The 41,391-nt window shown below is 64.1% G+C and carries 30 protein-coding genes, 3 pseudogenes and 1 riboswitch; of the genes and pseudogenes, 18 read left to right on the forward strand and 15 right to left on the reverse strand.

Going from position 1 to position 41,391, the window contains the following annotated elements; all coding sequences use genetic code 11:
- The 9 genes and pseudogenes from ABZE94_RS04345 to ABZE94_RS04385 form a co-directional block, all read right to left on the reverse strand.
- A pseudogene (locus ABZE94_RS04345) lies at positions 1-193 on the reverse strand (hypothetical protein); the annotation flags it as partial.
- 91 nt (positions 194-284) lie between these two features.
- A complete protein-coding gene (tssF, locus tag ABZE94_RS04350; protein ID WP_372874305.1) occupies positions 285-2,075 on the reverse strand; it encodes a type VI secretion system baseplate subunit TssF in 1,791 nt (596 codons plus the stop codon).
- 74 nt (positions 2,076-2,149) lie between these two features.
- Positions 2,150-2,569 carry a hypothetical protein gene (locus ABZE94_RS04355; protein WP_372874306.1) on the reverse strand — a complete coding sequence of 140 codons (420 nt, stop codon included), beginning with the start codon at positions 2,567-2,569 and terminating at the stop codon, positions 2,150-2,152.
- Positions 2,562-4,106, reverse strand: coding sequence for a PAAR domain-containing protein (locus ABZE94_RS04360; RefSeq protein ID WP_372874307.1), 1,545 nt, complete (start codon positions 4,104-4,106; stop codon positions 2,562-2,564). Before ABZE94_RS04360 ends, ABZE94_RS04355 begins: the two co-directional genes overlap by 8 nt.
- 10 nt (positions 4,107-4,116) lie before the next feature.
- Positions 4,117-4,524: a type VI secretion system baseplate subunit TssE gene (tssE, locus tag ABZE94_RS04365; RefSeq protein ID WP_372874308.1), complete on the reverse strand. Its 408-nt coding sequence runs from the start codon at positions 4,522-4,524 to the stop codon at positions 4,117-4,119.
- Between the two features lie 8 nt (positions 4,525-4,532).
- Complete coding sequence (gene tssC / locus ABZE94_RS04370; protein ID WP_372874309.1) at positions 4,533-6,008, reverse strand: type VI secretion system contractile sheath large subunit; 1,476 nt, start codon at positions 6,006-6,008, stop codon at positions 4,533-4,535.
- Between the two features lie 26 nt (positions 6,009-6,034).
- Positions 6,035-6,541, reverse strand: coding sequence for a type VI secretion system contractile sheath small subunit (gene tssB / locus ABZE94_RS04375; protein ID WP_372874310.1), 507 nt, complete (start codon positions 6,539-6,541; stop codon positions 6,035-6,037).
- 33 nt (positions 6,542-6,574) lie between these two features.
- Positions 6,575-8,137: a type VI secretion system protein TssA gene (gene tssA, locus ABZE94_RS04380; RefSeq protein ID WP_372874311.1), complete on the reverse strand. Its 1,563-nt coding sequence runs from the start codon at positions 8,135-8,137 to the stop codon at positions 6,575-6,577.
- Between the two features lie 482 nt (positions 8,138-8,619).
- Positions 8,620-9,540, reverse strand: coding sequence for a D-hexose-6-phosphate mutarotase (locus tag ABZE94_RS04385; RefSeq protein WP_372874312.1), 921 nt, complete (start codon positions 9,538-9,540; stop codon positions 8,620-8,622).
- A 142-nt stretch (positions 9,541-9,682) separates the two neighbouring features.
- Between ABZE94_RS04385 and ABZE94_RS04390 the strand changes: the two genes are divergently transcribed.
- From ABZE94_RS04390 to ABZE94_RS04465, 16 genes are all read left to right on the forward strand, one after another.
- Positions 9,683-10,828 carry an efflux RND transporter periplasmic adaptor subunit gene (locus ABZE94_RS04390; RefSeq protein WP_372874313.1) on the forward strand — a complete coding sequence of 382 codons (1,146 nt, stop codon included), beginning with the start codon at positions 9,683-9,685 and terminating at the stop codon, positions 10,826-10,828.
- Positions 10,825-11,520 (forward strand): ABC transporter ATP-binding protein, encoded by a 696-nt coding sequence (locus ABZE94_RS04395; RefSeq protein ID WP_372874314.1) that lies wholly within the window; start codon positions 10,825-10,827, stop codon positions 11,518-11,520. The genes ABZE94_RS04390 and ABZE94_RS04395 overlap by 4 nt, the downstream gene beginning before the upstream one ends.
- Positions 11,507-12,721 (forward strand): ABC transporter permease, encoded by a 1,215-nt coding sequence (locus ABZE94_RS04400; RefSeq protein ID WP_372874315.1) that lies wholly within the window; start codon positions 11,507-11,509, stop codon positions 12,719-12,721. Before ABZE94_RS04395 ends, ABZE94_RS04400 begins: the two co-directional genes overlap by 14 nt.
- A gap of 391 nt (positions 12,722-13,112) precedes the next feature.
- A complete protein-coding gene (locus ABZE94_RS04405; RefSeq protein ID WP_372874334.1) occupies positions 13,113-14,309 on the forward strand; it encodes an ABC transporter permease in 1,197 nt (398 codons plus the stop codon).
- A 154-nt stretch (positions 14,310-14,463) separates the two neighbouring features.
- Positions 14,464-16,185, forward strand: coding sequence for a type II secretion system ATPase GspE (gene gspE / locus ABZE94_RS04410; RefSeq protein WP_372874316.1), 1,722 nt, complete (start codon positions 14,464-14,466; stop codon positions 16,183-16,185).
- Positions 16,186-17,406, forward strand: a complete 1,221-nt coding sequence (locus ABZE94_RS04415) for a type II secretion system F family protein (protein WP_372874317.1) — start codon at positions 16,186-16,188, stop codon at positions 17,404-17,406.
- Between the two features lie 17 nt (positions 17,407-17,423).
- The gene (gene gspG / locus ABZE94_RS04420; RefSeq protein WP_372874318.1) at positions 17,424-17,870 is read left to right on the forward strand and encodes a type II secretion system major pseudopilin GspG; all 447 of its coding nucleotides are present in this window, start codon (positions 17,424-17,426) and stop codon (positions 17,868-17,870) included.
- A 9-nt stretch (positions 17,871-17,879) separates the two neighbouring features.
- Positions 17,880-18,344 carry a GspH/FimT family pseudopilin gene (locus tag ABZE94_RS04425; RefSeq protein ID WP_372874319.1) on the forward strand — a complete coding sequence of 155 codons (465 nt, stop codon included), beginning with the start codon at positions 17,880-17,882 and terminating at the stop codon, positions 18,342-18,344.
- Positions 18,337-18,885 carry a prepilin-type N-terminal cleavage/methylation domain-containing protein gene (locus tag ABZE94_RS04430; RefSeq protein ID WP_372874320.1) on the forward strand — a complete coding sequence of 183 codons (549 nt, stop codon included), beginning with the start codon at positions 18,337-18,339 and terminating at the stop codon, positions 18,883-18,885. Before ABZE94_RS04425 ends, ABZE94_RS04430 begins: the two co-directional genes overlap by 8 nt.
- Positions 18,885-19,550, forward strand: coding sequence for a type II secretion system protein J (locus tag ABZE94_RS04435; RefSeq protein WP_372874321.1), 666 nt, complete (start codon positions 18,885-18,887; stop codon positions 19,548-19,550). The genes ABZE94_RS04430 and ABZE94_RS04435 overlap by 1 nt, the downstream gene beginning before the upstream one ends.
- Positions 19,528-20,448, forward strand: a complete 921-nt coding sequence (locus ABZE94_RS04440; RefSeq protein WP_372874322.1) for a general secretion pathway protein GspK — start codon at positions 19,528-19,530, stop codon at positions 20,446-20,448. Before ABZE94_RS04435 ends, ABZE94_RS04440 begins: the two co-directional genes overlap by 23 nt.
- Before the next feature lie 243 nt (positions 20,449-20,691).
- Positions 20,692-21,810 (forward strand): PilN domain-containing protein, encoded by a 1,119-nt coding sequence (locus ABZE94_RS04445; RefSeq protein WP_372874323.1) that lies wholly within the window; start codon positions 20,692-20,694, stop codon positions 21,808-21,810.
- Complete coding sequence (gene gspM, locus ABZE94_RS04450; protein ID WP_372874324.1) at positions 21,807-22,421, forward strand: type II secretion system protein GspM; 615 nt, start codon at positions 21,807-21,809, stop codon at positions 22,419-22,421. The genes ABZE94_RS04445 and gspM overlap by 4 nt, the downstream gene beginning before the upstream one ends.
- Positions 22,414-22,986 (forward strand): hypothetical protein, encoded by a 573-nt coding sequence (locus ABZE94_RS04455; RefSeq protein WP_372874325.1) that lies wholly within the window; start codon positions 22,414-22,416, stop codon positions 22,984-22,986. Before gspM ends, ABZE94_RS04455 begins: the two co-directional genes overlap by 8 nt.
- A gap of 15 nt (positions 22,987-23,001) precedes the next feature.
- A complete protein-coding gene (gene gspD, locus ABZE94_RS04460) occupies positions 23,002-25,200 on the forward strand; it encodes a type II secretion system secretin GspD (RefSeq protein WP_372874326.1) in 2,199 nt (732 codons plus the stop codon).
- Positions 25,201-26,264: 1,064 nt separating this feature from the next.
- Entirely contained in the window at positions 26,265-29,768 is a 3,504-nt protein-coding gene (locus ABZE94_RS04465) for a hypothetical protein (protein ID WP_372874327.1), read from the forward strand.
- 424 nt (positions 29,769-30,192) lie between these two features.
- Here ABZE94_RS04465 and ABZE94_RS04470 read toward each other — a convergent pair whose 3' ends face one another.
- The 3 genes from ABZE94_RS04470 to ABZE94_RS04480 all read right to left on the reverse strand — a co-directional run bounded on the left by ABZE94_RS04470 (position 30,193) and on the right by ABZE94_RS04480 (position 35,405).
- Positions 30,193-32,799 (reverse strand): Ig-like domain-containing protein, encoded by a 2,607-nt coding sequence (locus tag ABZE94_RS04470; protein ID WP_372874328.1) that lies wholly within the window; start codon positions 32,797-32,799, stop codon positions 30,193-30,195.
- Between the two features lie 63 nt (positions 32,800-32,862).
- A riboswitch (cyclic di-GMP riboswitch) is annotated at positions 32,863-32,937 on the reverse strand.
- Positions 32,938-33,665: 728 nt separating this feature from the next.
- Positions 33,666-33,911: a hypothetical protein gene (locus tag ABZE94_RS04475; protein ID WP_372874329.1), complete on the reverse strand. Its 246-nt coding sequence runs from the start codon at positions 33,909-33,911 to the stop codon at positions 33,666-33,668.
- A gap of 132 nt (positions 33,912-34,043) precedes the next feature.
- Entirely contained in the window at positions 34,044-35,405 is a 1,362-nt protein-coding gene (locus tag ABZE94_RS04480) for a sigma 54-interacting transcriptional regulator (RefSeq protein ID WP_372874330.1), read from the reverse strand.
- 206 nt (positions 35,406-35,611) lie between these two features.
- On the opposite strand from ABZE94_RS04480, the gene ABZE94_RS04485 reads away from it, so the two are divergent.
- On the forward strand, positions 35,612-37,339 hold the full coding sequence (locus ABZE94_RS04485; protein WP_372874331.1) for an AAA family ATPase: 1,728 nt from the start codon (positions 35,612-35,614) through the stop codon (positions 37,337-37,339).
- 4 nt (positions 37,340-37,343) lie between these two features.
- The gene (locus ABZE94_RS04490; RefSeq protein WP_372874332.1) at positions 37,344-38,126 is read left to right on the forward strand and encodes a general secretion pathway protein GspB; all 783 of its coding nucleotides are present in this window, start codon (positions 37,344-37,346) and stop codon (positions 38,124-38,126) included.
- Positions 38,127-38,614: 488 nt separating this feature from the next.
- On the opposite strand, the pseudogene ABZE94_RS04495 reads toward ABZE94_RS04490, so the two are convergent.
- From ABZE94_RS04495 to ABZE94_RS04505, 3 genes and pseudogenes are all read right to left on the reverse strand, one after another.
- Positions 38,615-39,399: pseudogene (locus tag ABZE94_RS04495) on the reverse strand (substrate-binding periplasmic protein).
- 166 nt (positions 39,400-39,565) lie between these two features.
- Positions 39,566-40,810 carry an OprD family porin gene (locus ABZE94_RS04500; RefSeq protein ID WP_372874333.1) on the reverse strand — a complete coding sequence of 415 codons (1,245 nt, stop codon included), beginning with the start codon at positions 40,808-40,810 and terminating at the stop codon, positions 39,566-39,568.
- Positions 40,811-41,249: 439 nt separating this feature from the next.
- Positions 41,250-41,391, reverse strand: a pseudogene (locus tag ABZE94_RS04505) (C4-dicarboxylate ABC transporter); the annotation flags it as partial.

The following is a 41,391-nucleotide window of genomic DNA, read 5'->3' on the forward strand; positions in this document are numbered from 1 at the left end:
CCTGCAGTTCCAAGCGCTGATACAGCGCCTCCTCATCCAGTTCGGGATGGGCGGCCTGCAAGCGTTCCAGCACCAGCTGCACACCCTGGAACAGGCTGTATTCGCGGATGCCCCGGCTGAGTCGGGTGAGACTCGGCTCAAAGTCAGCTGCGCTTCGGCCAGGCGGCGTTGAAGTCGGGCTCAGAATGCTCATTTACACCTCGTAAAGTCGGGTGCGACTCCAAGCACTTCTTCGCCCGTCTTCGCCTTGCCTGGCTCTAGCTCGCATGCCTTTGCGCGGAGTCTCATAGCAGGGGCTGTTGCCCCATGCGCGGCGTCCATTGGTACACCTCTCCCTGTGTGCTCTGTACGCGCAGCTCGTGGTACGAGTTCAAGCTGGCATACAGGGCGAAAAATTCATTGAGTACCGAGGCGAAGAGGAACAAGTCGCCTTCGCCTACATAGCCCTCGGGGTTGATCGTCAGTTCGGTGCGCACCCCGCGCACCGGCAGGCCGCGGTGCAGGCGATCGACGTGCTGATGGCCGATCTTCTTCAGGCCGTTGAGCAGGCGCTTGCTGACTTTCTCCGCGTGCTGGTCGTAGTAGCGCGGCAGGTCGTAGGTCTCGAGGATCACCTTGAGCGCTTCGACGTTGGCCAGCGACAGGTAGTTCAGCGACATGTTGCTGATCAGCTTCCACAAAAAATCGCGGTGCAGCGGTGGCGCATAGCTCGGCGTCACCGCGCTGATATTGCGGAAGCTGAGGAACTCCGGGGTGTCCTCGCTGGGCAGGCAGATATCGCCCAGGCCCAGTTGGCGCGGCAGGTTCTGGTTGGTGCAGGTCAGCTCGATCGACAGCGTTTCGTGCTGGTCGAGGTTGCGCAAGCCGAAGCTCAGGTAGGTCTCCAGGCCGTCGCCGAGCATCGACGGTTGCTGGCGCACGCTGTAATGCGGGCGGGCGTGGGGCACATCGAAACTGGCGTCGTGCTCGAAGGACTCGAACGGCACGTACTCCTCATAGCCCTTGCCGCCGGGCTTCCAGCCGGTGACGCGATCCACCGAGAACACCCCGCAGTGCTGCGAATCGAACTCGGATGGCAGCAGCAGGTACTGATCCTGCTTGCCGTCCAGGCGGATCGGGATGGCGTCGTGGGTGAACAGGTTGACCACCGGCGTGCAGTACAGGCGCACGTTATCCAGGGTCGGGCGAATGCGCTGCCCCCCGGCCTTGTGGATATCGAAGCGCAGCTCGATGCCGCGCGCCTGCTTGAGCAGATCCGCCGGCAGACGCTTGAGCGCATCCAGGCCCTTGAGGTCGACGAACAGGAACTTGTCCTGGAAGGCGAAGTATTCCTGCAGGTAGCGGTAGCCGCGGAAGGTGTTCAGCGGATAGGGAATCAAGGCTTCGTCTTCGGCAAACCCCACCGGTTGCATGTTGCTGCCGGGTAACTTCAAGGCCGCGACGGGCTGATCGAAAGCATCCACCAGCGGCTTGCCGGCGCCATCGAGCAGCACCAACTGGATGCCGCCCAGGTGATTCAGCAGGCTCAGGTAGAGCAACTGGCTGATATAACGCTCGCCGGCCAGGTGCAGGCGCAGCTGCTTGAGGTCGAGATCGCCCAGATGACCGTCGGCGCTCATCGCCAGGCGCAGGCTGAGCAGCGCGCCGTCGCCCTTGACCGAATAATCCAGGCCGTTGAGCGCCAACGGCAGCACCTCGGTGGCATAGCAGGTGCGGAAGCGGCAGGTCACGCCCTGGATCGGCTTGGCCTCCACCGGTGTATTGCGCGGCACCGGCAACGCCGGCCCGGGGCGCTGTAGCGGGTCGAATTGCAGCATGCTGAAGGCTGGCAGCGGGCGCATATAGTTCGGCCACAGCAGGTGCATCAACGAGTGGGTCAGCTCCGGCAGCTCGTCGTCGAGCTTCTGCCGCAGACGCCCGGTAAGAAAGGCGAAGCCTTCCAGCAGCCGCTCGACATCCGGGTCGCGCCCGCTCTGCCCAAGAAACGGCGCCAACGCCGGGCTGCGCTCGGCAAAGCGCTTGCCGAGCTGGCGCAGGGCGGTGAGCTCGCTCTGGTAGTAGTGGTTGAAAGACACTGACCGATTCCTTTCAGGATGTACCGTTGCAGGTGAATAACTTGGCTTTGGAGGACATGTGGGGGGTGTTTGATTCAGGGTACCGAAGTACCTTTGCCTGGGCAGAACAATGGGTTTTCGATGACCCATTGTCGTGCGACACCTTTCTCGATTTTTTCCACGTGCTGCAGGTGGGTTTTTAACGTGCGTGCATTTACCTGTAGAGATGCACCATTCCTGCCGGAAATTCTCAGTTCGTATGCGTCCTGAATCTGTCCGATGACATCTTCTTTTTGAGATGCGCGGTAGAGTCCGATGAGTTCTCGGCCGCCGGGAAGAACGGTCAATGTCCGTTCGGGAAGGTCAATATTTGAGTCGTGGGCGACAACGACTTGCAGCGTTTGACCGCAATTATTGAATAGATAAATTTCGTTGCTAAACAGCTTTTGCGAGGTGCAGGCACTCAAGCTCGTCAGCATAGTGATTAGTGCGACAGCGTTTGATCCATTAGTCATGGAACTTCACCCGGGCCAGCCAGATAAGGCCTTTGGCATCCTCTTCGGCTGCAACCGTCCGGCTCCAGCGATCTCGGCTGTTTACGGTGTGGTGCATGAAGTAATGCATGACATCCACTTCTCCAGAGCGAGGGGTTTCGGTGCCTTCGATCTCGTTTTGCATAAGGGTCGAACTACCCTTATGAGTCCACGAGTAGTGGGGTACTAAACCGCCGTCCCCATAGCTATTCAGAATTAAATGTCCGAACTCGTGAGCGGCTGTGTACAGAAAGTCTTCACACGCATAATCCCTTGCGGTCAGTTCAGCATTGGAGATCTTGGCTTTTGCGAAGCTGGAATAAGCCCAACCCAAGTTGTGATGAATATTGCGGAAGATCCCGAAACTAGTTGAGCGTCCACCGTCGCTCGTCAGATTCTCGGTCAGGGGGAATGTCGCTGCTTTGGGTTCGTTGCCCAAGTCTGCAATGACGGTTAACTGGTATGCTCCCCGCGCAGCGCTGATGGCGTTACCTATGCCGGGTGCTCTGGTGCCGTTGCGCGACCAGTGCAATTCGATCCCTGCTTTGGCAAAGGACTCTCGCTGCTCATAAGGTGTTGGAGTAAGTCCGGGGATGCTTCCCTTGACGCCGCCATCGGAGAAGCTTGGCCGCACGGTAACTTCAACTGTTCGGGCATTACGGTCGATTTTGCTGTCAACCCAATCTACTTCCTTGGCTTTGTTCGATAGCCTCAATTCAACAATCTGCCGCTGACCACCTCTTACCGCCGTCAAGCGCAACATCAGGTCCGGGCTCTTCAGTACCTTGGTGTCGAGAACGCCTGCCTGGTTATAACCGTCCCACTGCCAAATGTGTTCACCGATGGGCAGCAGTGTCGCGGTGTTAGGTTCTGCGTATACCACGGTGCTGCCGTCGAGCACTTCGAGAGTCAGGTTATCCGCAACCTGCTTGCGGTTGTGCACCAAAAAATCGATTTTTTCGCTGTTCTTCGTAGTTCCTTTCTTTAGCTCTTTGTAGTCCGGTATTCCCAACGGAGTGAGGACACGGTTGCCTCCGGACTTCAGGCGGAGTCGGTAGTCCAGCTCTTCGCTTGAAGCCTCAGCCGCTTGCGCCGCTGGAATGAAAGCGTCGACCAAGGCCGTTGCCACCGCAGTTGCCACCGCCGTTGTTGCTGTTGCCGTAGTCGAAGTTTCAGCCGAAGCTTTGGGAGTCGCCGCCGCCGCGGGCATGACAGAAGGCGCGCTGAACGCGGCCCCGCCCCCACTCATCCCGATAATCACCGTCCCGGAACCCGCCGTCACTGTATTGCCATGGCTACCCACGGTGCCGACGGTGGTCGACGGCATGCTGTTGATCAGGACGGTGGGGATCACCGCGCTGGCCAGGGCGCCGCCGCAAGCGGAGGCGTCGCCCATGCGGGCGGCGGGCAGGCCGTCGAACAGCACGTCGGGCGAGCCAGCGGCGATCGGGTTGGTGCCGTGACCGGGAATCGGGCAGGAAGTGGGATCGTTGAGGCGGGCGGCGGGTTTACCGGACATGGGGCTCTCCTTAATTGACCTTGACCTGTCCGCTGCCGTTCAGGCTCGCGGAGAAACTCACTTGGCGTTTGCAGCCTTCGACGTCCAGCAGGCCTTCGATGGCGAAGCACAGGCTGAGCGGATCGTGGTGGCGGGGCAGGGAAATCACCCGCACCTCGCGCAAACGCGGCTCGTACGCTTCGATAAAGCGTTCGATGGCGATACGCGCCTGTTGCAGCGAATCGTGCAGCGACAGGCGCATATCGTTGAGATCGGGCAACCCGTAGTCGGGCAGCGTTTGCACGCTGCCCGCCCGGGTGCTGAGCATTTTGGCCAGGTGGGTCGCCACCGACGCCATGGCGGCGACCTCGCGGCTCCAGCCAGCACGTTGGCTGGCTTCGCCGCCGAGGCGTTCGAATAGACTTCCGTACCCGGCCATCAGGATGCTTACTCCTTGTCCAGCTTGCCGACCAGCGACAGGGTGAAATCGGCACCCATGTACTTGAAGTGCGGGCGCACGTTGAGGCTGACGCGGTACCAGCCAGGTTCGCCTTCGACGTCACTGACGATCACCTGGGCGGCGCGCAGCGGACGACGGCCACGGATTTCCGCGCTGGGGTTTTCCTGGTCGGCGACGAACTGGCGGATCCACTTGTTGAGTTCCAGTTCGAGGTCGGTGCGTTCTTTCCACGCGCCGATCTGCTCGCGCTGCAGCACTTTCAGGTAGTGGGCCAGGCGGTTGACGATGAACAGGTAGGGCAGTTGGGTGCCGAGTTTGTAGTTCAGTTCCGCGGTCTTGCCTTCGGCGCTGATGCCGAAGAACTTCGGCTTCTGCGCCGAGTTGGCGGAGAAGAACGCGGCGTTGTCGCTGCCCTTGCGCATGGTCAGGGCGATAAAGCCCTCTTCGGCCAGTTCGTATTCACGACGGTCGGAGACCAGCACTTCGGTCGGGATCTTGGTTTCGATCTCGCCCATGCTTTCGAAGTGGTGCAGCGGCAGATCTTCCACTGCGCCGCCGCTCTGCGGGCCGATGATGTTCGGGCACCAGCGGAACTTGGCGAAGCTGTCGGTCAGCTTGGAGGCGAAGGTGTAGGCGGTGTTGCCCCACAGGTAATGTTCGTGGCTGTTGGCGACGTTCTCTTTGTAGACGAAGGTCTTGACCGGGTTGTCTTCCGGATCGTAGGGGTTGCGCAGGAGGAAGCGCGGCACGGTCAGGCCGACGTAGCGGGCGTCTTCCTGCTCGCGGAAGCTCTGCCATTTGGCGAATTGCGGGCCTTCGAAGTGGTCTTTGAGGTCCTTCAGGTCCGGCAGGCCGGTGAAGCTTTCCAGGCCGAAGAATTTCGGCCCGGCGGCGGCGATGAAGGGGGCGTGGGACATGGTGGCGACGCTGGCAACGTATTGCAGGGTCTTGATGTCCGGGGCGCTCGGGTCGAAGAAGTAGTTGGCGATCAGGGCGCCGACCGGCTGGCCACCGAACTGGCCGTATTCGGCGGTGTAGATGTGCTTGTACAGGCCGGATTGGGTGATTTCCGGGCTGTCTTCGAAGTCGTCGAGCAGATCCTGCTTGGAGGCGTTGATGATCTCCAGCTTGATGTTCTCGCGGAAGTTGGTCCGGTCCACCAGCAGCTGCAGGCCGCGCCAGGATGATTCCAGGGCCTGGAACTCGGCGTTGTGGAGGATTTCGTCCATCTGCCGGCTGAGCTTGGCGTCGATTTCCGCGATCATGCGGTCGACCATGGCCTTTTTCACCGGCTCGTTTTCGTTCTGCGGTTTCAGCAACTCTTCGATGAACGCCGACACGCCGCGCTTGGCGATGTCATAGGCTTCGTCGTCCGGAGTCAGTTTGGTCTCGGCGATGATGCGGTCGAGAATGCCGAGTTCGGCGGCGCTACGGCCGCTTTCCACTGCTGCGCTTGTGCTCATTAAATTAGCTTCCTTGTTAATTGAGATCAGGAATCCAGCTTGCCTTGGGCGGCGAGGCCGAGCTCACCGAGTACGCGCTCACGCGAGTCGTCGTCGGCGAGTACGCTTTCAATCGCCTTGCGGAAAGCCGGGGCATTGCCCAGCGGGCCTTTCAGGGCGACCAGCGCGTCGCGCAGTTCCATCAACTTCTTCAGCTCGGGCACCTGTTCGACCAGGTTGGCCGGGTTGAAGTCCTTCATCGAGTTGATGCGCAGCTGTACGGCCAGTTCGTCGTCGCTCGGCTCGTCCTGCAGGCGGTTGGGTACGCCGAAGGTCAGGTTGAGCTCCTGCTTGCCCAGCACTTCGTCGAAGCTGTTCTTGTCGATGCTGATCGGCTTGCGGTCTTCGATCTTGCGATCGTCGGCACGCTGGGTGAAGTCGCCGAGCACCATCAGTTTCAGTGGCAGTTCGATCTCTTCCTGAGCGCCGCCGGTGGACGGTTTGAAAGTGACGTTGATGCGTTCCTTGGGGGCTACCGAGCCTTCTTTGGCCATGGGTGTTCTCCTTTGCGGTTATGGCCCGAGGGCCTAGTCCAGTACCACTTCGAGATCGAGGTGGCACAACCTGCGGTAGATCTCTTCCTTGCTTTCACGCACCGCGTGGTTCTGCGGCAGCAGCTCGCAGCAGCTGTGCAGCATGCGCAGTACGTCCAGGGCGAGATCGGGTTCCCAGTCGCCAAGACCGGTGGCCTTTAGCGTCTGGTCGAGCGATTCGAGTTGGGTCTTGGCCAGCTCGTACTTCTTGGCGCTGTAGCACAGGCGCGCCAGGGTCAGTTGCCAGAAAAAACGTTCACGGCCGCCGCGGGCCTTGGCCAAGCCTTTTTTCAGTTGTTGCACGGCGGATTTGAGGCCGTCCTTGCGCAGCTTCGGCAGCACCTCCTGCAGGGCGATTTCCCAGGCCGGCTGGCTGCCGCCCTCGTTGGCCGCCGGGGCGCTGGCGGTGACCGGGGCCTGCAGGTGCGGCATGACATGGGAGCTGAGCCAGGCGCGGGTCTGGGCATCGGCGAAGGCGCTGCCATCGTGAAAGCGCAGTTCTTCCAGGCCGCTCATGCGCTGCATGAACAGCGCCAGCTGGATTTCCACCTCGCGCATCGCCTGCTCGGCGTCCAGGCCCTGCAGGCACTGCCAGACCAGATGCTGGCCGTCGAGCCAGAAGGGCGCGCGGGCGATGCTGGCTTCCAGGTCGACCAGCAGGTCGGTGTATTGGTCGTTCTGGTAACGCTCCTGGTAGCTGGCCAGTTTGTCCGCCGGCAGGCCGCGCAGGGCGGTGATCTGTTCGGCGTTGCGCTCCGGCAGGCTGTCGATCGGCAGCCACAGCAGGGTGCGCGCCAGGCGCAGGGCGCGCAGGTCGCTGGCCTTTTGTTTCAACCAGTAAGCGCAGAGCGGCCGTGCCTGGTCTTGCAGGCCGCGCAGGCTCTTGTGCGCCTCTTTCTCGTTTTCGACAGGGGCGCCGGGGGCGAGCATCTGGCTGGCGACCTGCTTGACCTGGGCCAGCGCCGCCCCGACGCTGCCCGGCTCCGGCTGGCCCTGGCTGGCGCGGCTGACCAGCTCGTCGAGGCGCCGGCACAGCGGCAGCAGCAGCGGCGCCTCTTCCCCCAGTTGGGTGGACAGGCAGGCCTCGAGGGCGCGCAATTGCTCGGCCAGGCTGCGGAACAGCGCCAGTTGCTCGCCGATCGGTACATGCTCGGCCAGTGCCTGTTCCAGCCGTGGGATCAACCAGCTGATGGCGGCGGCGCGGGTGCGCGCCTTGCGTGGGTGCAGCTCGTCCCAGTGGTTGAGGCACAGGTAGTGCAGCAGGCTGAGACCGGCTTGCAGGCCGGGGAAGGATTCGCGTTGGTACAGGCCCCAGATCAGCCAGGCGGCGACGCGCAGATCCTTGGAGTGGGCGCTGAGCAGTAGCTCGCTGTTTTCGCGGACTTTTTGCCAGTCGATGGCCACGGTTTCATGCAGCGCGGTGGCCTTGCCCAGCTCGTTTTCCAGAACTTCGTATTCGCTGGAATAGCGCACGTCGCTGCCGGCAAAGTCCCCTTCATTAATGGGGAGTTTGGCCAGTTGCAAATAATGGGCAGTGAGCTTGTTCGAGTAGGTCATTCCATGACTCATTGATTGATCCGGCAACTCGGAATTAAGCGGTCCCATATCCGGTGGCATGCTTTGAATTGCCTGAGTTGCGCAACTTCTTGCGCACTTGTATGTGCAACAAGTTGCGCAAAGTCCCTGTGAGGCCGGCATCCTAGCCCCATGATGGCCAAGGGGCAACCGTTGAAAGTGTGAAGTGCATTGCAGCGACGAAGATTGCAGGAGTTATCGCCGGGACAATAGTTCCCGTTATTTCTGCGAGCCAATACGCAAGTTTCAAAGTGTTTTATGCGCGTGCGAGATAATGATCGTTTCGTGTAGGCGATAACTTACTGGCAAAGTAGTGGCGCATCACAGAAGTTGAAATTCAACTGCTCATTTATGTGAGGGATGTAGGGGTTTTGCTGCGCTATTTATGCAACGCGAGGCGCTGCGGACGGATATGCAACGCGAGGCACCGCTGACGGCAATCAAGCCGTCAGTGGCTTGTCGTCTCAGCCCGGCAAGGCTTCGCTCCACAGGCTGACGCTGAGCCGGTGCTGGGCGCCGGGGGCGAGCAGGACGTGATCGTCGAGGACGTTGGCGTGCTCGATGCAGAGCATGCCCTGCCAGGCGTCTTCGGCGAATTGCGAGAGGCGCCTGGCCTTGTCGATCCAGGGGTTCCACAGCACGGCCGAGCGTGAGCCGCTGCTGTGTAGCCGGATGCGTCGCTGCCAGGCGGGGTCGACGATGCTCAGCTGCGCCGGGGTATCCAGGTAGATGCGGTCGGTTTCGCCGTGGAAGCTCAGGGTGTCGGGCTGTTGCCGTTCCAGCCAGTTGTCCAGGCTGTCGATGTAGCGGCAGCCCCTGAGTCCCTCGACCCGCACCTGGCGAATATCGCTGACGGCGAAGTAGCTGTGCAGGGCCTGGCTGAAGGCCAGGGGCGTGTCGCCGAGGTTGCGGGTGTCGAGTTCGAGGTGCAGCTGGTCGTCGAGGCGGATGCGCAACTTCAGCTCGGCGGCATGCGGCCATTCCGCCTGCGGCTGCTCGACGCTGTTGAAGACGAAGTCGAGGACGACGCTGTGGTCCTGGCTGTCGATGCCGAGCAGTTGCCAGTCCAGCGACCGTACCAGGCCATGGGCCGGCACTATCATCTGCCCGGGCTGATGCATGGCCTGCACCTGCTCCGGGTTGCGGCGCAGGTCGCCGAACCAGGGCCAACACACCGGCACCCCGCCGCGCACGCCCTGGCCGTGCTTGAATTCGGCCTGTTCGCTGAGCCAGATCAGCGGCTGCTCGCCATCGCGTTGGTAGCTGAGGATCTGCGCGCCCTGTTGCGCGACCAGCAGTTCGGCGTTGGCGGTGCGCACGCGCCAGCAGGCCAGTTGGTTCATTTCCACCCGCTCGACCAGCGGGCGTTGTTCGGTTCCGTTCATGACTGCGCTCCTCGATTGCTCTTCTTCATGGAAAGTGTGAACCGCTGTGCCGGCAAAGGCCAGGCCACTCGATTCACTGACTTGGCGCATTGTTGCCTGGTTCCCCCTGGCCTAGGCTGAACCCGAGCGAAGGGAGGCTGCGATGCGCAAGATTCTGGTGGCTGTGCCGCTGTTGCTGGCGCTGGTGGCGGCGTTCTGGTGGTGGAATCGACCGCAGCCGCTGCCGGTGCGTCTGGTCACGGTGCAGCGCGGGCCGGTCGAGACCCTGGTGGCCAATACCCGTGCCGGTACGCTCAAGGCCTGCCGGCGTACCCAGCTGTCGTTCAACCTGGGCGCCCAGGTCAGCGAGCGCCTGGTCGAGGAGGGCCAGCGGGTCGAGGCCGGTCAGGTGCTGATGCGCTTGCGCCAGGACGAATTGCAGGCCCGCGTGCGCGAGGTCGAAGCGCGCTTGGACGGCTTGCGTAACCAGCGCCAGCAGCGTTGCCTGCAGGCCGAACTGGAGCGCCGCGACCACCAGCGTCTGGCGCGTCTGCAGGAACGCCAGTTGGTGGCCGAGGATCGGGTCGATCAGAGCGCCACCCGTGCGCGGCTGTCGGCGCTGGCCTGCAGCGCCGCCGCCTCGGCGATCCGCGAAACCGAGGCGAACCTGGCCCTGCAGCGCGCGCTGCTCGATCAGGCCACTCTGCGCGCGCCCTTCGCCGGCATCATCGCCGAGATCAACGGCGAGGTCGGCGAGTTCGTCACGCCCTCGCCGCCGGGCATTCCAACCCCGCCGGCGGTGGACCTGATCGATGACAGCTGCCTGTATGTCGAGGCGCCGATCGATGAGGTGGATGCGGCGCGGGTCAAGCCCGGGATGCCGGTGCGGATCAGCCTGGACGCCTTTCGCGGCGAGCATTTCGCGGGCCAGGTCAGCCGCATCGCGCCCTTCGTCCGCGACCTCGAGCGCCAGGCGCGCACCGTCGATGTGGAGGCGCGATTCGACCCGGTGCCGAGCGAACTGGCGCTGCTGACCGGCTACAGCGCCGACGTCGAAGTGCTCATCGAGCAACATCCCCAGGCGCTGCGCATCCCCACCGAAACCCTGCTGGAAGGGCGCCGGGTGCTGCGCTATGACCCGGCCGCGGGGGTGCTGCGCGAAGTGGCGGTGCGCACCGGCCTGGCCAACTGGCGCTGGACCGAGGTGCTCGAAGGGCTGAGCGAGGGCGAGCGGATTCTCGCCAGCCTGGAGCAGGATGGCCTGGCCGATGGGGTGGCGGTGATCGCCGAGGATGAGGCCGCGCCATGATTCGCCTGAGCGGGGTCAGCCGCTGCTTCATCCTCGGCGATCAGCGGGTCATGGGCCTGGACCAGGTCAATCTGCAGGTCAGCCCCGGCGAGTACCTGGCGGTGATGGGGCCGTCCGGCTCGGGCAAGTCGACCCTGCTGAATATCATCGGCCTGCTGGATGCGCCCGACAGCGGCGAGTACTGGCTGAACGGCGAGGCCACCGCAGCGCTCGACGAGAACCGCCGCGCCGAACTGCGCAGCCGGCATATCGGCTTCGTCTTCCAGTCCTATCATTTGATCCCGCGCCTGACCGCCCTGGAGAACATCGAGCTGCCGATGCTCCTGGCCGGGCTCGAACCGGCCGAGCGCCAGCGGCGCAGCGCGCGCCTGGTCGAGCGGCTGAACCTCGGCGACCGGGTCAAGCACCGCCCCGGTGAACTCTCTGGCGGCCAGCGCCAGCGCGTGGCCATCGCCCGCGCCATGGTCATGCAGCCGGCGCTGCTGCTGGCGGACGAGCCCACCGGCAACCTCGACAGTCATTCCGGCGCCGAGGTGGTGGCGCTGCTCGAGGAACTCAACGGCGAGGGCCTGACCCTGCTGGTGGTGACCCACGATCCTGCCATCGGCGGACGGGCGCAGCGCCGCCTGAGCATGCGCGACGGCCAGATCATCGACGACATCCGCCAGGAGCCCGGCGATGCGCGCCCCTGACGCCCTCGGCCTGATGCTCGGCGCCCTGCGCGGCCACCGCTCGCGCAGCCTGATGTTGCTGTTGGCCATGGCCATCGGCGTGGTCGCGGTGAACCTGCTCACCGGCCTGGCCGAGGGCGCGCGGCAGTTCGTTATCGGCGAGTTCTCCTTGCTCGGGCGCAATACCCTGATCGTGCTGCCGGGGCGCAAGGAAACCAGCGGCGGCATGCCGCCGCTGACCGGCCTGGCCACCCGCGACCTGACCCTGGGCGACACCGAGGCCATCGGCCGCCTGCCCGGCGTACGGCGGGTCGCGCCGCTGCAGGCCGGGCAGGTCGAGGTCAGCGTCGGCAACCGGGTGCGCGAGGCCTTCACCCTGGGCACCAGTCACGAATTCTTCGCCATCCGCCAGCTCGACGTGGCCCAGGGGCAGATCCTGCCGGCGCTGCCCCTGGATCAGGCCGAGGCGGTCTGCGTGATCGGCCTCAGCCTCAGGCGCGAGTTGTTCGGCGCGCGTCCGGCCCTGGGCCAGTGGCTGCGCGCCGGCGATCGGCGCTTCCGGGTGGTGGGCATTCTCGGCGAGCGCGGCGAATCGCTGGGCATGGACTTCGGCGAGATGCTGATCATCCCGGTGGCCAGCGCCCAGATGCTGTTCAACCGCGAGGGGCTGTTCCGGGTGTTCGCCGAACTGCGCGGGCCGCAGTTTCTCGCCAGCGGCAAGCGGCAGATCCTCGAGACCATCAAGGCCCGTCACGAGGGCAAGGAGGACGTGACCCTGATCAGTCAGGACAGCATGTTGGCCGCCTTCGACGGCATTCTCCAGGCCCTCGGCCTGGCCCTGGCCGGAATCGCCGCGATCAGCCTGTTGGTGGCCGGCATCCTGATCATGAACGTGACCTGGATCGCGGTGAACCAGCGCACCGCCGAGATCGGCCTGCTCAAGGCCCTGGGCGCACGGCCGGCGCAGGTGCGCGCGTTGTTCGTCGGCGAGGCGGCGCTGCTGGCCCTGGCCGGCGGCCTGATCGGTCTGGGCCTGAGCGAGGCGCTGCTCTGGTTCGGCCGCCAGTTGTGGGAGATCCCCCTGCAGACGCCGGTCTGGGCCCGCGTCGGTTCGCTGCTGTTGGCCCTGCTCGCCGCCTTGCTGTTCGCCTGGCTGCCGGCCAACCAGGCGGCGTGCATGGAGCCGCTGGCGGCGCTGCGCCCGCCGGGGGCACGAACATGAAGCGCCATGCTGCGCGTGGCGCCCCCTGCGGGGCGGGCGCGCGGTCCGAGGTGAACCGCCGTATGTCTTGCGCAGGAGCGGGCCATGCCCGCGATGCGCTTGTACGGTCTGGTTTTCGCGGGCCGGCGACCAGGCGTCACTCGCTCCTATCAAACAACCCGTCGCTCATTGATTTTATGGGTTATGACGTTTCTGTAGGAGCGGCCGGGCGGCGTTCCGCTTCAGCCGCGAATTCTTCGCAGCACAGCCAAAGCTTCGCGGCTGAAGCCGCTCCTACAAGTGCCCACAAGCCGACAGATGCGACTGCCTCCAGTTTGCTGCGCGACAGCGCGGCGTCGAAGACGGGGCGACTCCTCTTACAGGTGCCTGTGGCCTGGAGCCTGCGGCCATGATGCGCTGGCAGGACGGCTTCAAGCTGACCGCCTCGGCGCTGACCAGCAGGCCGCTGCGCAGCCTGCTGACCCTGCTCGGGGTGGCCATCGGCATCGCTGCGGTGGCCTTGCTCACCGCGATGGGCGAGGGCCTGCGCCTCTACGTGCTGGACAGCTTCTCGCAGTTCGGCACGCGGATCATCGCCGTGCATCCGGGCAAGACCCAGACCGGCGGCCTCGGCGGCATTCTCAGCAGCGTGCGCCCGTTGAGCCTGAGCGATGCCGCCGCCCTCGGGCGTCTGGCGCATGTCGAGGCGGTGGTGCCGATCATCCAGGGCAGCGGCGACATCCAGTACGGAGTGATGAGCCGCAACAGCGACATCATCGGCGGCGGCCACCAGTTGGCCGAGGCCTGGGATTTTCGTCTGGCCCTCGGCCAGTTCCTGCCGCCGGCCCGCGCCGGCCGCTCGCCGCCCTATGCGGTACTCGGGCACAAGTTGCGCCAGGAGTTGTTCGGTGCGGCCAACCCCCTGGGCGAGCGGGTACGGGTTGGCGGCATGCGCTTCCGGGTGATCGGGGCGATCGAGGAGAAGGGCCAACTGCTCGGCTTCGACCTCGACGACATTGCCTATATTCCGGTGGACTGGGCGCAGAGGCTGTTCAACCGCGACGGCCTGATGGAGATCAATGTGATGTTCAGCGCCGGCACCAGCTCGCGGCAGCTGAGCGGGCGGATCCGCCAGGTCTTGATCGAGCGCCATGGCGTCGAAGACTTCAGCCTGACCACCCAGGACGACATGCTCGCCAGCCTCGACCGCATCCTCGGCACCCTGACCATCGCCGTCGCCGCCCTCGGTGGCATCTCCCTGCTGGTGGGGGCCGTGGGCATTCTCACCATCATGACCACCACCGTCGGCGAACGCACCGCCGAGATCGGCTTGCTGCGCGCCCTCGGCGCCACGCCGCGGCAAGTGCTGGGGCTGTTTCTCGCCGAAGCGGGACTGCTGTCGCTGGCCGGCGGCGTGCTCGGCCTGTTGCTGATGGCCCTGCTGCTGGCGGTTCTGCACCTGAGCCTGCCCGGCCTGCCGCTGGAGTTGGCGCCCGGTTTCCTGCTGCTGGCGCTGCTGCTGTCGGCACTTATCGGCCTATTCGCCGGTATCGCCCCGGCCCGCCGTGCGGCGCGTCTGCATCCGGTGGATGCGTTGCGCAGCGAGTGACCTCACCGTCGATCTGGCCGCCGCGCAGGCTATCCGACGGTCCGTAAGCCAGCGTCTATAGTGAGACATGTCGCAAAATTGAAACGGATCATGTGGGCGCTGAGCGATCACGAGGGAGTCGTGTGCAGTAGGTCGAGCCCGAGGCTGGAACACTATGCAAGCCGCGCAAGGTGATACCACTGCTGTCGAGCCGCTCGATCTCGGGCAGGCGTTGGTCAAGGCTGGGCGCTTGACCGAGGCGGACTACAAGCGTGTCCTGCGCATGCAGGCCGGGCAGGCCGAAGGGCTGTCGCTGGCGACCCTGCTGGGTCGCCTGGGCCTGGTATCCGAGCAGGACATCGCCCAGCAGCTCGCGCAGTTGCTCGACCTGCCGCGGGTGGCCGCCGCCGACTTTCCGGAGTCGCCGCTGTTGGCCGAACGCCTGTCCTACCGCTTCCTCAAGGAATGCCGCGCCCTGCCGCTGGAGTTCGACGACGGCCAGTTGCGGGTGGCCATGGCCGATCCCCAGGATCATTTCGTGGTCGAGGCGCTGACCCTGGCAGCGGGCTGCCCGATCGCCCCGCGGGTGGCCCTCGGCTCGGAGATCGACGCCGCCATCGAGCGCATGCACGGCCAGGGCCAGAGCCAGATGGGCGATATCCTCTCGCGGGTCGAGCCCTCCGAGCAGGACGAGGTGGCCGACGTCGAGCAGTTGCGCGACCGCGCCAGCGAGGCGCCGGTGATCCGCCTGGTCAACCTGATCATCCAGCGCGCGGTGGAGCTGCGTGCCTCGGACATTCATGTCGAGCCCTTCGAGAGCCGCCTCAAGGTGCGCTATCGGGTCGACGGCGTGCTGCAGGAGACCGAGGCGCCGCCGGTGCACTTGTCGCCGGCGGTGATCTCGCGGATCAAGCTGATGGCGCGGCTGAACATCGCCGAACGGCGCCTGCCGCAAGACGGCCGGATCGAGATGCGGGTGCAGGGCAACGACCTCGACATCCGCGTCTCCACGGTGCCGACCATGCACGGCGAGAGCGTGGTGCTGCGCCTGCTCAATCGCGAGAGCGTGGTGCTCGACTTTGCCGCCCTGGGCTTCAGCGCCCAGCCGCTGCAGCGCCTGCAGAGCGTGCTGAAGATTCCCCACGGCGTGATGCTGGTCACCGGGCCCACCGGCAGCGGCAAGACCACCACCCTGTACACCGCGCTGAACACCCTCAACACCAGCGAGAGCAAGCTGATCACCGTCGAAGACCCGGTCGAGTACCAGCTCGAGGGGGTCAACCAGATCCAGGTCAAACCGGCCATCGGCCTGACCTTCGCCACGGCTCTGCGCTCGATCGTGCGCCAGGACCCGGACGTGATCATGGTCGGCGAGATGCGCGACCTGGAGACCGCGCGCATCTGCATCCAGTCGGCGCTGACCGGCCACCTGGTGCTGTCGACCCTGCATACCAACGACGCGCCGAGCAGCATCACCCGCCTGCTGGAGATGGGTGTCGAAGACTACCTGCTGACCTCGACCCTGAATGCGGTGCTGGCCCAGCGCCTGGTGCGCATGCTCTGCACCCAGTGCCGCGAGCCCTACCAGCCGCTGACGGAAATGCTCCGCGAGTTGCGCCTGGACCGTCTGGCCGGCGAGCAGCCGGTGACGCTGTATCGGGCCAAGGGTTGCGCGGCCTGCAACGGCACCGGCTATCGCGGCCGCATTGCCATCATCGAGGTGCTGACCCTCAGCGATGCCATCCGCCGCCTGATCCTCCAGCACGCCGATGCCGGCACCTTGCGCCAGATGGCCCGCGAGGAGGGCATGTTGAGCATGTACGATGACGGTTGCCTGAAGGCGCTGGACGGCACCACCAACATCGAAGAAGTGCTGCGCGTCACGCAGGAGGGTTGAATGACGCTCTTTCACTTTCGTGCGGTGACCCAGGACGGGGAAGTCAAGCAGGGCGAGCTGGAAGCGCAGGATGAAACGGCGGCCGTCAGCCAGCTGCAAGCGCGCGGCCTGATCCCTATCGAGGTGGACGCCAAGGTCAACTGGCAATCGCTGTTGCATGTCGACCTCGATCGGCTGTTGCGGCGACCGCGCGGTGGCAAGTTGACCCTGGCATTCACCCAGTATCTGTCCTCCCTGTTGCAAGCCGGGGTAGCCCTGGATCGCTCGCTGGAAATCATGCTCAAGGTCAGCCGCGACCCGGCGATGCTGACCCTGGTCGGCGGCATCCGCGAGGGCGTGCAGCGCGGGCAAGCGCTGTCGCGGGTGATCGCCGAGGACCAGCAGACCTTCTCCAATTTCTACGTGAGCATGGTGCAGGCCTCTGAGTTGTCCGGCGACCTGGCCGCGGGGCTGCGCAACCTGCTGTATTACCTGGAGCGCAGCAAGGGGTTGCGCGACAAGCTGGTGTCCGCCCTGATCTATCCGCTGATCCTGCTGCTGGTTTCGCTGTCCTCCCTGCTGATCATCCTCACCTACGTGATTCCGCAGTTCAGCCAGTTGTTCGATGACATGGGCGCGAGCCTGCCGCTGGCCACCCAAATCGTCGTGGCCGTGGCCGAAGGCCTGCGCAGCTATGCCGGCTGGGTGCTGCTCGGCTTGATTGTTCTGGGGTTGTGGCTGCGGCACTTGCTCCGGCTCCCGCACTACCGTTTGCAGTGGGACCGCCGGACCCTCCGCCTACCCTTGCTCGGCGGCTTGCAGCAACGGGTCGAAACCGCCCGTTTCAGCCGCAGCCTGGGCACCTTGCTGAAAGGTGGGGTGGCGTTGTTGCCAGCGCTCGAGATCGCCCGTCAGGTGGTCGGCAACCAGGCCATGGTCGAGCAGATCGGCTTGGCCGCGGACAGCCTCAAGCAAGGCCGCCAACTGGCCGCACCGCTGCAGGCCACCGGATTGTTTCCGGACCTGGCGCTGCAGATGATCCAGGTCGGCGAAGAGACCGGTCACCTGGACGAGATGCTGCTCAAGGTGGCGGAAACCTACGACCTCGAAGTCGAGACCTCGATGCAGCGCACGCTCGCCATCATGGAGCCGTTGTTGATCGTCGGGCTGGGGGTCCTGATCGCCGGCATCGTGATGTCGGTGCTGGTGGCGGTGATGAGCCTCAATGAACTACCGATCTGATCCTCAGGAGAGTTGCCATGTACACGCGTATCCCTTTGTCCATGCCCCGGCCACGGCCTTCGCCCGGCTTCACCTTGTTGGAAATCCTCGTGGTGCTGGTCATTCTGGGCATGCTCGCCAGCCTGGTCGGTCCGCAGGTGTTCAAGCAACTGAGCGGCTCCAAGACCAAGGCCGCACAACTGCAGATTCAGGAGCTCAGTGCGGCACTGGACCTGTATCGCCTGGAGGTCGGCCGCTATCCGACTACTCAGCAGGGGCTGGATGCCTTGATCACCCAGCCGCGCAATGTCGACCAATGGAATGGGCCTTATCTGAAGAAGAGTGTGATCCGCAAGGATCCCTGGGGTAACGACTACCAATACCGCTACCCGGGGCAGCATGGCGAATACGATCTCTGGAGCCATGGCGCCGATGGTCGCGAGGGCGGCGATGGCGAGGACCGTGATGTGCTGAGCTGGGAATGAGGGCCGATCATGGCGACGACCCGGGACGCGGGATTCACCCTGCTCGAAGTGCTGGTCACGCTGGTCATCATGGCGCTGGCGCTGGCCCTGGTGGCGCCGCGTTTTGGCGACGCGTTGCCGGGAGTCGAATTGCAGGCGGAAACCCGCAAGGTCGTCGCCATGCTGCGCCATGCCCGCAGCAAGGCGGTGCTGCTCAACCAGGACATCCAGGTTCAGCTGGTCGAGGAGCCGGCCGCGCTCAGCATCAGTACCGAGGACGAACCCTACCGGCCGCCTGAGCATATTCGCCTGGAGCTGAGCGCCGGCCGCGGCAGTGCCGTGGCGGAGCAACCGATCATCGAGGCGGACCAGGCGATCCGCTTCTTTGCCGAAGGCTATTCCAGCGGCGGTTCGATCACCCTGAGCCGGGAAGGTGGCCGGCACGCCTCGATCCAAGTCGACTGGCTGACAGGGCGGGTGAGCATCGATGACTAGCCGCCTGCCCGGAAATTTCAACGCCGTAGGTCGGGCTGAGCTCCGCGGAGCCCGGCAGGGCGATTCTGTTGGGCGTGGTGGCGCGGCGCCAAGCCACGCGTCGCCGCCGATTGCGCTTGCCGGGCGGCCTGCGGGCAAGCGGCCGAGACAGGCGCGGCAGGCGGGCTTCACCCTGCTCGAGGTGCTGGTCGCGTTCGTCATCCTGGCCCTGGTGATGGGCGTGTTGACCCGCATCCTCTCGCTATCCATGCGCTCGCTGGAGACGGCGGGGCACTATCAGCAGGCCCTGCAGCTGGCCGAGTCACAGCTGGCAGAGGTCGGTGCACGGCTCACGGCGCGGCGCAGCGAACGCCTGCAAGGGCGCTTGCAGCCGCCCTATCGCTGGCAGGCCGAGGTTGCGCCTTATGAGTTCAGCAACCAGGACGTGCTCCTCGATAGCCGGATCACGCCGCGCTTGATCAGGGTCACGGTCAGCTGGGGCGAGCGCGCCTCCCAGGAAGTGAGCCTGACCACGATTCGCCTGGTGGAGGAGCGCCGCTGATGCATGGCTATGCGCGTCGCCGCGCCTTCACCTTGCTCGAACTGCTGATCGCGATGGTGCTGGCCAGCCTGCTCGCGGTGTTGACCTATGCCGGCTTGCAACTGGGCCTGCGCAGCTGGGAGGTATCCGAGCGCAGGCAGCAGGTGCTGGAGTCGCGCTACCTGACCCAGGCGCTGCTGCGCAGGCTGCTCGAGAGCCCGCAGCAGGTGCTGGTGCGCGACCTCGAGGGCGAGTTGCAGATGGCCTACCGGGGACAGCCCGACGGCGTGATTTTCATTGCCCGGCTGCCGCAAATCGACAACAGCCCCCAGCGTTACTGGCTGCAGCTGACCCAGTCCCAGGTCGAGGAGGGTCCGCCCCCGCGCAGCTGGCAACTGCTGCTGCGCTACTTGCCCTACGACGGCTATGGCAATGTCGACTGGCAGTTGCTCGGGGCCAGCCTGGACCTGGATGCCCAGCAGGAAATATTGCTCGACGACCTGAGCGAACCCTTGCAATTCACCTACCTCGAACAACGCGCGGGGCGTGAGCCTGACTGGCAGCCCGAGTGGCAACAACACGAGCAGTTACCGGCATTGTTGCGGATCAGCTCGCCGCGCGAGGACGAGCTGCAACTGATAGTCGGTCCTCGGGAGCTGGCCTATGCCATCAAAACCGTGGAATGAGGCGCGCAGGAGTGGCCAGCGGGCGGTTGCGCTGCTCGGCGTGCTCTGGGTGCTGGTGCTGCTGTCACTGATCGCCTTGAACATCTCCAGCACCAGCCGGATCGAGCTGAAGCTGGCGGCGAATCTGCTCGAGGCCGCCAGCGTTCGGCAGACCACCGATGCCGGGATCAACTGGGCCCTGTGGAGCCTGCTGCAGCCCAATACGGCGAACTGGCTGGCAGACGGCAGCCAGCGCAGCCTCGAGCTGGATGGTGTGGTCGTGCAGGTGGCGATCAGCGACGAGCAGGGCAAGATCGACCTGAACAAGGCCAACCCGCTGTTGCTCGAGGGCCTGTTCCTGGCGGCCGGGGTGAGCCAGGACGAGGCCCTGGCCCTGGCCGACGCCGTGCAGGATTGGCGCGACACCGATGAGCTGCGGCGCTTGCAAGGCGCCGAGCGCGAGGAATACCTGGCGGCAGGCCTGTCGGGCCCGGCCAATCGACCGTTCGAGCGGCTCGATGAACTGCTCGAGGTGCTGGGCATGACGGCGCAACTCTATGCCCAGGTGAAGCCCGCCTTGACCCTCTATTCAGGGCGCGCGGCAGTCAATCCGCTGGTGGCGCCGCGCCAGGTACTGCTGGCCCTGCCCGGCGTCGCCGAGTCGAGCGTCGACCAGTACATCGAGGACCGTCGCAGCAGCTACGAACAGGGGCTGAGTCCGCCGCCGTTTACCGGTATCGATCCGCAACTGCTGGCCAGCAATGTGCCAGGCATCAGCTACTCTATCGATACAGTTGTCACAAAGGCGAACAGCGTTGTTTCACGCCAGCGCATGGTCATTCGCCGGCGGGGTGGGATTGGCAGCAGATACCAGATTTTAAGCATCACCTCGCTACAGGGGGCGCCCGACGAACTCTGACCGCCCGCGCAACGCTGCTTTCATCAATAACATGTATGTCATTGATTTTATGCGATATGACAATTTTGTAGGAGCGGCTTCAGCCGCGAAGCTTCTGTGGCGTTGCGAAGGATTCGCGGCTGAAGCGGAACGCCGCCCGGCCGCTCCTACAGACGCCTGTGTTGACTATTAATGTTGGCAACAGCCAATTGATCTAGCCGTTCATTGGCCTGCCAAGTCCCTCGGACGAAGGAGAGTTGCTCTATGAATGGCCGTGGCAACTGGGCTTTGCTCGGCTCTCGTGCCAGGACGTTGGCCGCCGCCGGCGGCAGGTTCTACAGCTGGTGGCTGGAGGAGCTGCTGGGGTTGATCCCCGAGCGTTGGCAGCAGCGCCTGCGGCGGCGGGGCAACCTGCTGCTCATCGACGTCGATGAACAATCCCTGAGTTTCCGTTTCGGCAGTTTCGACAGCGCGGAACTCATCGTCCGCGTCCCACTGAGTGAGGAGGGCGGCCTGTCCGGCCTGCAGCCCGAGCAGTTCGAGGCCTGGGTGCGCAAGGCTGCCCAGATCATCTTGCTGGTGCCGGAACATCGGATCCTGCGCAAGGTCATCGCACTACCCGTCGCCACCGAGCCGCGGCTGGAAAACGTGCTGCGCTTCGAGATGGACCGCTATACCCCCTTCACCAGCGAGCAAGTCTATTTCGGCTACCGTATCGCCGCGCGCGAGCGCGAGCGCATTCAGGTCGAACTGCTGGTCGTGCAGCGCGACTATATCGATCCGCTGCTGGCCGGCCTGGCCCAGGCCAACGTCCGCCCGGGCATAGTCACCCTGGCGGAGGCGCTGGGCGGCTGGTCCGGGGCGACGCTCAACCTGCTGCCAGCCAGTAGCCGCGCGGGCCAGGGCGAATGGGGGCGCAACCGGCGCATGCAGACGGCCGTGGCATTGCTGCTGCTGGTGCTGGTGATCGGCTGGCCGCTCTACCAGCGCCAGCAGACCTTGACCCGCTTGCAGGGTGAGCTGCCGCAATTGAAGGCGCGCGCCGAACAATCCCGAGCTGTCGCCACCGAGTTGCAGCGCCTGGAGAGCGGCCGCGCGTTTCTCCAGGAGCAGCAACAGCAGGCTCCCAGGCTGTTGTTGCTGCTTGACGAATTGACCGGCTTGTTGCCCGACCACACCTGGCTGGCGCGCTTCGAAGACAATGGCAACAATTTTCGCCTGGACGGCGAGTCGGCCGAGGTCTCCGCGCTGATCAGCTTGCTCGAGCAGTCGCCGCTGCTGGAGAACGTGCGTTTCGCCTCGCCGGTCACCTCCAATCCGCACACCGAGAAGGATCGCTTCAGTCTGGTGGCCGATAGCAGCCAGGCGGAGCGGGCACCATGATCGCGCTCAACCGCGGCCAGCGTCAGCTGTTGGCCGTGCTCCTGCTGCTGGTGCTGGTCGGCTTGACCCTGGGGCTGATAGTGCGGCCGCTGCTGACGAGTTACTGGACGGCGGGCGAGACCATCGAGTCGTTCGAGCAGCAACTGGAAATCTATCGGCGCCTGGAGGCAGAGTTGCCCGAGCAACAGGCGCGCCTGCGGCGGCTGCGGCAACAGGATCCTGGCGCCCAGCTGCTGTTTCAGGAAACCCGCCCAGCCCTGGCAGCTGCCAGCCTGCAGCAACTGGTCGGGCAACTGATCGCACAGGCCGGCGGTCAGGTCAGCAGCACGCAGATTCTGACGCGCGAGAGCAGCCCCGCGCCCATCCCCGAAGTCGGCTTGCGCGTGCATATGCGTGGCGACACCGACCATCTGGTACGCACGCTGCACAGCTTCGCCTACAACCAGCCGCTGCTGGTGGTGAACAACCTGGTGGTACTCAGCAACCCGCGCACCAGGACGCCGCGCCTGACCCGGCGCAATCAGCGAGTGACGGCGGTGCCGACCCTGGACATTACCTTTACCGTGACCGGCTATATCAGCCAGGCAGGGGCGGAGGTGAGTGATGAATAGGCTCATCATCCTTGGCGCTACGGCCCTGCTGCTGGGCCTTGTGGGTGCCGCAACGCAGGCCGAGCAGGCGCCACCGGTCGCCGCCGGATTCGAACCGCGTCCTTTGAGCGACTTTCAGCAGATGCTCGATAGGCCCCTGTTCAGCTCCAACCGCAGGCCCCTGGAGGAACCCGAGGGGATAGACGAAGACAGTCTCGATGAACAGCAATTGCGCGAGTTGTGGCGCCTCTCCGGCATCATCCTGGAGCCGCAGCGGCGGGTGGCCTTGTTCTCGCATCGCAAGGAAAGCCTGCACCTGCAACTGGAAGTCGGCATGACCCTGGCCAATGACTGGGAGCTGGTGGCGCTTGCCGCCGATCACGTCGAACTGCAGCGTGACGAGCGGCGCATCCTGATGTTGCTGCACGATCCGAGTGCCTTGCCCATCAAGCCACCGCCGCCTCCACCACAAGCGAAGCCGGCCACTCCTGCGCAACCGCCAGCCACGCCCGCGGAGCAGGAGGGCCAGCGCGCCCCCGCCACTAACGGCACAGAACAACCCGCAGCCCCGCCCAAGCGGGGATGAAGAAGGAGGGACGTCATGAATGACATGGCAAGGGCAATCGCTGCCTGGCAGCTCGCCGCCTTGGCTATCTTGAGCGGTTGCAGCGCGATGCCCGGTGGGGATCGCGCCACCTTCGACAACCCCTGGCACAAGCCCGCCGCCGAGGCCGCGCCGCCAAGCACGAGCCGCCAGGCTGGGGTCAGGACGCCGCAAAAGGCGGCCGAGCTGGACCGCCGCTTCGACAACCAGGGCATTGCGGCGCAAACGCCGCAGCCGCCCAGCGCCGAGATATACCGCGGCTCGGGGAGCATGCTCGACCTCAGCACGGCGATAGCGGAACGACCGCCAGCCGAGGGTGACATCACCCTGAACTTCCAGCAAAGCGACATCAGTGAGGTGGTCAAGCTCATCCTCGGCGAGATCCTCAACCTCAATTATGTGCTGGACAGCGGCGTGACCGGCAGCGTCAGCCTGCAGACCAGTCGACCGCTGGCGCGCGAAGACCTGCTGCCGATCCTCGAAACCGTGTTGCAGCTCAACGGTGCGGTGCTGATTCATTCGCAGAACCTCTATGAGGTGCTGCCGATAGATGCCGCCCCGGCCGGTGCCTTGTCGCCACGCCTGGTGCCGTCCGCGCAGCGCGGTTATCAACTGCTGGTGATCCCGCTGCGCTTCATCGCCGCGGCGGAGATCGAGAAGATCCTCGAGCCGCTCAAGCCGGCCAAGGGGGTCATGCAGGTCGATGAGCGGCGCAACCTGCTGATGGTCGCCGGCACCCAGCAGGAACTGGCCAATATCCGCGACACGGTGCGCCTGTTCGATGTCGATCAACTGCGCGGCATGTCGGTGGGGCTGTTCCGCTTGCAGGCGGTCGAGGCGCAGGTGGTGCAGGTCGAACTGGACGCCATCTTTGGTGACACCGCCAGCGGCCCGCTGGCCGGCATGGTGCGCATCCTACCCATCGAGCGGCTCAACGCCTTGCTGGTGATCACCCCGCAGGCCAAGTACCTGGACGATGCGCGTACCTGGATTCAGCGCCTCGACCGGGCCGAGAGCGGCCAAGGGCGCAACATCTTCGTCTACCAATTGCAGAACGGTAAGGCCGCGATCCTGGCCGAGGTGCTCACGGCATTGCTGGAAGGGCAGCAGCAGAGTGCCGACGAAGAGAGCAGTGCGACGCCGAGGCGTACCCCGCGTGCCCCCGCCCCCTCCGGCGAACCTGGCGAAGAGACGCCAGCCGCCGCTCCTCCGGCGTTGCTGCTGGGCGCTACCGAGAGCAGCAATCTGGAGGTGGGGGCGGTCGTCGTGATCGCCGACGAGGAGAACAACGCCCTGCTGATCATGGCCACGCCAAGCGACTACGACAAGGTGCTCAAGGTGATCCACAAGCTCGACGTGTTGCCGCTGCAGGTGCTGGTGGAAGCCACCATCGTCGAGGTCGCCCTGGAGGACGAATTGCGTTACGGCCTGCAATGGTTCTTCAAGAGCTCGCTGGACAGCAAGAACGTGCGCGGCACCCTGGGCCGCTTCCCGCTGGTCACCCCGGGCGACCTGAGCCCCACCGGCGGGCTGAGCGTGTTCGACGCCGCGGGCGCGCGGCTGCTGCTCGACCTGCTGGCCAGCGACTCGAAGATCAACGTGATTTCCTCGCCGACCCTGATGGTCCAGGACAACTTCGCCGCGACCATCCGGGTCGGCGACCGGGTGCCGATCCGCACCTCGGAAACCACCAACACCAGCGGGGTGATCCCGGCACCGGGGGATCCCTCGGCGCTGGTCACCAGCACCATTCAGTACCAGGACACCGGTGTGCTGCTGGAGGTCACGCCGCGGATCAACGCCGGCGGCATGATCGCCCTGGAGATCACCCAGGAGGTCAACGACGTCAAGCCGACCACCACCTCCGGTATCGACTCGCCGACCATCACCCAGCGCCGGATTAACACCAACGTGGCCGTGCAGAGCGGCGAGACCCTGGTGCTCGGCGGGCTGATCCAGGAGAACAACAGCCGCTCCAGCGAGGGCTTGCCCTATTTGCGCAATATTCCTTTTCTCGGATGGGCCTTCGGCAGCCAGGGCAAGCGGCTCGCGCGTACCGAGCTGGTGGTGCTGATCACCCCCACCGCGGTAGCCACCCTCGACGAAGCCGATCAGGTGACCCAGGAGTACCGCAGCAAGCTCAAAGGGCTCACCCTGCCGCGCGAGAGCAGGTCGGATCGCCCCGAGCCGCTGTAAGGCGTCATCCGCACACCGCGGGGCAGGCGTAGGGCGGGTGAAACCCGCCGATGGTACAACCTCGCCGATGGCGCAGCATATGCGGGTTGCACCCGCCCTACGAGCGAATCGCCGGCCCTCACCCCGTCGGAGCATCCGACGCCCGCCAGCCGTAGGGCGGGTGAAACCCGCCGATGGTACAAACCCGCCGATGGTGCATATGCGGGTTGCATCCGCCCTACGAGCGAATCGCCGCCCTCACCCCGTCGGAGCATCCGACACCCGCCAGCCGTAGGGCGGGTGAAACCCGCCGATGGTACAAACCCGCCGATGGCGCAGCATATGCGGGTTGCACCCGCCCTACGAGCGAATCGCCGGCCCTCACCCCGTCGGAGCATCCGACGCCCGCTAGGCGTAGGGCGGGTGAAACCCGCCGATGGCGCATTGTGCGCCGTGCCCAGCGGCCTGCGCCGGTACACCTGGCGGGTTTGGGTTTCACCGGGTGAACACCCCTCGGGATACCCGTCCCTTTAGCCCAAGCCGCTCTAGTCCGGGCGTTCTGGCGGCGTATGCGGTGATTGGCGCAGGGCTCTTGTTGCGTGCACTTAACAAATCCTTCTCCGATCCGCCCGGAAGCCGCTTTTTCCCCACGTGTTTTTTATATAAATCTTTATAAATCAACAAAATAAGCATCATGGCACGGTACTTGATACTAGCTGCGCGAGGAGATGCGGTTTGTCTCCGGAATCGGACCCGGCTAGCCATGTGGTCGAACGCTGTTCAGTTTGATGCCCGGGTCGACACAGCACGTCTAACTTCGCCTTGGCAATGGGCTGGCGGGCATCTGTGCGCCAGTAAAAAGACCGGTGAGGACCGCCGGTTTCTCCCTGCCAAGACCCTGTGTGCCTTACCCCCGGACGGATTCTGTCGTGGCAAGGCAAGGGAGCATTCGAATGCGCACGCGAAACTTTCTACGCTCGTGTTGGCACGGGCTAGCAGGACGGGCGCCAGCCTATCTGTTCGGAGCCGTATTCACGGCCGGGCTGGCATTTTCCTTAACCTCTTATGCGGTACATGATGTAGATGTGTTCGAGTTGGATAACGGCACGACCGGAGCCAATGCTATCGATGAGCCGACCAACGCCGGGCCTCCATCCGGGGCGGACGACTGGGCTCAGAACAACTTCCCCAATACCCTCAATAACTGCCCCGCCGGCGTTAACAGTTGTGGCTATGTCGCCGGGCCCAACGTCGACCCTGCCAATCCCGGCGGCTCGGCCTTCCGCAGCCTGTTCATCCAGGACCCCAACGGGGTCGGCAGCAATGACGACATCTTCACCGGTGGTGGCTCCAAGGATGACCTGGATGTCAGCCAGTGGCAGTGGACGACCGGCTCCCCGCCGGACAAGGACGACCTGCTGCCGATTGGCGCGGCGGCCTACCTCGAAGATATCGATGCCGATAACGAGGACGAGCTGCTGATCTACCTGTTCGGCACGCTGTTCGCCCCCAATGGCTCGGCGGCAGTCGGCGCCTGGCTGTTCAAGAAGAACATCGGCACCTGCGCCAACGGCAAGTTCGGCGTGGTCGACAGCAACGGCAACTGCCTGGCTAACCAGCCGGCCGAGCTGCATACCATCGGCGACGTCTTCGTGGTGTCGGAAACCACCAACGGCGGGCGGGCGGTACAGATGCAGGTGTTCAAGTGGGTCGGCAGCAATGCCGCGGCCAAGGCGGCCTGCGTCGCCGACGGCTTCACCCTGGAATCGCCGCAGAACAGCCTGTGCAAGGTGCTCGACGAGGCCAATGCCCTCTGCTCCACCGGTCTGGTGGATGACGATGCCTGCGGCAGCATGAACCTGGGCACCATCAAGCAGGGCGGAACCACCATCCCGGGCTTCCCCACCGAGTCGCCGGATGACTGGGGCTTCCAGTCGAAATTCCCGCCAAAATCGGGGCCGGCCAACCCGCCGGGCACCGACGGTATCGGCAACGATGACTTCCCGGAAACCTCGCTGTTCGAGGCCGGCTTCAACTTCAGCAACCTGTTCCCCAACGAAATCGGCTGCTTCAACAGCTTCCTGATGAACACCCGCACCTCCCATTCGGTACGGGCACAGTTGAAGGACCTGGCCCTGGGCAACTTCCCGCTGTGCGGTATCTCGGTGGACAAGACCGGGCCGGAGAAATCCAAGGTCGGCGACGACGTGACCTACAGCTACACCATCACCAACACCGGGGCGATCACGCTGTATCGTAAATCCATCGTGGATGATGTGGTCGGCGACCTGACTGCGGCTTCCGGCGCTAGCTGCGCCCAGCTCGCGCCGCAGGCCTCCTGCACCTTCGACGTGGATTACACGGTGCAGGCGGGTGACCCTGATCCGCTGGTGAACACGGTGAATGTGGTCTACAACTCCGCGCAGAATCTGCAAGGGGATGACCAGAGCGCGACCGACGACCACAGCGTCAACCTGTTCCAGCCGGAGATCAGTCTGGCCAAGACCGGCGATGCGCTGTCCAAGGTGGGCGATCCGGTGAACTACCAGATCACCCTGAGCAACAGCAGCTCGCACGATACTCCGGACCTGGTGTGCACCATCATCGATCCGTTGGTGGGTATCGATACGCAGGTGACCCTGGCGTCTGGTGCCGAGCATGTGATCGATGCGGTCTACATCGTGCAGGAAGGGGATCTCGATCCGCTGCCGAACACGGCGACGGCCAGTTGTTCACCGGAAGGCTTCCCGAACGTGCTCGAAGCCGATGCCAGCCACAGCGTCGAGCTGTTCCAGCCGAGCGTTACCATCGACAAGTCCGGTACCGAGCTGTCCAAGGTGGGCGATGACGTGGACTACGTGATCACCGTGAGCAATACCAGCTCGGCCGATAGCCCGGATCTGGAGTGCACCGTTAGCGATGCGCTGCTTGGCATCGACGAGGCGGTGACCCTGGCGTCCGGGGAAGACCATGTGATCAACGCAAGCCGTACCGTGCAGGAAGGGGATCCCGATCCGCTGCCGAACACGGCGTCGGTCACTTGTTCGCCGCAAGGCTTCCCGAACGTACTGGAGGCCAGCGACAGCCACAGCGTCGAGCTGTTCCAGCCGAGCATCGCGCTGACCAAGACCGGTGACGAGCTGTCCAAGGTGGGCGATCTGGTGAACTACGAGATCACCCTGAGCAACACCAGCTCGGTCGATAGCCCGGATCTGGAGTGCACCGTCAGCGATCCGCTGCTCGGTATTAGTGAGCCGGTGACCCTGGCGTCCGGGGAAGGCCATGTGATCAACGCAAGCCGCACCGTGCAGGAAGGGGATCCCGATCCGCTGCCGAACACGGCGTCTGCCAGCTGTTCACCGATCGGCTTCCCGAACGTGCTGGAGGCCAGCGCTAGCCATATCGTCGAGCTGTTCCAACCGAGTGTGGCGATCGACAAGTCGGCCGTCTGTGAAGCTGTCGCGGTGGGTGAAGACATCACCTATAGCTACACCATCAGCAACACCAGCTCGCCTGATAGCCCGGCGTTGAACCTGGTCAGCATTGTCGACGACAAGCTGGGTGATCTGAGTGCCGATGCTACGGGGGCGGGTTGTGATGCCCTGGCTGCGGGTGATAGCTGTAACTTCAGCAGGGTGGTGAGCACCTCGGGTGGCTTACCGGGTACGCTGACCAACACGGTCGATGTGCTGTACAACCCGGCGGGCTTCCCCAACGAGATCACGGCGAGCGACTCTCAGGATTGCGAGATCGTGCTGCCGAATCCGGCCACCGTGGTGATCGAGAAGATCCTGCAGAACGCGGAGAACCTGGCGTTCGACTACAGTGCGACCAACCTGTCGGTAGCCAACTTCTCGTTGACTCCGCTGTTCGGTGCACTGCCGTTGGCTAACTCGCCATTCGCCGCTCCGGCAGCCAATGAAGGCTTCGCGACCACCATCGAACTGACCGTGGAGATCCCTGACGTCAACCAGACCGAGGATGCTAGCGTCACCGAGGATGATCCGCTGCCGGCCTTCGTCAACTTCGTCAGCCTGGAGTGCGCTGCGGCAACGGATGGAACCTTGACTGGCCCCGTGGTGATCGTCGACAAGACCGCGACCCTGACCCTGGGCAGTGGCGACTTCGCCTTCTGCCGCTACGTCAACGCGTTCAATCCTGGCGATGAGGGTTGTACCCCGGGGTTCTGGAAGCAGGAACACCACTTCGGCCACTGGCTGCCTACCGGCTACCTGCCAGACACAGTGCTGAACACCGTGTTCACCTTCCCGGCCAACGGTCCGATAGCAAGCCTGGGTGGCGACACCATGCTGCAAGCGCTGAACTATATGGGCGGCAATAACACCAAGGGCGCGGCGCAGATCCTGCTGCGTGCCGCAGTGGCTGCCGTGCTCAACGCCGCGCATCCAGACGTGCAGTTCGCCTTCACCGAGGGCGATGTGATCGCCGACGTCAACGCCGCGCTGAACAGTGGTAGCCGCGCCACCATGCTGGCGCTGGCCACCACCCTGGATAACGCCAACAACGGCGTGACCATCGACAACGGCGGCACCGAGTCCTGCTCGCTGTCGGGGCGGCTGTTCCTGTAATAACTGAGGCCCAGGAGGCCTAAGAGGAGGAAGGGCGATGCCGCAAGGCATCGCCCTTTTTTGTTGGGCGGGTGCAACCCGCGGGGCTGGGCGATGCGGGGTAGGTCATGCGAGGCAGGCGATGCGGGTTGCACCCGCCCTACGGGCTTTCGCGGGGCCTGCGACATCAGGGTTGCCACTCCACCGGTCGCGCGGCTTTGCGCATCCGGCGACGAACCCAGCTACCCCGTAGGGCGGGTGCAACCCGCGGGACAGGCGATGCGAGGCAGGCCATGCGAGGTAGGCGATGCGGTTGCACCCGCCCTACGGGTTTTCGCGGGCCTGCGACACCAGGTTTGCCACCCCACCGGCGGCGCGGTTTTGCGCATCCGGCGACGAACCCAGCTACCCGCCCTGTTTAGCTGCGTTGGGTCAGGGCCCTGCCTCAGCCCTTCTTGCCATTGCCGTTGCCGTTGCTGTTGCCCGGGCTGCTACTGGTGCTTTGCTGCAGGTTCACTTGCACGTTGGCGCTGGCGCTCTTGCTGCCGTTGCTGATGGTGTAGCTGAAGCTGTCGCTGCTCTTGAAGCTCTTGGCCGGGCGGTAGGTCACGGAGCCGTCGGCATTGATGGTCACCGAGCCCTTGCTGCCCTGGGTCACGCTGGTCACCGTCAGCTTGGCGCCCTGCGGGTCGCTGTCGTTGGCCAGCACCGGGATCACCACCTGGCTGATGCTGCTCAGGCTGGCCAGATCGTCCTTGGCCACCGGTGTTTGCAGGCTGCTGGTCGCGACCGAGACGCTGACCTGGGCGCTGGCACTGCCGCCCTTGCCGTCGCTGATGCTGTAGCTGAAGCTGGTGGTGCCGCTGTAGCCGCTGGTCGGGGTGAAGGTCAGGCTGCCGTTGCTGTTGAGCTTGACGCTGCCGTTGCTGACGCCGCTGACCGAGCTGACGCTGAGGCTGTCGCCGTCCGGGTCGGAGTCATTGGTCAGTACGGCGATGGTCACGGCGGTGCCGGCATCGGTGCTGGCGCTGTCGTTCTTGGCTACCGGCGCGCTGTTGCTGGTGCTGGTCGGCGCTTCCACCACGTAGGCGGCGGTGGCAGTGGCACTGTGGCTGCCACTGGCGGCGCTGCCGGTGATGTCATAGAAGCCGGCAGCGCCGCTGCTGGAGGAGGTGACGCTGAGGGTCGCGGTGCCGCTGGCGCCAGGCGCCAGGCTCAGGGAGCTCTTGTTCAGGCTCTTGGCCCAGCCACTCGGCGCACCGGCGGACAGGCTGAAGGAGCGGCTGCTGCAGTTGCTGCTGTCCTGGTTGCTGACGGTCAGGTTGTAGCTGACCGTGGTGCCGGCGCTGACCCAGTTGTCGCTGCTGGCGGTGAGGCTGACGCTCGGGTTGCGCTGGGTGCACTGTTCCGCCCCCAGGCTGATATCGACCTGGGCCTCGCTGCTGCTGGCCGACAGGGTGGTGACACTGATCCCGGCCGCGCTGTCGTTGAAGCGCTGGCCGGATACCAGGGCGGCGTCGTACCAGGCGGACGTGCCCGGAGTCATGTCGAGCATGTAGCTGGCATTGCCATTGAGGTCGATGGCGCTGTGGATGGACACGCCTTTGCTCAGGTTGCCGCCGCTGCCATCGTAGAAGCTCAGCCCGCTGTCCTGACCGATGGCCTGGCGGTATTCCAGGTAGTACCAGGTCTTGGCGCCAGTGCTGGGGTCGGTGCTCTTCAGCGCCTTCAATGCCAGCGGCTGGGTGCCGACGAACTCCTGGGGGGCCAGGCGGTAGCTGCCGGAGCTGCTGACGGTGAGGATGCTGTTGCCGAACCAGCCCAGGCGGTCCTTCTGGTAGGCGTTGAAGTGGCCCTTGCCGGCCCCCATGCTGTCGGCCAGGTCGCCATATTCGCGCACCGTGCAATTGCTGCCCAGGGTGCTGCTGCCGCAGTCCAGGTCATGGGAGTGGTAGAGGCCGAGGTTGTGCCCCAGTTCATGGGTGTAGGCCGATTTGTTGAAGGAGCCGTTCAGCCAGGCACGGGACGGCTTGCCGCCGACGGTGCCGAGGCCGCCCCAGCCGCAGCTGGAGGTGGCCGGGAAGGCGTAGACCAGACGCTCGTAGTTGGCCAGGTTGTGACCGGCAGCGGTCGCGGCCTGATCGGCCAGATTGGTGATGGCCGTGCGGTCGCAGCTGCTGCTGGAGGTGGCCAGGGTTTGCCAGCCGAAGACCGTGGCCTTGAATGAGGTCTGGTTGTAGGAGACCTCCTGATAGAAGGGGTTGATCTGGTCGGTGAACAGTGCCTGCATGGCGCTGCTGGTCCAGGGCTTGTTGTTCGGTGCGTCCTGGAAGTTGACCATCATCACCAGGGTGCGTTGCTCGCCGATGGTGTTGGGCTGCACGCCGGGCTGGCTGCCGTAGCTGGTGCTGCTGCTGGCGGCGAGGGTGAGAATGTCTTCGTCGAAGCTGTTAACCACGATGTCGCCATCGTCGGCACGGCCGGCGGCGGCTGGCGGAACCCGCAGGCCGTTGAGGCGCACGCGTTTCCCGCTGGGCAGTTCCTTGGTGCTCCTGACCGCCTCATGCAGGGCGAAGCGTTCGCCGAGCGCGGTCTTCAGCGCATATTCGACACGGCTCTGCCCGGGGTCCTCGAAGTTGTCGACATGCACAACCTCCAGTTCCCCTTCGATTTCCACTTCCTCCTCGAGCAAGGCCAGCAGCTCTGCAGGCAGGTCGGCTTGCTTGTCCTGCGGAATCGCCACCCGCAGCACTTCGGCCGGGTGGTTCTTGACCAGTTCGGCGAGCATCTGCCGGCGCTGCTCGGCCTGGGCCAGCAACAGTTCGCGGCGCTGCTGCTTGTCCTGCGGCGCAGCCTGCTGCCAGCGCTTGTGCAGGGTCAGCAGTTCCTGGGTACGTGAACTTGCGGCTTGGCGCGCGGTCTGCTCGCTTGCAGGGTCGGGCTGGACGGCATGCGAGTGGGCCGGGTCGGCCGCGAGCCCGGCCGAGGCGAGGCAGGTGGCGAGGGCCAGGCTGGACAAAATCAGGGCAAAACGGGGCTGGGGCGGGCGCATGAGGCTCTCCTGAAGCAAACTCAGAAAAGTCCTCTTCACGGCTGTCCATGAGGGAGGTTCTCCTTCGGCAGTCCGGCGACCCCATGGGGGCCCGTAACTTTGCGACGCCAGGTTGCCCTGGTTATGCCTTTGTCGGGAGAGGAGCTTTCTGTATCGCTGATGCACGGGGGTAGCGACGAGCTACCCGGTTATAAAAGCCCCTCGATCGCACCCATGTGTAACGCTCATGGGGCGCTCTTCAAAACCTCACTGTTCACTGCCACTGCAGCGGGGGGTATTTCCTGTTTCAGCTACGCATTTACAGTGTTCAATTTCTGTACATGTGTAATGGGGGCGAAATCTAGCATGGCATTTGTTCATTTTTTATACAGTTGAGGCATAACGACTGTACGATTTGGTTAAAAAAAAATATGGAACTTTTCCCGATCAGGGTCGAAAGGCCTGCCGCAGAGGGTGCGAAGGAGTAGAACGGGGAGAGGGGGTGAAATCGACCGTTTATCGGTGGGAGGGTGGCTGGCGCGACCTGTGTCACAGTGCCATCAGGCCTTGGAGGCTGTGAAAGCATCGGGCGCCGGCGCGATGCGATTCCAGGTATTCGCGATAAATGAGCTGTTCCAGGTCGCGCGTTCGGCGACGCCCCTGAGGGGCGGCTTCGAAGCGCTGTCGCGCAGCAACCCAGGTGGCCCAGGGTGCACGGCACGCAAGACCGTGTGGACGGTGTAGGAGCGGCTTTAGCCGCGAAGCTTTGCTGTGCCGCGAAGAATTCGCGGCTAAAGCCGCTCCTACAGCCGCTCCTACAGCCTGGAGGGCTGTTCTTGGCGCGATGCTTGATGGCCACAGTAGGCGAGCGGTTGTTTCACAGACTCTCAGGACAGCATTTCGCTGTCGTCGACTTCGTCCCATAGCAGGATCAGCGGCTGGACGCTGGGATGGATCTGCTGGTAGACGTGATGCTTGCGGTGCAGGATTTGCCAGGTGATGAAGGGCGGGTCGGCGAATACAGGGAAAGCGGTCGGGCCAGTGTCCTGGTCCGGTGCTATCGGGTCGTAGTCATCCTTGTGGCCATTCGGTGGTGCTTGGTGGTCGGTTGCACGGTGCCCATGATCGTACATGGCGGTTTCCTCCCTGCATGGGAAGAAGATTGCAAAATGCCAGCCATGTTTTTTTATTCTTTATTAATCAACTGGTTATGTTTTTAGCGTGGGGTACTTTCACGCCAATTGTTCAGTTAGGGTTACAGCCCCTCAACGGATGCCGTATTTATCCATCATCCGGTACAGGGTGACACGGGATACGCCGAGCAGCTTGGCGGCATGCGAAACATTGTTCATGGACTGGCTCAGGCAACTGCGCACCGCCACTTCCTCGGCGTGCGCCCGTACCTGTTCCAGCGGTTCGATCTCGACCCTGGCGTCGCTTTCGGCCAGGCCCAGATCCCGCGGGGTGATCATGCGGTTCTCGCTCATCACCAGGGCACGGCGGATCCGATTGATCAGTTCGCGCACGTTGCCCGGCCAGTCGTAACTCTGCATGGCCGCGACGGCCTGGCGGGTGAAACCGCGCACCACGCTGCCCTGTTCCTTGGCGAACTTGTGCAGGAAGAAGCGCGCGAGCAATTCGATGTCGCTGTTGCGTTGTGCCAGGCGCGGCACCTCGATGCTGAGCACGTTCAGGCGATAGTAGAGGTCTTCGCGAAAACGTCCCTCGCTCACCGCCTGCTCCAGGTCGACATGGGTCGCGGCGATCACCCGTGCGTTGCTGGTCAGGCTCTGGTTGCCGCCGAGGCGCTCGATGGTCTTCTGTTCGAGGAAGCGCAGCAGGTAGACCTGCAGCTGCTGCGGCAGGTCGCCGATCTCGTCGAGAAAGATGGTGCCGTTCTGCGCGGCCTCGATGCGCCCGATCTTGCGCTTGTAGGCGCCGGTGAAGGCGCCTTTTTCGTAGCCGAACAGCTCGGCGTGGATCAGGGTTTCCGGCAGGGCGCCGCAGTTCACCGCGACGAAGGGCCCCCCTCGATGCTGCGAGCGCTGGTGCACGGCGCGGGCGATCATCTCCTTGCCCACACCGGTCTCGCCGCGGATCAGCACCGGCGCATCGACCGTGGCGACCCGACGGATCTGATCGAAGATCCCGAGAAACTGCTTGCTGCCGCCAACCATGTGAAACTCTTCGATCGGCAACAGCAGGGTGTCTTCCGTGGCCCGCAGTTTGGCCATGCCATGCAGGTGGCCGAGGGCACACCTGAGGTGGGTACTGTCTTCGAGCGGCAGGGAAAAATAATCGTAGAAATGCTCGTAGATCAGTTGGCGGAATTCCGCTTTCTCGAGGTTGGCCGGATTGGTCAGGGCGACCCAGGACAGATGCTCGTCGGTGTTGAGCAAGGTTTCGACCTGTTCGCGCTGTTCCTCCGTGAGACTGTTGGGCAGGAAGGCGACGCCGACGCTGTAGGGGCGCTGCTTGAGCAGGGCCAGGTTGTTGCTCGACGAGGTGATGCGGTCGAAGACCCAGTCGGTCACATGCAGGTTGGAGGATAGCCGTTCGTCGTTGAACGGGTCGTAGAGCAGAGCACGGCGTGGCTCTTCCATCAGTTGTCGGGCGGTGGCAGGCATTTGTTAAGCCCCTTGAACACATTCTTCTAACTACTCTTCCTTTCCGTTACTACGCTATACAAGAGTAGTTTCATTAGTGGCGATTTTCAGGCCAGGCGACGAAAGGAGTGGCGACCGGCTAGTACACCGAAACAGGTCGAATCCGGACTGGAAACCGGCGTCTGGGGCTCTATAGTCTTGTTGAGCTTTGCGAGGTTCGATGAACCATGTATAGCAAGTATTTCGGCTTCTCAGATCTGCCATTCACCATTGCGCCAGACCCGCGCTACCTCTACCTCAGCGCGCAGCATCGCGAGGCGCTGGCCAGTTTGTTGTATGGCATCAACAGTAACGGCGGCTTCGTCCTGCTGACCGGCGATGTCGGTACGGGCAAGACCACGGTCTGCCGCTGCCTGCTCGAGCAACTGCCCGACTCGGCCGAGGTGGCCTTCATCCTCAACCCGAAATACAGCATCACCGAGTTGCTGGAAGCCATCTGCGACGAACTGAAAATCCCCTACCAGCACAGCCGTAGCCAGATCAAGGGTTACATCGATGCGCTCAATGCCCACCTGCTGGCGGCGCATGCCAGGGGCGTCAATACCGTGTTGATCATCGACGAGGCACAGAATCTCAGCCTCGACGTGCTGGAGCAGGTTCGCCTGCTGACCAACCTGGAAACCAGCAGCCAGAAGCTGTTGCAGATCATCCTGATCGGTCAGCCCGAGCTGCTGGATAAACTGGCCCGCCCGGAGCTGCGCCAGCTCAATCAGCGGATCACCGCTCGTTACCACCTCAATGCCCTGTCCCGCGCCGAGTTGGGTGCCTATGTCAGCCACCGTCTGGCGGTCGGCGGCAGTGAGGCGCCGCTGTTCACCCGCGCCGCGCTCTGGCGTCTGCAGCGGCTGACCGGCGGTGTGCCGCGGATGGTCAACATCATCTGCGACCGGGCCTTGCTGGGTGCCTTCGTCGAACGCCGCGGCAAGGTCGGCTGGGGCGTGCTGGGACGGGCCGCGCGTGAAGTGCGCGGCCAGCAGGCCGCCGCGAGGTCGCGTTGGCGCCTGGCGCTGCTGTCCGTGGCCTTGCTTGGCCTGTTGCTGGGGCTGGTTTTCTGGAATCCGGGCGGGTCCGGTCTGATGGCTGGGCTGCTGCCGACAGTGCCCGCCGAGGTGCAGGTTTCGGCAGTGGCCTCATTGGCGCCAGTCGAGCAGCCAGTGGCGCAAGAAGAGCCCGAACCTGCGCTGCTGGAGGCGGACGAGGTACTTGTCGAGGAACCCGTGGTCGCCACGCCGACGCGCGAGCCGCCTTCCAGCCCGGCCGACTGGCAGTGGCCGGACGGCACCGATCTGGGCGCGACCGAGCCCTTGGCCTATCAGGCGTTGTTCCGGCTCTGGGGGGTGGAGTACAACCCAAGCGGTGCGCCGGTGGTCTGCCAGTTTGCTCGCTTGCACAAGCTGGGCTGCCTGCTGCAGCCGGTCGATCTCGATGAGCTGCTCAAGTTGAACCTGCCTGCGGTGATCAACCTGTTCAATGCCGCCGGCCAATCGTTCTTCGCCACCCTGATCGGCGTCGAGCCGCGCGCGGGGCTGGCGCGCGTGAATATCGCCGGCGAGCTGCGCAGCGTCGAATTGGCCGAACTGCGTAGCTGGATGCAGCAGAATCAACTGGTGCTCTGGCGCATGCCGCCCGGCTACCAGGTGCCGCTGCGTCCCGAGGCGCGTAGTGCCCTGGTGCCTTGGCTGGATGCGCAGCTGGCCTGGCTGCAGGGGCGTACTCCCGCGGTGACTCGCACAGAGCACTACGATCAGGAACTGCAACTGCAGGTCCTGGCCTTTCAGCACCACTATCAACTGATCACCGATGCCGTGGTCGGGCCGCAGACCCTGATCCAGCTCAGCAGTCTGACCGATGCGGACATTCCGCAGTTGGCGGCCACCGAGCCGGAGGGGGAGTGAGTCCATGTCTTACATTCTCAACGCCCTCAAACATTCCGAAAGCCAGCGTAACCGCGGCGAGATCCCGCATATCGACTCGCAGCCGGAGTTCGGCAAGGTGGCGTCGCGCAAGTGGAGCGAGGCGCTGTGGAAGTGGCTGGCCCTGGCCGCTCTGGTGGCCCTGCTGCTGAGCCTGGCCTGGATGCTGTTCGATTCGGTACCTAATGCGCTGCAGGAGACGCCTGCCGCCAGTGCGCCCGCTGTCGAACCGGCCGCAAAGCCTCAGGACGCCATGCCGCTGGCGCTGCCCGAGTCGTCAGCGCAGGCCCCCGGCTTGCCTGCGCTGCAGGGCATGGCCGGGGTGAGGATTCGTCTCGATGACGACGTCGCGACCAGTCCCGAAGTCGCATTCGCGTCGGACGGGCGCGAGAGTCCGCGGGTGGTGCTCGACATGCCGATCAGCCTCGGTGTTGCGGCGCCTCCTGCGCCAGTGCCGACGGCTGCGCGCGAAGCACCGCCAGTGGTCCGCGAAGCGCTGCCGGTGAGAGATGAGGCACCACCTGAGGAGGCCATCAGCGGGGTCAACCACTGGAAGACCCTGCCTGCGCAGATGCAGAAGCAGCTGCGCGAGATGGCCTTCACTGCGCACATCTACTCGAGCGATCCGGCCGCGCGTTTCATCCGGGTGAGTGGCCGCACGTTGCGCGAAGGCGATCTGCTGTCCGCGCAGTTGAAACTGCAGCAGATCGCCCGTGACGGCATCGTCTTCAGCTACGGCCGCGATAAATTCTGGTTCGGCTTCAACTGAGCGCAGCGGGCATACAAGCTGCACTTTGCTACAACCGATCCCGCCTGCCCGTGGGGGGTTGGTCCGATTATCTGTTGCAGGCAGCTTTTGCAGAGAGGGCGAGGCGGCGCTGTGTTCGGGGCGCAGCGACAGCCCGCCAGCTGTGTGTGGTGTCGAGCGTCCCGGGCCGTGGTCGCGTGGCCCCGGCACGAGGTGTTAGCCGGCCGTTGAAAACCTAGGCGAGGCAGCCGAGACAAGGCTTAGGCGGCCCCACAACAACTGGCGAGAAACGCAGCGTAGCGAAGTAACAGCCAACGGCTGGCCCGTAGGGTGAGCACAGCGAATCAAGCGCACAGGGCTCGCATGCGAGTTTGCGGGGGTATAGATGAGCATTACTCGCTTCGCTCGCCCTACGGGCCGCGCTGAAGCGCGTTAGCTGCAAGCGGCTTGCCGAGGGTGTTTTTAACGCCGTATCGGCAACGCAGGTAGTGTTTAACAGCCTGCCAGGGCTATGGGGTACCCCGGTCGCGGATCAGGTAGCACAGATCCGGGGTCTCGCTGCAGCCGCTGTAGCCTTCGGCGATGACTTCGTCCATGGCCTTCTGCAAGCGTTCGACGACTTCGTCGGGGGTTTTCTTGTTCAGCGCCAGATAGATTTTTTCGCGGCGAAAGCTCAGCACGGTTTGCAATCCGGTGATGTCTTCCTCCTTGGCATAGATGCGCCAGACCGGGTCCGAGGTGGCCCACAGCTCGATGCGGCCACTGAGCAATTTCCGCAGGTTCTCCTCGTCTTGTAGGGTGTCGATCACGGCCAGATTCTGGCTCTGCAGATACTGGCTGATGCCACCATTCTTGTAGGCCCCCATCCGATAGCCCTTGGCCTGGGCCAGGTTTTCGAACATGAGGGCGCTGCCGGGTGCCGCGAGCAGCACGCTCTCGTAATGGGCAAGCGGGCCGACCCATTTGAACTGTGCCCTGTTCTTTTCGTTGCGGGCAACGCTGAGCAGTCCGTGATCGGGTCGCGCCAAGGTCTGTTCGTAGACCCGGTTCCAGGGCGTGCGCAGGGTCAGGCTGTACTCGATGCCTGCGCGTTTGAACACCTCGCGCACGGTATCGGTCGCGATGCCCAGAACCTCGTCGCCACGGGCGAAATTCTTGCCGCCCTTGGCCATATTGAAGGGGGGGAATTTGCGCTCAGCAGAATGATTCGATAGTCCGGGGGCAGCTCGGCCCGGGCATTGATTGTCCCCAGGAGCAGGTAGGACAGCAGTACAGCTGTAAGGGGTTTAGGCATGCGGTCGTTCCTCAAGGCGTTATTTTTTTTGTGTCCCATGAGCAAGCACAGCGGCAGGCAAACAACTCGGGCGAGCTGAGCCGAAAAAGGCGTAGCCGTATGCGCACAGTAAGACGGGCCGGGCAGGATGCAACTGCCCGACCCGTGCCCGCGGACGGGGCCGTGACTAGAGCAGCGACAAGGTGTAGCTGACGATCAGGCGGTTCTCGTCGATGTCGCGGCCGAAGTTGTTGCGCATGGTCGCGTTACGCCATTTCACCCCGAGGTTCTTGAGGGGGCCGTTCTGCACCACGTAGGCGATGTCCATGTCGCGTTCCCACTCCTTGCCGTCCGAGGCGGCGCCACGGTCGATGTTGTCACCGGTCAGGTAGCGGGTCATGAAGGTCAGGCCCGGGATGCCCACGGAGGCGAAGTTGAAGTCGTAACGCGCCTGCCAGGAGGTTTCGTCCTTGGCCGCGAAGTTGCCGATCTGCACGTAGTTAACCAGGTAGGGGTCGGTCCCGCCGACATAGGCCGCGCCGGTGTCACCGCTCATCTTCTGGTAGCCCAGGCCCAGGCTGTGACCGCTCAGCGCATAGGTGAACATCGCGCCGAAAGCCTTGTTGTCGATGTTGCTCGAGCCGTCGTCGGTGGAGCGGGCGAAACGCAAATCGGTCTTGAACGACTGCTTGTCGCCCAGTGGCAGTACGTGCACCAGGTTCACCGAGTGCTGCTTGTACATCTCCTCCAGGTTGGAGTAGTAGTAGCCCGCGCTCAGGCTGTCGCTGAGCTTGTAGGTGCCGCCGCCGTAGAGGAATTCATTGGACTGGTTGGCGCCGCTGATTTTGATCCCGCTCAGGGCGAAGGTGTTGAGGGTCATATCCTCGTAATCGCTGGAATTGCGGTTGTTGACCTCGTCCAGGTATCCGGCGTCCAGGGTCAGCCCGGCGATGTCCTTGGACACCAGTTGGGCGCCACGGAAGACCTGGGGCAGCAGGCGACTGTCGCTGGAGCCGATGGCCGGGTTCTTCAGCTGCAGGGCGCCGACCTTGAGCAGGCTCTCGGCCACATTGGCCTTGGCGGTCAGGCCCAGGCCGCTGTAGGAGTCCTGGGAGCCGCCTGAGCGATCCGGGACCAGCAGGCCGCTGCCGGCGGTGCCGCCACCGGAGTCCAGCTTGAAGCCCAGGGTGCCTAGGGCGTCGAGGCCAAAACCCACGGTACCGTCCGTGTAGCCCGATTCCAGGCGCAGCAGGAAACCCTGGGCCCATTCCTCGGATTTGGCCTGGCCAGCCCCGTCGCGGAAATCGCGGCTGAAATAGAAGTTGCGCGCTTCGATGCTGGCTTTGCTGGCCTTGATGAATTCAGCCTGAGCCATCAGCGACACACCAAGTGTGCCGGCGGCGACAGCCAGTGCGAGGGAGGTTCTTTTCATTGTCGTTTTCTCCGGTGTTTTTATGGGCGTTACATCGGCGCGTAATAGCTACGAACCGGATCCGTGGGCACACTCCCTCCGTCGCGCCATGGGGCGCCAAAACTGTTCGGTGGACGGCGGAGCGGGCGAAATCAGGTTGGCGTTGCGCCTAGACCCGGGCTTGAGGTCATACGGGCGATGTGGCGGGCAGCGAGCCGGGCAAGGGTGCGGAAAGAGGCGGCGAGCGTGGTAAGCGTGAGCGACATAGGAGACCTCGACAGCTTAGGGGTGATGTTTATGGGCCCCAGTTGAAAGGGCCGATAGTGCATGTGACGCCCCGGCAGCGCTGCCCGAGGTCCGTGATTTACGGGCAAGGCTTTGCCCGCCGTGGTGGCCACGGCGCAGCGAATACCGTAGGAGGATGCCCCTGCGCGATGAAGGCGCAGGGGCGTTCGAAGCGCTACTTGCCGTACACCAGTTCCGGCAGCCAGGTGATCAGGCCGGGGAAGATATAGGCCACCACCAGCAAGAACATCTGGATCAGGATGAACGGCAGCACGCCTTTGTAGATGGTGCTGGTGGGCACCGAACTGGGCGTGACG

Source organism: Pseudomonas sp., from assembly GCF_041601375.1.
GTDB lineage: Bacteria > Pseudomonadota > Gammaproteobacteria > Pseudomonadales > Pseudomonadaceae > Aquipseudomonas.

Coding starts and splice junctions, on each gene's coding strand:
- ABZE94_RS04475 (WP_372874329.1), bottom strand. CDS start 33,911: ATGTACGATCATGGGCACCGTGCAACCGACCACCAAGCACCACCGAAT.
- ABZE94_RS04480 (WP_372874330.1), bottom strand. CDS start 35,405: ATGCCTGCCACCGCCCGACAACTGATGGAAGAGCCACGCCGTGCTCTG.
- tssA (WP_372874311.1), bottom strand. CDS start 8,137: ATGACCTACTCGAACAAGCTCACTGCCCATTATTTGCAACTGGCCAAA.
- ABZE94_RS04400 (WP_372874315.1), top strand. CDS start 11,507: ATGCGCGCCCCTGACGCCCTCGGCCTGATGCTCGGCGCCCTGCGCGGC.
- ABZE94_RS04445 (WP_372874323.1), top strand. CDS start 20,692: ATGAATGGCCGTGGCAACTGGGCTTTGCTCGGCTCTCGTGCCAGGACG.
- ABZE94_RS04500 (WP_372874333.1), bottom strand. CDS start 40,810: ATGAAAAGAACCTCCCTCGCACTGGCTGTCGCCGCCGGCACACTTGGT.
- gspE (WP_372874316.1), top strand. CDS start 14,464: ATGCAAGCCGCGCAAGGTGATACCACTGCTGTCGAGCCGCTCGATCTC.
- ABZE94_RS04435 (WP_372874321.1), top strand. CDS start 18,885: ATGCATGGCTATGCGCGTCGCCGCGCCTTCACCTTGCTCGAACTGCTG.
- ABZE94_RS04455 (WP_372874325.1), top strand. CDS start 22,414: ATGAATAGGCTCATCATCCTTGGCGCTACGGCCCTGCTGCTGGGCCTT.
- ABZE94_RS04425 (WP_372874319.1), top strand. CDS start 17,880: ATGGCGACGACCCGGGACGCGGGATTCACCCTGCTCGAAGTGCTGGTC.
- ABZE94_RS04470 (WP_372874328.1), bottom strand. CDS start 32,799: ATGCGCCCGCCCCAGCCCCGTTTTGCCCTGATTTTGTCCAGCCTGGCC.
- tssC (WP_372874309.1), bottom strand. CDS start 6,008: ATGAGCACAAGCGCAGCAGTGGAAAGCGGCCGTAGCGCCGCCGAACTC.
- ABZE94_RS04415 (WP_372874317.1), top strand. CDS start 16,186: ATGACGCTCTTTCACTTTCGTGCGGTGACCCAGGACGGGGAAGTCAAG.
- ABZE94_RS04485 (WP_372874331.1), top strand. CDS start 35,612: ATGTATAGCAAGTATTTCGGCTTCTCAGATCTGCCATTCACCATTGCG.
- gspG (WP_372874318.1), top strand. CDS start 17,424: ATGTACACGCGTATCCCTTTGTCCATGCCCCGGCCACGGCCTTCGCCC.
- ABZE94_RS04355 (WP_372874306.1), bottom strand. CDS start 2,569: ATGACTAATGGATCAAACGCTGTCGCACTAATCACTATGCTGACGAGC.
- ABZE94_RS04390 (WP_372874313.1), top strand. CDS start 9,683: ATGCGCAAGATTCTGGTGGCTGTGCCGCTGTTGCTGGCGCTGGTGGCG.
- ABZE94_RS04405 (WP_372874334.1), top strand. CDS start 13,113: ATGCGCTGGCAGGACGGCTTCAAGCTGACCGCCTCGGCGCTGACCAGC.
- ABZE94_RS04430 (WP_372874320.1), top strand. CDS start 18,337: ATGACTAGCCGCCTGCCCGGAAATTTCAACGCCGTAGGTCGGGCTGAG.
- gspM (WP_372874324.1), top strand. CDS start 21,807: ATGATCGCGCTCAACCGCGGCCAGCGTCAGCTGTTGGCCGTGCTCCTG.
- tssE (WP_372874308.1), bottom strand. CDS start 4,524: ATGGCCGGGTACGGAAGTCTATTCGAACGCCTCGGCGGCGAAGCCAGC.
- ABZE94_RS04360 (WP_372874307.1), bottom strand. CDS start 4,106: ATGTCCGGTAAACCCGCCGCCCGCCTCAACGATCCCACTTCCTGCCCG.
- ABZE94_RS04490 (WP_372874332.1), top strand. CDS start 37,344: ATGTCTTACATTCTCAACGCCCTCAAACATTCCGAAAGCCAGCGTAAC.
- ABZE94_RS04440 (WP_372874322.1), top strand. CDS start 19,528: ATGCCATCAAAACCGTGGAATGAGGCGCGCAGGAGTGGCCAGCGGGCG.
- ABZE94_RS04395 (WP_372874314.1), top strand. CDS start 10,825: ATGATTCGCCTGAGCGGGGTCAGCCGCTGCTTCATCCTCGGCGATCAG.
- ABZE94_RS04385 (WP_372874312.1), bottom strand. CDS start 9,540: ATGAACGGAACCGAACAACGCCCGCTGGTCGAGCGGGTGGAAATGAAC.
- tssB (WP_372874310.1), bottom strand. CDS start 6,541: ATGGCCAAAGAAGGCTCGGTAGCCCCCAAGGAACGCATCAACGTCACT.
- gspD (WP_372874326.1), top strand. CDS start 23,002: ATGAATGACATGGCAAGGGCAATCGCTGCCTGGCAGCTCGCCGCCTTG.